Source organism: Thalassospira sp. (genome assembly GCF_030690045.1).
Classification (GTDB): Bacteria; Pseudomonadota; Alphaproteobacteria; order Rhodospirillales; family Thalassospiraceae; genus Thalassospira.
The window spans coordinates 1-54,312 of record NZ_JAUYHK010000013.1 but is presented as its reverse complement, the minus strand read 5'-3'; the positions used below and the strand labels follow the sequence as shown (position 1 = coordinate 54,312).

The following is a 54,312-nucleotide window of genomic DNA, read 5'->3' as shown; positions in this document are numbered from 1 at the left end:
GCCCGCAGCTGGCGCGGTCCGGAGCCTTACAAAGGCAAGGGTGTCCGTTACGAAGGCGAATATATCGTGCGCAAAGAAGGCAAGAAGAAGTAAGGACTGGCACGATGAAAAACGTGAGAAGTCTTCTCGAACGCCGCAAACGTCGCGTTCGATTTGCGATCCGCCAGAAAGCGGCCGGTCGCCCGCGCCTCAGCGTGCACCGTTCAAACGCACATATCTACGTGCAGATCATCGACGATGTTGCAGGTACCACCTTGGTATCGGCTTCGTCGGCGGAGAATGGTGGCAAGGGCAGCAATGCTGAAGCCGCTGCGCGCGTGGGTAAGGCTATTGCAGAACGTGCAGTTGCCGCTGGACTTAAAACGGTTGTTTTTGACCGTGGCGGGTATCTGTTCCATGGCCGGGTGAAAGCTCTGGCCGATGCCGCCCGTGAGGGCGGTCTGGACTTCTAAGGGGCAAGACCATGGCACGTAATCAGACTCAACAGCAGCAGCAGGCGCCGAAAAGCCGCGAAGAGACCGAATTTGTCGACAAGCTGGTTGGTATCAACCGCGTCGCAAAAGTGGTCAAAGGCGGTCGTCGCTTTGCTTTCTCCGCAATGGTTGTTGTCGGTGACCAGCGCGGTCGCGTCGGCTACGGCACGGGCAAGGCCCGTGAAGTTCCCGAAGCGATCCGCAAGGCCACCGAAGCAGCCAAGCGCAACATGATCCGCGTCCCGCTGCGCGAAGGCCGTACCCTGCATCATGACATCAATGGTCATTTTGGTGCAGGTCGCGTTCTTCTTCGCTCGGCTCCGGCCGGTACCGGCATCATCGCCGGCGGTGCAATGCGTGCGGTTTTTGAAACCATGGGTGTACAGGACGTTGTCGCGAAATGTACCGGTTCCAACAACCCGCACAACGTCATTCGCGCCACCCTTGACGCACTGGTAAATGGCGCTTCGCCGCGCCAGATTGCCGCAAAGCGCGGTCTCAAGGTTGGCGAGATTGTCGCCCGTCGCGATAGCGGTTCGTCGGCAGCAGCAGCTGCCGCAGCCGCCGTTCTTGAAAAGGAGTAACCCGATGGCTGCCAAGAAAAAAGCTGCGACCATTCGTGTTACCCAGACCGGTTCTCCGATCGGGCGTCCGGACGACCAGCGTGCTACGCTGGTCGGTCTTGGCCTCAACAAGATGCACCGGACTCGTGAGCTGGAAGATACTCCGGCTGTTCGCGGTATGATCTCCAAGGTTAATCACCTCGTCCGTGTGGACGAGGCTTGATTGATCCAGATCGAAAAGGTGTTGATTGATGAAACTCAACGAACTCGCCGATAATCCGGGTGCCCGCAAGGCGCGTACCCGGGTTGGTCGCGGTATCGGCTCGGGCAAGGGCAAAACTTCTGGCGCAGGTCAGAAGGGTCAGAAATCCCGTTCCGGCGTAGCCATTTATGGCTTTGAAGGCGGGCAGATGCCCATCTATCGCCGTTTGCCGAAACGCGGCTTTACGAATATCTTCAAAAAGCAGTATGGCGTTGTCAACCTTGCAACCCTTCAGACCGCCGTTGATAACGGTGTTCTGGAAGAAGGTGCAAATGTTACCGTCGCCATTCTGGCCGAAAAAGGCCTGGCCCGTCCGCAGAAAGACGGCCTCCGCCTGCTTGGCAAAGGCGAACTCAAGGCAAAACTGAACATCGAGATTACCGGTGCTTCCAAGGCGGCAATTGCCGCTGTCGAGAAGGCTGGTGGATCGGTCAAGGTTCTGGTTCCGGCAGCCGCCGAAGCCGAAACCGCAGAATAAGCCTTTGTAACGTCATGAGGGTCCGGCTCCATCAAAAGTGGGTCCGGACCCTCCAAGTTTTAGCGTATTGGAGTTGAGTGCATGGCATCGGCCGCCGAGCAACTTGCCGCGAACATGAACTGGTCGTCTTTTTCCAAGGCAACCGAGCTTAAAAAGCGTATCTGGTTCACGTTAGGCGCGCTTATTGTGTACCGTCTTGGCACCTATATTCCGGTTCCCGGTGTGGACCCGGCCATTCTTGCGGATATTTTCCAGCAGAATGCGGATGGTGTTCTGGGCATGTTCGATATGTTTGCCGGTGGTGCGTTGGGTCGTATGACCATCTTCGCACTCAATATCATGCCGTATATTTCGGCCTCGATTATCATTCAGCTGATGACGACCGTCTCGCCGACGCTTGAACAGATGAAAAAAGAGGGCGAGCAGGGCCGCAAAAAGATCAACCAGTATACCCGTTACCTGACCGTGATTATCGCGACGATTCAGGCATGGGGCATTGCGGTCGGTCTGGAAAGCATGTCCGGGTCGGCTGGTGCTGCTGTTCATGATCCGGGAATGTTTTTCCGCTTTACCGCGGTTGTGACGCTGGTTGGCGGTACGATGTTCCTGATGTGGCTGGGCGAACAGATTACCCAGCGCGGCATCGGCAATGGTATTTCACTGATCATTTTCGCCGGGATTGTGGCCGAATTGCCTTCTGCAATGGTCGGGACCCTGGAACTTAGCCGCACCGGTGCGATTTCCGCCCTGATTATCGTTGCCATTCTGGTGATGGTGGTTGCGGTTATTGCCTTTATCGTCTTTGTCGAACGCGCCCAGCGCCGGGTACTGATCCAGTATCCGAAACGACAGGTCGGCATGAAGGTGATGGAAGGGCAAAGCTCGCATCTTCCGCTCAAGATCAATACTGCCGGTGTGATTCCGCCGATTTTCGCCAGCTCTCTTTTGCTGATGCCGTTGTCGGTCGCGCAGTTTACCGCCGGTGGGGCCGGTGGCCCGGAATGGCTCAGCACGGTTACGGCCTTGCTGGGACGGGGGCAGCCGCTTTATATCGCGCTTTATATCGGCCTGATCGTGTTTTTCGCCTTTTTCTATACGGCGGTTGTTTTCAACCCCGATGATACGGCGGACAATCTGAAAAAGCATGGCGGATTTATTCCGGGGATTCGTCCGGGTAAAAATACGGCGGCGCATCTGGACCATATCCTGACCCGTCTGACCGTCATTGGCGCGGCCTATCTTGCCTTTGTTTGTATTCTTCCTGAAATTTTGATTTCGGAATGGTCTGTGCCGTTCTACTTTGGTGGGACTAGCTTGCTGATCGTTGTCACTGTAACCATGGACACCGTCGCACAGATCCAGTCACATATGCTGGCGCACCAGTATGAAGGCCTGATCAAGAAGTCAAAACTGCGCGGGCGCAACCGGTAACAGCCGGATCGACCCGTGACTTTCAGGGGAAGACAATGAATATTATCCTTCTTGGCCCGCCCGGTGCCGGTAAAGGCACCCAGGCAAAGCGTCTTGAAACAGAACGCGGGATGATTCAGCTTTCGACGGGGGACATGCTGCGTGCAGCGGTTGCCGCCGGAACTGCGCTGGGTCAGAAGGCAAAGTCGATCATGGAAGCCGGGCAGCTTGTGCCCGACGATTTGATGATCGGCCTGATATCCGAAAGACTGGACCAGGATGACACCAAAAACGGTTTCATTCTGGATGGTTTTCCCCGCACGACAGCCCAGGCAGAAGCCTTGGATGTCATGCTGGAAAAAAAGGGCCTCAAGCTCGATTATGTTTTGCAGCTGGTGGTAGATGATGCGGCCCTGACCGGGCGCATTGTTGGCCGTTATACCTGTGCCAAATGCGGCAAGGGCTATCATGATGAATTTGAAAAGCCCGCAATCGACGGTGTGTGCGACGCATGTGGCAGCACCGAATTCAAACGTCGTGCGGATGACAATGCCGAAACGGTAATGTCGCGACTGGAAGCCTATCACGGGCAAACAGCACCGATTATTCCCTACTATAAACAGGCAGGGAAGCTGAAAACAGTTGACGGCATGGCCGAAATCGACGAAGTTACGCGCGAGATCAAAGCCATCCTGGGGTAAATTCCCGGGAGGGATTGTTATTATTTGGCGGGTTGGCTGATGTCAACCCGCTTTTGCAACGCCCTCCCTACCGGATATGCCGCTGGATTTGTTAACAGATAAGAGGAGTCTACATAGTGGCTCGTATTGCTGGCGTAAATATCCCGACCGCGAAGCGCGTCGTGATTGCGCTTACCTATATTACCGGTATCGGCCCGGCCAAAGCCAAAGAAATCTGCCAGAAAGTTGGTATCGAAGCACAGACCCGCGTTCATCAGCTCAATGATGATCAGGTGCTTAAAGTCCGTGAAGTTATCGATGCCGATTACGTTGTCGAAGGCGACCTTCGCCGCGAAATCGCGATGAACATCAAACGTTTGATGGATCTCGGTTGCTATCGCGGTCTGCGTCATCGCCGCGGTCTTCCGGTTCATGGTCAGCGTACGCATACCAATGCGCGTACCCGTAAGGGCCCGGCCAAGCCGATCGCCGGCAAGAAGAAGTAAGGTAGGCAACGACAATGGCAAAAGCTCCTCAGGCGACTCGTGTCCGCCGCCGCGAACGTAAAAACATTACGAACGGCATTGCGCACGTAAATGCGACCTTTAACAACACCATGATCACCATCTCTGACGTGCAGGGAAATACCATTTCCTGGTCGTCTGCCGGTGGCATGGGTTTCAAGGGTTCGCGTAAATCGACTCCGTATGCAGCGCAGATGGCCGCAGAAGATGCTGGCAAGAAAGCTGCTGAACACGGCATGAAAACCCTTGAAGTCGAGGTCAAAGGCCCCGGCTCAGGGCGTGAATCCGCACTGCGCGCGTTGCAGGCTGTTGGTTTCACCATTACGTCGATCAAAGACGTAACGCCGATTCCGCACAATGGTTGCCGTCCGCGCAAGCGTCGTCGCGTCTAATCGCGCCGATCTGCGGACGACCGCGCGTTTTGGCCCGGGAAACCGGGCCTGTTCGCGTTTCTCGCGGGGGCTTCGTGCCCCCCTTATCTAGGCTCCAGTTGCGAAGGTGGGTCTCGTGATTCAGAAGAACTGGCAGGAACTGATTAAGCCGACCAAGCTTGATGTTACCTCGGGTACTGACGCCAGCCGCGTCGGTACAATCGTGGCTGAACCGCTGGAGCGCGGTTTTGGTCAGACTTTGGGTAACGCGCTGCGTCGTATTCTGCTGTCGTCGCTTCAGGGTGCTGCGGTGACTGCTATCCAGATCGAAGGCGTTTTACACGAATTTTCGTCGGTCCCGGGTGTGCGTGAAGATGTCACCGACATCATCCTGAATATCAAGACGATGGGCGTGCGCATGCATGCCGAAGGTCCGAAGAAAATGGTTCTCAAGGCGACCGGCCCGGGTGCCGTGACCGCCGGACAGATTCAAACCAGCGCCGATATTGAAATTCTCAATCCGGGTCTGGTGTTGTGCCATCTTGATGATGGGGCATCGCTGACGATCGAATTTACCGTTGAAATCGGTAAGGGTTATGTTGCCGCCAATACCAGCCGTTCGGCAGATTCGCCGATTGGTCTGATTCCGGTCGATGCGATTTTCAGCCCGATCCGTAAAGTGGCCTACAAGGTGGAAAACACCCGTGTGGGTCAGGATACCGACTTTGACAAATTGTCGCTGACGGTTGAAACCAACGGTTCGGTCACGCCGGAAGATGCGGTTGCACTTGCCGCCCGTATCTTGCAGGACCAGTTGTCGCTGTTCGTCAACTTCGAAGAACCCGATGCGGTTGTCGAAGAAAAGAAAGAAGACGAACTGCCGTTCAATAAAAACCTGTTGCGCAAGGTTGACGAACTGGAACTTTCGGTCCGTTCGGCAAATTGCCTCAAGAACGACAACATCATCTATATCGGCGATCTGGTTCAGAAAACCGAAGCCGAAATGCTGCGTACGCCGAATTTCGGTCGTAAGTCGCTGAACGAAATCAAAGACGTTCTCGCCCAGATGGGCCTCCATCTCGGGATGGAAGTCGGCGGCTGGCCGCCCGAGAATATCGAAGATCTGGCCCGCAAGTTTGAAGACCCGTTTTAAGTAACGGGCCTTCGGCCTTGTTGGCCGCATAACCGGAACGCATTATGTGTTCCAAATGACTGGGCAGGTTGCCCGCACCGTCCGTGCATGACCCGTTTGGGGTGGCGTGGCGGTTTTACAATCGGTTTCGTGCGCGAAGCCAAGGCATAAGGAGAGTTCAAATGCGTCACGGTATGCAAGGCCGTAAACTCAATCGTACTGCGTCTCACCGCAAGGCGATGTTCTCGAACATGGCAGCTTCGTTGCTGACCCATGAGCAGATCAAGACCACTCTTCCGAAGGCCAAGGATCTTCGCCCGTATGTCGAAAAACTGATTACGCTGGGCAAGCGGGGCGACCTGCATGCACGCCGTCAGGCACTTTCGACCCTGCGTGACGAGAAAGTCGTTGCCAAACTGTTCGGTGAAATCGCCGAACGTTACAAGGATCGTTCGGGTGGTTACACCCGCGTTCTGAAGGCTGGCTTCCGTTACGGGGATGCGGCTCCGGTTGCTGTGATCGAACTGGTCGAACGCAATCCGGAAGCCAAAGGCGCAGAAGATCGCGCCCGCCTCGAAGCAGAGGGTGAAGGCGACGAGCAGTCGGCTGAATAAGTCGGCCCTGCTTTGGCCTTGAAGATACAGACGGGCGGTGCGCAGGCATCGCCCGTTTTGTTTTACGCAGGCGTTTTGGGGACAGGCGGTTGCGCCCGAACAAAATTCAATCTACATGGGACCGGCATATCCCGCCCCTGATTTAACCCGCAGTGAGAGATTCCGCCGTGACGTCAAAGATTGCAGCGAAGTTTGTTCTGGCCGTCGTGATGGGCCTTGGTTTTGTGGCGGGGGTCCCCGCAACATCAATGGCCCAGGCCACAATTGATCGCCATCTTCCGGGGTCGGAAGCGGAAATAAAGCTGTCTTTTGCGCCGCTGGTCAAACAAACAGCGCCTGCTGTGGTCAATATCTATACCAAAAAGGTGGTGACATCGCGCCCGGCCAATCCGTTCATGAATGACCCGTTTTTTCGGGAATTTTTTGGCGAACGGTTTGGCGGCGCATTGGGGGCGCCCCGGCAACGGGTAGAGCGGTCATTGGGGTCTGGGGTGATCGTCTCGCGTGAAGGTACGGTGATTACCAATCATCATGTGGTGGACGGGGCCAGTGAAATTCGCGTTGTCCTGCATGACCGCCGCGAATATGACGCCGAACTGGTGGGATCGGATGAAGGCACGGACCTTGCCGTCTTGCGCCTGCGCGATGTCGATGGATTGTTACCGGCGATTACCCTTGGCGATTCTGATGCGGTCGAGGTCGGCGATCTGGTTCTGGCGATTGGCAACCCGTTCGGGGTAGGGCAAACCGTGACCAGCGGCATTGTATCGGCCCTGTCACGCGCCGGAGTCACCGGGCAGGATTTTCAGTCTTTCATCCAGACCGATGCGGCGATCAATCCGGGGAATTCCGGCGGGGCGCTGGTGGATATGGATGGCAATCTGATTGGTGTCAATTCGGCGATTTTCACCCGTGGCGGCGGGTCGAACGGCATTGGTTTTGCCGTGCCGGTCAATATGGTCAAGGTGGTGATGCGCGGCCTGATTTCCGGGGATTTGCGCCGCCCGTGGTTTGGGGCCGCCGGGCAACCGGTGACGGCCGATCTGGCGCGGTCGCTGGAACTGGAACGTCCCGGTGGGGTTCTGGTCAATGCCATCCGCCCGGCCAGCCCGGCGGAGCGGGGCGGATTGCGCCCCGGTGATGTGGTGGCGGCGATTAATGGCCTGCGCGTTGATGACCCGGATGCCTTGCGGTTCCGCATCGCCACCCTGGAATTGCCCGGTACGGCAAATCTGACCGTGATCCGGCAGGGGCGGCAGATTGATCTTGCCATGCCGCTTGAAATCGCGCCGGATGTCCCGGCCCGCGATCAGTCCGAAATCACCGGACGCAATCCGTTTTCAGGGGCGATTGTCGCCAATGTCAATCCGGCACTGGCCGACGAGATCGGCATAGATATGATGAGTTCCGGCGTCATTGTGATGTCGGTCGGCAGTGAATCTCTGGCACGACGCGCCCGCCTGCAAAAGGGCGATTTCGTCGTCGAGGTCAATGGGGTGGCGATTGATTCGGTTGCCCGCCTGAAAGACGTGGTTGCCTCGGGCGAGGCCGCAGGTCGGTGGGCGATTGCGGTGAAACGCAATGGCCAGATCCTGACGGCGCAGTTTACCCTTTAACGGATGGGCGGACAAACCACAGGGTCAATCCCGCCAAGCCACCCAAAAGGATGGTCAGCCACAGGGCCTGTGTGCCCGTCGCGTCAATCAGCATGCCAAACAGGAACGGTGCGGCCGCCTGGGCAAAGCGCGACGGGGCAACCAGAAAACCCTGCCGTGCGCCATAGCCGTTGGGGCCGAAAACGGCAAGGGGCAAGGTCCCCTTGGCGATGGTCAGAATGCCGTTGCCCGTGCCATGCAGGCCGGTGAAAATCATGCCTGCCGGGCCACCAAGGACCATCAGAAGAGCCGCCCCGACCGGATGCATCAGGGTGGCCAGCCGGGCCGAGATCATCGGGTGCCAGTGCCGCAACAGACCAAATTCCAGCACCCGCCCGGCCACCTGTGCCGGGCCGACCAGCGATGCCGCCAGAATGGCACTGCTGGCATCCATGCCCGATATTTGCAACAGGCGCGGCAAATGGGCGGCCATGGCGGTTGCCGTGAACCAGCTTGCGGCAAAAACAAAGGCCAGCAAGATCATTGGCAGGCTGACATAATCCCGCCGCGAAAGGCGGGCCGGGGGTGTGGCTGTTTCCACGCGGGCCGGATCGGAAAGCATATTGCCCGCCGGGATCAATAACCGGTTTAACGGCAATCCCAGTACAATGTGCGTGCCTGCCCAAAAGAAACAGACAATCCGCCAGCCATATTCCGCCTCGATCCCCGCCGATATCGGCCAGCAAATCGTGCTGGCAAATCCGGCGATCAGGGTAATGCCGGTAATCGGACCACGGGCAGTGCTGCCAAACAACCCGACCAGTGTGGCAAAGGCCGATTCATAAAGCCCCATCGACATGCCGATGCCAATTACCAGCCAGGCAAGGCACATCACGGCCATGCTGTCCGACAGGCCCAGAATGCCAAGACCGGCGGCAAAAACCAGACTGGAGGAGCTTAAGATATTCCGCCCGCCAAACCGGTCAATCCGCGCCCCAAAGAGGGGCCCGAGAAAGGCCGAAATCAGCAGGGCCAGCGAAAAGGCCCCAAATGCCCAGCTTGTCGGAACGCCGATATCGCGGGCCATTGGTTCGGCCAGAATGGCAGGCAGATAAAACGTGGTGCCAAAGGCCAGCGTTTGCGCCGTACCCAGTGCCACGATAATTCTGGTGCGGTGTGACTTTTGCATGTTCTGGCAACCGGAAAATATCGGGAATAGGGCACAGCATTGTTCTTAGCGCCCCTGCAACCGGCAGGCAAGCCATCCATGATGTTTGCCCCTGTAACCCGGTGAAACACCGTGATAGGTTCCGACAGGCTGGCGGATAGAAGATCGAGGCAATGAATGGTATCGCTGTTTGAAAATCAGGTGTCACGGCCACTGGCCGACCGGCTGCGCCCGGCCAAACTGACCGAAGTGGTCGGGCAGGGGCATCTGTTTGGCGAGGATGGCCCGATCACGCGCATGATGACAACCGGGCGGGTGCCGTCGGTGGTGTTGTGGGGGCCGCCCGGTTGTGGCAAAACCACGCTGGCGCGTCTGATGGCCGATATTGCCGATATGGCGTTTGAACCGTTATCGGCGATTTTTTCCGGGGTGGCGGATTTGCGCAAGGTGTTTGACCGTGCCAAGGGCCGCCGTGCCACCGGGGCGGCAACCCTGTTATTCATTGATGAAATTCATCGTTTCAACAAGGCGCAACAGGACAGTTTCCTGCCGCATGTCGAAGACGGCACCATAACCCTGATCGGGGCGACCACCGAAAATCCGTCGTTTGAACTCAATGCCGCCTTGCTGTCGCGCTGTCAGGTGTTGGTGCTGAAACGGCTGGATGATGGGGCGCTGGAAGAATTGCTGGTGCGGGCCGAACAGGAAATGGGATTTGAATTGCCCGTGACGGCCGAGGCGCGCCTGACCTTACGTGCGATGGCCGATGGCGACGGGCGGTATTTGTTGAACCTTGCCGAAGAATTGTTTGCCCTGCCGCCCGGTGATGACGGGCCGCTGGGCGTAGCCGGATTGTCGCGGGTCGTGCAAAAACGCATGCCGATCTATGACAAGGGGGATGACAGCCATTACAACCTGATCAGTGCATTGCATAAATCGGTGCGAGGTTCGGACCCGGATGCCGCCCTGTACTGGTTTAACCGCATGCTGGCAGGGGGCGAGGATCCGAAATTTGTTGCCAGACGGTTATTACGGATGGCGGTCGAGGATATCGGCCTTGCCGATCCGCAGGCCCAGCAGATTTGCATCGGGGCGTGGGAAGCTTATGAACGTCTGGGCAGCCCCGAAGGCGAACTGGCACTGGCGCAGGCGGTGATTTATCTGGCGCTGGCCCCGAAATCCAATGCGGGTTATACCGCCTATAAACGGGCATTGCAGGTGGCGCGTGATACCGGGTCGCTGACCCCACCCGCCCATATTCTCAATGCGCCGACAAAATTGATGAAAGATATCGGTTACGGGCAGGGATATGCCTATGACCATGATGAAAAAGACGGTTTTTCCGGGCAGAATTATTTCCCCGACGGCATGCGCCGCCAACAATTCTATCAGCCGGTCGAACGCGGCTTTGAACGCGATTTGCAAAAACGTGTTGCCTATTTTGATCGACTGCGCCGCGAACGGCACAAAAACAGCGATAAAAATTAGGCATTATTCAGAAACAATTTGGTGAAAACAGACAGGATAATCATTTTTCGAGAAACGGTTAAGCTGGTCTCCAACATTCAAATCTTTTATTTGTGGAGACTCTCATGGCTGTTGTTTTGCGGATTGATACCTCGGTGAATGGCGACAATTCCAAGTCGCTGCAACTGAGTTCCAAACTGGTTGATCGTATTGTCGCCGCCGATCCGGCAACCGATGTGGTTGTGCGCAATGTCAATGATCACAGCATTCCTGCCCTGAATGGCGAAATCGTCGGCGCGTATTTCACCCCGGCGGAAAACCGTTCCGAAGATCAGAAAAAGATCATTGCGGCGTCCGACATGCTGGTCGCTGAACTGTTCGCCGCCGATACTTTGGTAATTGGCGTGCCGATGTATAATTTCAGCATCCCGTCGCGCCTTAAGGTCTGGGTCGATCTGGTGGCGCGTGCCGGTGTGACTTTCCAATATACCGAAAATGGCCCGAAAGGCCTGATTGAAGGCAAGAAAGCCTATCTGGTGGTTTCGACCGGCGGTGTGCCGGTCAACAGCCCGGCCGATTTCGCCACCCCCTATATGAAACAGTTTCTGGCGTTTCTGGGCATTACCGATGTGACCGTGATTGATGCTTCGGGCTTTGCCGTTGATGCCGATGCGGCGATGACCAAGGCGGTGAATGCCATCGAAACGGTTGCGCTGCCCAACGCAGCCTGATTTTCAGTTTCGATAATCCAACGGCCCCAACGTTGTGATGACAGGAAAGACCGGTATCTGTTTGGATATCGGTCTTTTATTTTTGGTGATACTCTTGATGTCGGGGACAAACTCTTAACCGGAGTTTAGCATCTGCTGCGTTACTGCTGGCGCATCAGGATGGGGAGTATCAGGTGAAGCGGACGTTGATTGTTGTCTTCTGGTTGTTATGTGTTGCCGGTCTGACCTTTGCTGTCGTCCGGTTCAGCGGGTTGCTTGAAACCATGTTTACGTCGGGCGAACCCGATGCCGTGGTGTTTTCGGCCGATATGCAACTGCCCGATGATCCGACCTTTTTTCTGGTTTGTGCCGGGGATTTGTGTCCGCCAGATGCGGACCGCCAGATGACCAGCCCGGTTTTCAACATTGCCGCCACCCAGTTATTGTCGCGGGTCGAAGAAGTCGCGCTGAACAGCAAGGCAGTGATTGTTGAACGCAATCCCCGCACACTGGAAATGCGTCTTCTGATCCGGACCCCCGTTATGCGGTTTCCGGACTGGATTGATATCCGCATTGTGCCGCTGGATGAGGATCACAGCCAGATATTGGCCTTTAGCCGGTCGGTTTATGGCAGTGGTGATTTCGGGGCGAATGAAAAACGCCTGAAAAAATGGCTGACGGCGCTGCGTGATATTGTGGGCGAAGGCCGGAACACGACGGGATGAAGGCGGCACAGCCATGCGCTTTTCCTGCGTGACATTTAACCCCTGAACGAATAGGTTCCGCGCCATGCAGTTTTCACCGGTTTTGTTTGCATGTATCGGCCTTGGTGGCGCATTGGGGGCGATGGCCCGTTATGGGGTCACGTCCTTTATGGGGGTGACATTTGGCACCGGCTTTCCGTGGGGAACCTTGACGGTGAATATCGCCGGGTCGTTCCTGATCGGGTTGCTGATTGAAATCGGGGCGTTGAAATGGTCGTTTGGCCCGGAAATGCGGGCTTTTATGATTACCGGGTTTCTGGGGGCCTTTACGACATTTTCGACATTCTCGCTTGATTTTGCGACCCTGTATGATCGTGGCAATCTTGCCTTGGCGGCGATTTACGTGGCGGTGTCGGTCGGGCTGGGCATTATCGGTTTTTTTGGTGCCATGATTTTGGCACGCGGAGTATTTCAATGAGTGGCGTTACCCTGCGCAAGGTCGCATCCGACGAAGCCGAAATGCGGCTGGATCGCTGGTTCAAACGCAATTGCCCGGATTTCACCTTTGGGCAGGTTCAGAAACTGTTGCGTGGCGGGCAAATCCGCGTCGATGGCAAACGTGCCAAGGCCGGGCAGCGTCTGGAAGCCGGGCAGGAAGTGCGCGTGCCGCCGGTGCCTGTGATGTCGGGCGGCGGGTTTGGCCCGTGGCATGATGATGACGGCGAGGGACATACCCCGTATAAATCCGCGCCATCGCGGGTTGAAATCCGCCCCGAAGATGTGCAGGCATTGAAGGATTCGGTGATTTTTGTCGATGAATATGTGCTGGCGATCAACAAGCCGTCCGGCATGGCGGTGCAGGGCGGCACAAATACATCGCGTCATATTGACGGCATGCTGGATTCCCTGAAATTCGACAGCAAGGAACGCCCGAAACTGGTGCATCGCCTTGACAAGGATACCAGCGGTGTTTTGTTGCTGGCACGGACCGCCTCGGCGGCGCATGCCCTGACCAAGGCGTTCAAGGATAAGACCACGCGCAAACTGTATTGGGCGATTGTGGTCAATGCCCCGGACGAACGCGAAGGCATGATTGACGCCCCATTGGGCAAACAGGAAGGCAAGGGCGGCGAAAAAGTCGTCATTGATCCCAAAAACGGCAAACCGGCCCAGACGGTGTATCGCCAACTGGCACGATCCGGCCGCAAGGCGGCGTGGCTGGCCCTGTCGCCGCTGACCGGGCGCACCCATCAGTTGCGTGTGCATTGCATGGAAATCGGCTGTCCGATTTTGGGCGATGGCAAATATGGCGGGGCCAATGCGTTTCGCGATGGCCTGTCCAACCAGATGCATCTGCATGCCCGCGCCATCGATTTCCCGCATCCCGTCACCGGGCAGCGCGTGATCATTGATGCGCCGCTGCCCGACCATTTCCGCGCCAGTATCAAAACCCTGAATTTTGATCCGGAAACCGCAACCAAATTCCTGACACCGGAAATCCATCGCGACAAAAACGCGACCCGGTACAGTTAGTACCGGGCCAAAAGAAAAAGATGTGACGATGCGAAAGAATGTCGTCACATTGCAGCGCGGCCTGCGTCATGTTGGGCGACAAATTTGTCATGGACGCTTTGCAGATGTCGGGCATGGGTTGCATTTCCTGCCCGTTCACAGATATGGACCTGTTTTTGGATCATGGTGGCGATCTGGCGGCAACCGCCCTTGCTGTGAACAAGGCATTCGCCTTCTTCCAGCGCACTGATCAGGGGAATATGTTCATATTCGGCGATGGCGCAAATCTCGTCTTCGCTCAGGTCGCTAAAATCGATGCAGTCTTTCAGGGTTAACATGGACGACCCTCCCTTTATCGGGGGTTGAATATGTAGCATACGCCCTGTTTTTCATCCTTCAAAGTTACATAAATTCAACTGCGGGTTTCGAGGCTTGCCGGGGGTTTTAGAACGGTTTGCAATGGTGTGCCGCAGGACTCGATCTTTGGCGCGGGATCGGTTAGACAACATCATGGATTGTGATTTCCCATCAGGATGACCCGATGACAACGGATGCGCTGCGGCTTGTGGTTTTTGATTGTGACGGGACGCTGGTTGACAGCCAGCACGCCATTACCCATTGCATGGATCATGCCTTTGCCGCGCATGGGCTGGCGACGCCCGGCCTTGATCATACCCGAACCATCATCGGGTTAAGCCTGCCCGAAGCGATTGCGACACTGGCCCTTCATGTCGGCCATAACGTGGTTCTGGAAGATCACAGGATCGAGGCGATCACCAACAGTTACAAATCGGCGTTTTTTGAATTGCGCCAGACCCCGGATTTTCACGAACCGCTTTATCCCGGCGTGGTCGATGTGATGGACCATCTGGACCGGCGCGGTTGGCTGGCAGGGGTAGCGACGGGCAAGGCGCGGCGCGGGCTGGACGCCGTTCTGGCGCGCAACAATCTTGAAAAACGCTTTGTCACCCTGCAAACCTGCGACAATCATCCGTCCAAGCCCCATCCGTCGATGCTGGATGCGGCGATGATGGAAACCGGGGTTGATGCCCGTTTTGGCGCGATGGTGGGCGATACCAGTTTTGACATGGCAATGGGCCGGGCCGCCGGGATGCTGTCCATCGGGGTCAGTTGGGGCTATCACGATGTTGAAACCCTGACCGCGGCAGGGGCGCATGCGGTGATTGATCATTTTGACCAGTTGCCCGCGATGCTGGATGAATTATGGGACGAAAACCGATATGTCGCCTGAAAATATACCACCGGCCCCGGATCGCGGCATGGCCATGCTGGACCCGGTAACTGTTGAAATCACCGCCCCGGTTGATCCTGACCGGGCCTTTGCGCTTTTTTCCGGGGATTTTGGCAAATGGTGGCCGATTGCCAGCCATTCCTTGTCCAAGGAAAAATGCACCGGCCTTGAAATGCGCCCGGGGCTGGGCGGCAAGATTATTGAAACCGCACAGGGGATTGCCCCGGTGATCTGGGGCGAGATTGAAATCTGGCTGCCGGGGGAACAATTATCCTTTACCTGGCATCCGGGGTGGGATGCGGGCGATTATACCCGCATCAGCGTCACCTTTGACCAGAACCGGTTCGGGCATTGCGAAATCCGGCTGGTGCATTGGGAATGGGAAAATCTGGGGGAAATCGCAACCCCGATCCGGGACAGCTATGTCACCGGCTGGCCCTATGTTTTCGGGCAATGTTTCGCCAATTATTTGCGCAAACCGGCCTGACTGTTTACAGCAGGTTTCGTTCCATCAATTCACGGCGCAGGGTGACCGGGTCGCGGAACCAGTGGGTCTGAAATCCCATTTCGCGGGCCTGCTGGATATTGTTCATATTGTCATCGATAAACAGCGTTTCCGAAGGTGTCAGGCCAAAACGGCGTGCCGTCAGGTCGAAAATCTGTGGGTCGGGTTTGGCCATTTTTTCCTGACCCGATACCAGAATATTTTCAAACAATTCCAGAAACGCGAATTTTTCCAGCGCATATTTCCATGTTTCATGGGACCAGTTGGTCAGGGCGAATAGCCGAACATCATCCTTGCGTTTGATTTCCTCAAGCAGGCGCACCGTGCCGTCAATTGACCCGGCCAGCATTTCCGGCCAGCGATCCACCCATGCGGCAATCTGATCGTGATAGTCGGGGAAACGTCTTTGGCGTTCGGGAATGCTGGTGGCAAATTCCAGCGATGCCGAATCATGCAGGACATTCCAGTGCGGATGGCAGACTTCGGTCAGGAAATATTCCATATCCTTGCTGTCATCGAAAATCTTGCGATACAGGTAACGCGGGTCCCAATCGACCAGAACCCCGCCCAGATCAAACAAAACCGTTTCGACTTCGCGCATGATATCCCCGCTTGTGATGTGTGATGCCTGTTTACGCAATTCCCCTTGCGCCCGGCAAGTCCTGTTTTGTCGGAAGGGACGATGGTTTTTGATCTGCAAAGGATTTTGGCGCGTATCAAAATCATTAAAACAATGGTCTTAACAGGACTGTGACTTGCCAACGGACTTTCTTTGACGGACTGTTTTGCAATCATAAAATGAACAGGAGGCAATAATGTGCAAGCTTGATGGATGTGGGTCTTATGATCATATGGGGCCACCGCCCAAGGCAACCGATGAGGAACGGCGATTGTTTCTGAAAGGTCTGGCGGTTTTGCCGCTGGCAGTGGTGCTGGCCGATCCGATTTTGGCCCATGCTGCTGGATCGACCCTGAAAAAAGTCACGATCACCGGCCCGACCGGGGTGACGATGAATGCCGAAGTCGCCCTGCCTGCGGTGACCCCGGCCCCGACGGTGATCCTGATCCATGAGTGGTGGGGATTGAATGACCAGATCCGCGCCGCCGCCGCCGAATATGCCAATCAGGGCTATGTCGCCCTTGCGGTTGATCTGTATGGCGGGGCGGCGGCCACCACCCCGGATCAGGCGATGGCGATGATGAAGGCGGTTGACCCGGTGGTCGCCACCGAAAAGCTGAAAGAATCCGTAGCATTTCTGCGCGGGCATGAGGCGTCGAACGGCAAGGTTGGTGTGGTCGGCTGGTGCTTTGGCGGTGGATGGTCGCTTAATACCGCCCTTGCCACCGATGTTGATGCAGCGGTGATTTATTATGGCAATGTCACCAAAACCCCGGAACAGGTCGCCAGCCTGAACGCGCCGATTTTGGGGCATTTTGGCACCCTTGATAAATCGATCAATCGCGCAATGGTTGACGGGTTTGAGGAAGCGCTGAAAGAAGCCGGGAAAACCGATTACGAATTTCACTGGTACGAGGCGGATCACGCTTTTGCCAATCCGACCGGGGGGCGTTATGACGCCGAAGATGCGATGCTGTCCTGGGACCGCACCAAGGCGTTTTTTGATACGCATCTGTCCTGATTGGACGGGCCGCAGAGATGACAAAGGCCGGGGCGTTCAAACCCCGGCCTTTTTTTATGATCTTGCAGAATGATCAGTTTGTCGGATTGGCGCGGTTGGCCCATTTGGTGCTGCGCCGTTCGATGATGTTGAAAATTTCATACATCGCAATCCCCATGGCGGCAATTACCAGCAAACCGGCAAAAACCAGCGGCATGTTGAACCGCGACGAGGCCGACAACATCAAATAGCCAACTCCCAGATTGGAGGCCACGGTTTCCGAAATCACCGACCCGACAAAGGCCAGCGTGATCGAAACCTTGAGCGATGCAAAGAAATAGGGCAGGGCACGCGGAAAGCCGACCTTGACCAGAATATCGCGGCGCGTTGCCCCCAATGACCGCAACACATCGCGCAATTCCGGTTCCAGCGTTGCCAGCCCGGTGGCGACATTGACCACAATCGGGAAAAACGAGATCAGAAAGGCGGTGATAATCGCCGGTGTGGTGCCAATGCCAAACCACATGACCAGTACCGGTACCAGGGCGACCTTGGGCACGGAATTAAACCCGACCAGCAACGGATTGGCGGCGGTATAGATCGGCTTGCTGGACCCGACCAGTGCCCCCAGAACCACCCCGAACACCACGGCAATCGCAAATCCGGCCAGCGTGGTATAAAGCGTATGGACCGCATGCATCCAGATCGCGGCCTTGAATTGCCATCCCATGATGATGCTGGCCGAGGGGGTCGGCAATACATATTCGGGAATGGCAAACAGCCGCACCACCAGTTCCCAGAAGGCGAACAGCGCGATGGTGCTGATCCACGGCATGGCTTTTGAAAAGTCTTTTTTCTTTTGCATCATTTTCCCTGCCCCTTCGTTCAGGCGGCCCGCACGTCACGGATGTGACTGCGTAATTCGTGAACCAGATCAATAAAGGGCGGGGTAAAGGTGGTTTCCTGATCGCGCGGACGCGCCAGCGTATTTTCCCGCGCCACCAGAATGCGACCGGGCCGTTTCGACATCACATAAATGGTATCAGCCAGATAGGCTGCCTCGCGCAGATCATGGGTGACAAGGATCACGGTAAAGGGTTTGCGCATCCACAGCGCCTGAAGAATGTCCCACAATTCCTCGCGGGTGAAGGCATCAAGGGCGCCAAACGGTTCATCAAGCATCAGCAAATCCGGTTCATGGATCAGCGCCCGGCACAGGGATGCGCGTTGTTGCATGCCGCCCGACAATTCCCACGGATATTTGTCTTCGCATCCTTCCAGCCCGACAGTCGCCAGCAATTGCCGGGCACGGTCGATATATTCGGCCTTGTTCTTGCGCAACAGATTGCGGTGCGGCTTGACGATTTCCAGCGGCAGCAAAACATTTTCCAGCGTGGTGCGCCACGGCAGCAATGTCGGGTTCTGAAAGGCCATGCCGACAATTTTAAGCGGCCCGGCGACTTCTTTGTTATCGACAATCACCGTGCCGTCGCTGGGCGGCATCAGGCCCGACACCAGTTTCAGCAAGGATGATTTACCGCACCCCGAGGGGCCGACCACGGCAATGAATTCGCCCTTGGCGATTTTCATATTGGTGGTGTCCATCGCAAGATCGGCATCGTCGCCATAGCGCAATGTGACATTGCTGAGTTCGACAAAACTTTTCGACATGTCGGATTTTCCCGCCTTTCCCCGTGTTTTCGTCTTTTCGGCAGCACTGCATGACAAGGGTTCGGACCTGATAATCACAGGCCCGAACCCGGTGTTATGATGCGTCGTATTGCGTTATTTCAGTTTGCGGTCTTCGGCACCGGGCAGATAGATGTCGGTGAAAATATCGCCAACGGTTGGCGGATTGGCAATGCCAAATGCCAGCGATACCTGTTCGATGGCCTTGGCCATACGGTCGGTTTTGATCGGGCCCATGCCATTTTCCAGAACATCGGGGGTCAGGATATTATCCGTGATCACCATGTTGAGGCGTTCGAGTTCAATCGCCGGATCAATCAGCGGGTCGGCTTCCTGCAAGGCGACAATGGCGGCCTGCGGATCGGCAACGGTATCACGCCATCCCTTGACCACGGCACGCAGAAACCCGCGCAGGGCTTCGGGGTTGTTTTCCATCATGGCGGGCGAGGCGATCAGGCCGTTGCCATAAAAATCCATGCCGTAATCGGCATATTTCAGGGCGGTCAGGTCTTCAAGGCCAACGCCCTGTGCCTTTAAATTCAGCACCGAGGTGAAATAATGCCCGGCAATCGCATCAACATCGCCGCGCAGCAGCATCGGTTCGCGCAGAGGCGGGTCCATGCTTTCCCACGTTACATCATCGAGTTTCAGGCCGGTTGCCTGGGCAAAGGCCGGAAACAGTTTGCGCGAGGCATCAAACACCGGCGCGCCCAGTTTCTTGCCAATCAGGTCTTCGGGTTTGGTGATGCCGCTGGATTTCAGGACAAACAGCGAAAAGGGCGGGCGGTCATAAATCATGAACATCGCCTTCATGGCGAGGTCCGGATTGGCGGCGTTGAATTCAATCGTCGAATTGATGTCTGCCATGCCGATATCGTAGGCACCGCTGGCAACACGGGTGATCGCACCAACCGAACCGTTGCCCGAATCAATCGTGACATCCAGTCCTTCGGCCTCGAAATAACCGTTCTTTTTCGCCAGCATGAATGCCGCGGCCGGGCCTTCAAATTTCCAGTCGAGGGTGAATTTAATGGCGGTTTGCGCCCATGCCGATTGCGCGCCCAACGCAATCGCAACCCCAAAAGTTGCCGATAGCAACTTTGCTCCCAGTTTCGCCATCTGTCGAAGTCTCCTGTTAACGGCCGCATCTGCGGCGACCAGATTGTTCATTAGAACCCATAAATACACAGCAAAGACCGTGCCATCTTATATCAGACCGGGCCAGAAGGCCAAAATCCGCAGGTTATGCCTGAAACTGTACGGATGTTTATTATTTGGTCAATGGGGGAAAGTGATCAAAAATTATACATGAAAAATTGATAATCGTCGGGATTGCTGCTTTTGGGATCAAAATGCTTGCGCAATTGTCCGGATTTCGGCATATCGCCTGAATGCAAACCCAGAATTTGAAACGTTTCTATCAAAAAGCCGAGGCCGTGCGCGATGATCTTGCGCCGGGCTGGCGCATTCATTTGGATGGCCGGGCGGTCAAATCGCCGGGGCGGGCGGATTTTGTCCTGACATCAGAGGCACTGGCCCGCGCAATTGCCGCCGAATGGGACGGGCAGGGCGATCATATCGTGCCATCCAGCATGCCAATGATGCAGCTTGCCGCCACGGTGATTGACCGGGTGGTGCCGAACCGCATGGCGGTGATTGGTGATTTGACCGGCTATGGCCGCAGCGATCTTTTATGTTATCGCGCCGATTTTCCCGAGGAACTTGTCACGCGGCAGGCCAAGGCATGGCAGCCCTTGCTGGATTGGGCGGCACGGGAACTGGATGTTGCATTAAAGGTGACGCAGGGTGTTATGCCGGTGGCACAGGATGATGCCGCCCTTTTGCATCTGCAAGATGCGATTGAAAGCCTTGATGATAACGAACTGACGGCGCTGCATACTGTTACCACCATATCGGGGTCGGTGATTATCGGTCTGGCGATGTTGCGCGGGTTTATTACCCCCGCCGAGGTGTTTGACATCGCCCAGATTGATGACAGCTATTCCATGGAACGTTGGGGCGAGGATGCCGAGGCGATGGAACGTCGCCAGCGCCAGAAAGCCGAGTTTCTGGCCGCAGGGCGGTTTCTGGAATTGTTGCGCGGCTAGACTTTAGTCCAGCGTGGCGTGGTATTTTGATCCGACGTTAGGGAATTCAGGGATTTTCCGGTGTCTGGTATTTCGGAAGCACCACAAAAATAATTGGCATTCCAGTACCGAATAATGCTATTTGATCTTCTCGCAAAAACGTCCCATCCTGTTTGGGCGACGTTCGGCGGCTATAAAAGGATCAGGCAGCATGCAGGAAATCATCGCCAAACTTGAAACAATGCGCGCCAGTGCCGCCATGGGCGGCGGGCAGAAACGCATTGATAACCAGCACGCCAAGGGCAAGCTGACGGCGCGTGAACGGCTGGATGTTTTGCTGGATCCCGGTTCCTTTGAAGAATGGGACATGTTTGTCGAACATGATTGCGTTGATTTCGGCATGCAGGATAACCGCATTTCCGGCGATGGTGTGGTTACCGGGCACGGCACGATCAATGGCCGTCTGGTGTTTGTGTTTTCCCAGGATTTCACCGTGTTTGGCGGCGCGCTTTCGGGCGCACATGCCCGCAAGATTTGCAAGATCATGGATCAGGCGATGAAGGTCGGCGCACCGGTGATCGGGATCAATGATTCCGGCGGGGCGCGTATTCAGGAAGGGGTCGAAAGCCTTGCCGGATATGCCGATGTGTTTCAGCGCAATGTCGAGGCATCGGGCGTTATTCCGCAGATTTCGCTGATTATGGGGCCATGCGCAGGCGGGGCGGTCTATAGCCCGGCGATGACCGACTTTATTTTTATGGTCAAGGACAGTTCATACATGTTCGTGACCGGCCCGGATGTGGTCAAAACCGTGACCCATGAAGAAGTCACCCATGAACAGCTGGGCGGTGCGATCACGCATAGCACTGTATCGGGGGTGGCCGATCTGGCCTTTGAAAACGACATTGATCTTTTGTTGCAGACCCGGCGCTTTATCGATTTCCTGCCGCTGTCAAACCGCGAAAAACCACCGGCACGGGATTGCGAAGACCCGGTAACGCGCGATGATTTTTCGCTTGATACGCTGGTGCCCGAAAATCCCAACATGCCCTATGACATGAAAGAACTGATTCACAAGGTGGTGGATGAGGGCGATTTTTATGAAATCCAGCCCGAATATGCCAAAAACATCATCATCGGCATGGCGCGGATCGATGGCCGCACGGTCGGCATTGTTGCCAATCAGCCGATGGTTCTGGCCGGGTGCCTTGATATCGCCAGTTCCAAAAAGGCCGCCCGGTTTGTGCGGTTTTGCGATGCCTATGATATTCCGATTGTCACCTTTGTCGATGTGCCGGGTTTCATGCCCGGCACGGCACAGGAACTGGGCGGGATCATCAAACATGGCGCGAAATTGCTGTATGCCTATGCCGAGGCGACGGTGCCCAAAGTGACTGTGATTACCCGCAAGGCATATGGCGGGGCCTATGACGTGATGGCGTCCAAACATTTGCGTGGTGATGTCAATTATGCCTGGCCGACCGCCGAAATCGCGGTGATGGGGCCCAAGGGGGCGGTGGAAATCATTTTCCGCGCCGATATGAACGACCCGGCCAAGATCGAGGCCCGCACCGAAGAATACCGCCAGAAATTTGCCAATCCGTTTGTGGCGGGCCGCAAGGGCTTTATCGATGATGTCATCATGCCGCACGGCACGCGCCGCCGGGTGGGCAAAGCATTGGCGATGTTACGTACCAAAGACATTAAAAATCCGGCCAGAAAACACGGCAACATTCCGCTTTAAGGCATTGGGGAGACACCGAAGATGTTCCAGAAAATCCTGATTGCCAATCGTGGCGAAATTGCCTGCCGTGTGATCAGATCGGCCCGCAAGATGGGCATTAAAACCGTCGCGGTTTATTCCGATGCTGATAAAAACGCCCTGCATGTGCAAATGGCCGATGAGGCCGTACGCATTGGCCCGGCACCGTCCAACCAGTCTTATCTTCTGATTGACCGGGTGATTGAGGCCTGCAAACAGACCGGGGCCGAGGCCGTGCATCCGGGATATGGTTTTTTGTCGGAAAACCAGGCTTTTGCCAAAGCACTTGAGGCCGAAAACATCGCCTTTATCGGGCCGCCGGTTGGTGCGATTGCCGCGATGGGCGATAAAATCACATCCAAGAAAATTGCGGCCGAGGCCGGTGTTTCGACCGTGCCGGGTTTTATGGGAATCATCAAGGATACCGATGAGGCCGTTAAAATCGCGCGCGATATCGGTTATCCGGTGATGATCAAGGCATCGGCAGGCGGTGGCGGCAAGGGCATGCGGGTGGCATGGAACGATGAGGAATGCCGCGAAGGCTTTACCCGTTCGACATCCGAGGCGGCATCGAGTTTTGGCGATGATCGGGTTTTCATTGAAAAATTCATTGAACAGCCGCGCCATATTGAAATTCAGGTTCTGGGCGACAAACATGGCAATGTGATTTATCTGGGCGAACGGGAATGTTCGATCCAGCGCCGCCATCAAAAAGTGATTGAAGAAGCCCCGTCGCCCTTTATCGACCCGGAAACCCGCAAGGCGATGGGCGAACAGGCCGTCGCCCTGTCGCGGGCGGTGGATTATTGTTCGGCGGGTACGGTGGAATTCATCGTCGATCGCAACAAGAATTTCTATTTTCTGGAAATGAATACCCGGCTTCAGGTCGAACATCCGGTGACCGAACTGGTGACCGGGCAGGATCTGGTGGAATGGATGATCCGCATTGCGGACGGCGAACATCTGACGCTGGCGCAGGAGGATGTCAAACTGACCGGCTGGGCGATGGAAAGCCGCATTTATGCCGAAGACCCGTTTCGCGAGTTTTTGCCATCTACCGGCCGTCTGGTGCGCTATCAACCGCCTGCCGACAGCGACATTGTGCGGGTTGATACCGGCGTGTTTGAAGGCGGCGAAATTTCGATGTTTTACGACCCGATGGTCGCCAAGCTGGTGACCTATGGCGAGACGCGCGACGCGGCGATTGATTATATGCGCACCGCCCTTGATGCCTATTATATCCGGGGGATTTCGCACAATATTCCGTTTCTTGCCGCCGTGATGGCCAACAAGCGGTTTCAGGAAGGGCGGCTTTCGACCAATTTCATCGCCGAAGAATATGCCAATGGCTTTTCGACTGATGATTTGCCCGCCGATGACCCGCATTTGCTGGTTGCGGTGGCGGCCTATATTCATCAACGCACCGCCGAACGCGATGCGGACATCACCGGCCAGGTCAATGATCATGGCATCGAGGTGCCCGAAAGCTGGGTCGCGGTATCGGGTGATCTGCATGTGCCGTTTGATATCGAATTTGACGGCGAGGAATGCGAGTATATTGTCGCCATTGAGGATGAAAGTTTTGGCGTTTCGTCGGACTGGAACATTGGCGACCCGTTGTTTGTCGGTGATATCAACGGTGAAAGTGTCTGTGTGCAGATTGACCGCGAGGGCATTGGCTATCGCCTGTCGGCCAACGGGGTTCAGCGCAGTTTCAAGATTTTGCGCCCCCGTGTGGCGGAACTGCAAAAACTGATGCCGGTCAAGGCCGCGCCCGATATGTCGAACTTCCTGCTGTCACCGATGCCGGGTCTTTTGGTCAAGGTTTCGGTGGCCGAAGGCCAAACCGTTCAGCCCGGCGAGGAGCTTTGCATCCTTGAAGCCATGAAAATGGAAAATGTGCTGAAGGCCGAAAGCAAGGGTGTTGTGAAGAAAATCCATGCCGAGCAGGGCAGTAACCTGTCGGTTGATGCGATTATTATCGAGTTTGAAAAAGAAGACGCCTGATTGCCGGACAGACCGGGTAACAAAGCCGCCGGTGAGGAGACTCACCGGCGGCTTTGTTGTTTCATCATGCGGTTCTGATTGTTCAGAACGCGCTGACGGTCGGGCGGATGATGACTTCGTTGACATCGACTGATGCCGGTTGGTCGATGTCATACAGAACGCCACGCGCAATTGCATCGGGGGGCAGGGAGATTTCGCGGAAGGATTTAAGCGCCCTCTGGGCCCCCACGGATCGGTAAAGCCGGATTTGTGCGCGGTCGCGACGATTTCTGTCGCATGAAGGGAATGGGGTGGCTGGCAATCCGATATACAAAAATCGGACTGAAATTCTTTCAATATCATCCCCTTGTTCAAAGTTATTATTGAGATGTTCTAATTAAAAAAAATCCCAAATTGATATGGGTCAACAACGTCATATACATATGTATGGTTTACTGCCCTAAGGTATAGTCAAGGGTTGCATCGCTTCCTGCCATTAGGGGTCTGAAATGTCGTCATTTTCTTTGTCATCTATACGTTCGATTCAGTTGAAAATCGCACTGGTTTCTGGCGCCTGTCTGGTGACAACCATTGCGGTGCTGGTGCTGTACAATCTGATATCCACCCGATTCACCAACGATTATTTCACGACCGAGGTTATGGAAATCGTTGGTGAACAGACCAAGGAAAGTTTGCTGAACCGCGCCACAGGGGAGGCTTTGAGAATCAGGGCCGAACTGGAAGTCGGTCTTGATGCTGCGCGGACTATGGCACACACTTTTTCAGTGTTGGCCGAGAATGACACAACCGGAACGCCGATAGAGGAACGCCGTAGTCAGTTGAATGCTGTTCTGCATAGTGTTTTGGAACAAAACCCGGCGTTTAACGGCACATATTCCGCATGGGAACCCGATGCGCTGGACGGAAACGATACAGCGTTTAAGGGAAAGAAGGATGTGGGAGCGGATATGACAGGCCGCTTCCTGCCTTATTGGACGCGCGGGGCGGATGGCACAATCGCGATTCAGCCGCTTGTCGAATATGACAGCAGCGATAAACACCCCAACGGACTGATTAAGGGCGATTGGTATATAAGCCCGTCGCGCACCGGAAAGGAAAACATTCTGGGTCCGTTGCCCTATATCGTTCAGGGTAAGGCGGTGTTCCTGGCAACGATGTCGGTTCCTGTTACGATAGATGGCAAATTTGTCGGGGTTGCCGGTGCCGATTACAACCTGGACTTTGTCCAGAAGCTGGCGGAGAGAGTTGATACATCGTTGTTTGATGGCCAGGGAAATGTTGCCATTCTGGGGAATGACGGGCTGATTGTTGCCAACAGTGCAAGCCCGGATTCTATTGGAAAGGCGACGTCGGCTGTTGATCCGGACTGGCGCGAGGGATTTGATGCTGTGCAGAACGGGCAGGGTGTTGTCCGCGATGATCCGGCATCGCCCAATATTGATGTCTTTGCGCCGGTACGACTGGGACAATCAGATAGAACGTGGGCCGTTTTAATTTCAGTGCCGCGTGCCGTTGTCAGTGCAACGGTCAATGAGCTGGCTGCTTCGATGCAAGTGCGCACGACCAGCAGCACCATCTGGTCAATTGGTGTTGGGCTGCTGATTGCACTTGTTGCCATTGCCCTGATCGTCTTGGCCGCACGCGGGATTGCAAGGCCGATCCGGACGTGCGCCGATTTTGCAAACGGAATTGCGCGGAACGACCTTGAACAGACTTTGAGTGTCGAGCAGGCTGACGAAGTCGGTGTGCTGGCTGAAGCCTTGCGCAAAATGCTTCAAGATCTCAAACAGAATATCGCACAACGCGCAGAAGATCAGGCCAAGGCAGAAAAAGAGCGGCGCCAAGCCTTGCATGAAATGGCGGATCGGTTTGAGTCTTCTGTCGGCGGGCTGGTGTCGGGTGTGACGACAGCGGCAACGGAACTGCAATCCACCGCGAAATCGATGTCATCGACGGCTGATGAAACCAGCGAACAATCGGCCGTCGTGGCCGCAGCCTCCGAGCAGACATCCAAGAATGTTCAGACGGTTGCTGCCGCAACGGAGGAATTGTCTGCTTCTATTCAGGAAATTGGCTCTCAGGTTGAAGAATCAAACAGGGTTATTTCGTCTGCCGTACAGCAGGCGAACGATACCAACGCAAAAGTGCGTGGTTTGAGCGATGCGGCGCAAAAAATTGGTGAAGTTGTCTTGCTGATCAATGATATCGCCGGCAAAACAAACTTGCTTGCGCTGAACGCGACGATTGAGGCTGCCCGCGCCGGAGAAGCAGGCAAGGGATTTGCCGTGGTGGCTTCGGAGGTGAAAACGCTGGCAACACAAACGGCAAAGGCCACCGAGGAAATTGCCATTCAGGTGCGTTCTATTCAGGGGGCGACAAGCAGTTCGGTTGATGCGATCCAGCAGATTACGGAGACAATCAGCCGCGTCAACGAAATTTCAACGACCATTGCCTCGGCAATTCAGGAACAGTCTGCCGCGACGCATGAAATTTCCCGAAATGTTGCGCAGGCAGCGCAAGGGACGACAGAAGTATCGTCGAATATTGACGGTGTGACCGGTGCCGCCCGCGAAACAGGTGCTGCCGCGGGTGAGGTTCTCAATGCCGCGGGAGAATTGGAGAAAAACGGTATTCTGCTGCGTAGTCAGGTCGATGAATTTCTGGAGACGGTACGAAGATAGATTTGATCATGTGTAACAAAGCCGCCGATGAGAAACCTCACCGGCGGCTTTTCTATTTCATCATGCGATGATGATCTATCAAAATGCGCTGGCGGTCGGGCGGATGATGACTTCGTTGACATCGACCGATGCCGGTTGGTCGATGGCATACAGAACGCCGCGGGCAATTGCATCGGGGGTCAGGGAGATTTCGCGGAAGGATTTAAGCGCCCCCTGGGCTGCCGGATCGGTAATGTCGTGGCCCAGTTCGGTTTCAACCACACCGGGCGAGATGACAGTCACGCGGATATGGGTGGATTCCTGGCGCAATCCTTCGGAAATTGCCCAGACGGCATATTTGGTGGCGCAATAAACCGCCCCGGTCGGCATCACCACATGCGCCCCGATCGAGGCGGTATTGATGATGTGCCCGCTGCCTTGTTCTTCCATCAGGGGCAGGACGGCGGCAATGCCGTTCAACACACCGCGAATATTGACATCAATCATATTGTCCCATTCGCGGGTTTTAAGCGCATTCATTGGCGAAAGCGGCATCACCCCGGCATTGTTGAACAACACATCAACCCGGCCATGCAGCTTTTGGGCGAAGTAAACAAATGCCTCCACATTGTCGGCATTGGTGACATCAACCGCCCGATAATCGACCTGACCGCCGTCTTTGCGAATGTCGGCGGCAATTTGTTCCAGCCGGTCGGTCCGCCGTGCGCCCATGACGACTTTGGCGCCATTGGCAGCCAAAAGGCGGGCGGTGGCTTCGCCAATGCCGCTGCTGGCCCCGGTGATCAGGATAACCTTGTTTGCAATATTCGACATGATCGTCTCCGCTTTGTTGAACGGGAAAGGATGCTTCCCGCTGTGAACTGCGCGGATAGTGCGGGACAGGGCGATTTTGTTGAATACACAGAGCACCGGGAAAATTGCACGATCCTCCACAGTGCGACGTTTTAATAATGTTTGGGTCTTTATGTGACGTCGCCCGCATCTTAAATATACAAGACAGAGCCTTTACCGTGCCGGGGTGCTGCCTTATGGTCGGCGGCCCGGCAAAATGGCAAACAGGCCGATACAAGAAACGAGACGAGAGTGCGGATGTTCAAACTGATTGCTTTTGATGGCGACGATACCCTGTGGCATAACGAGCCGCTGTTTCGTGAGGCGCATATCCGGCTTCGCGAAATGTTGGGCCATTATGTTGCCCCTGAAAAGGTTGACGAACGCCTGTATCAGGCGGAACTGGCGAATTTGTCGATTTACGGTTATGGCGTGACCGGTTTTGCCCTGTCGATGATTGAAACCGCCATTGAATTGTCGGAACAGAAAATCACCGCCAAAGACATTCACGAACTGGCCGAACTGGGCAAGCAGATGTTGCGTGCCCCGACCCGCCTGATTGACGGTGCCGCCGAGGTGGTCAGACAGTTTGCCGCCGATCCGGACCGCAAGGTGGTGCTGATCACCAAGGGCGATCTGATTGCCCAGCAACTTAAAATCGACAGGTCCGGCCTTGAAAGCCAGTTTGACGGGATCGAGATCGTTTCGGAAAAGGATTGCCTGACCTATCGCAATATTTTTGGCCGCTATGGCGTTCAGGCCAATGAATGCGTGATGATCGGCAATTCGATGAAATCCGATATCCTGCCGGTGCTTGACTGCGGGGGCGGGGCGATCCACATCCCTTATGAAATCACCTGGATTCATGAAATGGTCGATCAGATTGAAATCGACAATGATCTGTTTTGCGAGGCACCGGGCATTGCCGATGTGCCGCGGCTGATCGCCGATCTGGAACGCAGTGTCGCCACAGGAAAACTTGAACATGTCTGATTGTGCAGGATCGAATATTCCGGCGATTGACGCCATTGCTGCCCCCAAAGGGCTGGACGCGCAAACCCGCACCGAACTGGAAGCCGCCGCCTTTCGCGGGCTGGTGGCGCATTTGCAAAACCGGACCGATGTGCAAAATATTGATTTGATGAATCTGGCCGGGTTTTGCCGCAATTGTCTGGCGAAATGGTATCTGGCGGCCGCCCGGCAACACGGGGTCGATCTGGATTATGACGGTGCGCGCGAAGTGGTTTATGGCATGACCTATGACGACTGGAAAGACCGCCATCAACGTGATGCCAGTGATGAGCAGAAACGGATTTATGCCGAAACCACCCACCTGCACGCCGTCATCCCCGGTGCGAAATAGGCAGGAGGTTCTGGTGCCGGGTCCGGAAACCGCCACAGACAAGGGCAGAATCGCCGTTCATGTCCGCATCGAAGGCAAGGTGCAGGGCGTGTGGTTTCGGGCCTGGACGGTGGAACAGGCGCAAAAACACGGCCTGGGCGGCTGGGTGCGCAACCGGTCGGATGGTTCGGTCGAGGCGGTGTTTTGCGGGCCGGTGGATTGTGTGCAATCCATGATCACGGCCTGTCACGACGGGCCGCCATTGGCAAAGGTTTTGCGCGTGCATCAGGAATCGACGGCAGACGACGGAGCCTTTGCCGGGTTTGAAAAACGCCCGACGGTGTGATGAGGGGCAAGCAGCACCTCTGTTCCGCAAGGAAAGAACATTCCAAAATTTGGAACATTGCAAGTGTCTATGGATTGCGGATGATTTTGCCGGGATTCATGCGGTTTTCCGGGTCAATCGCAGCCTTGATCGCATGCAGCAATTTCAGTTTCGCCGGATCGGCATAATGGGCCAGTTCATCGACCTTTAGCAGTCCAATGCCGTGTTCGGCGCTGATCGATCCGCCCAGATCGACAACGATGTCGTGAATGGCGCGGTTGAGATCATCCCATCGGGCCAGAAAATCAGGTTTTGTCATGCCGGGCGGCTGGCTGAAATTGAAATGGATATTGCCATCGCCGACATGGCCAAACGGGCAGGGGCGGATACCGGGGATCAGCATGTGTGCCGCGGCAATACCGCGTTCGATCAGGGCGGGGATGGCGGAAACCGGCACCGATACATCATGTTTGATGCTGCCGCCTTCCAGTGTCTGGGCCACGGGAATGCCTTCGCGGATCGCCCATAAATGCGCCCGTTGTGTTTCGGATTGAGCAAGGACGGCATCCTGAACCGTGCCGTCTGTCATGGCATCATTCAACAGGGTTTCAAGCAGGGCTGTGAGGTCATCCACCGGGCGGGAGGATGATAATTCGATCATCACATACCAGTCCGATGTTTGCGCCAGCGGGGCGGTGCAGCCCGGCAGATGCGCGATGCACAGATCATGGGCAAAGCGGCTGATCAGCTCGAACGCGGCAATGGTATCGCCACTGTCGCGCCGGGCGCGGGCCAGAAGATCAAGTGCGGCCTGCGGGTCATTCACCGCGCACCAGGCGGTGGCGATATGACGCGGGCGCGGAAACAGTTTTAATGTCGCCCGCGTGATAATGCCCAGCGTGCCTTCGGCCCCGACAAACAAATGGCGCAGATCATAGCCGGTATTATCCTTGCGCAATTTTGACAGGCCGTTCCAGATTGTGCCATCGGCCAGAACAACCTCCAGCCCCAGTACCAGATCGCGCATGGTGCCATAACGAATGACATTCAATCCGCCGGCATTGGTCGCCAGATTACCGCCAATCTGGCAGGAACCTTGCGCCCCAAGGGCAAGCGGAAACAATAAATCATGGCGGACGGCGGCGTCTTGCAGGTTTTGCAAAAGACATCCGGCCTCGACCGTTGCTGAAAAATCCAGATCATCAATGATGACCGCATTCATCCGCGCCAGATTGATCAGGATGGCGTTTTCACCGGCAACCGCCCCGCCACAGCGCCCGGTATTGCCGCCTTGCGGCACAAGGGCGACACCGGCCTGATGACACAGGGCCGCGCATCGGGCGACTTCATCGGTGCTGGCGGGAAACAGGATGAGGGACGCTGCGCCGCTAAATTTATGGCGGGCCTCGGCATTGTGACGGGCCAGAACATCATCCGCCATGCTCCAGCCCTTGGGGCCAAGCACCTCTTGCAAACGGGCAATCAAATCGGCGGGCAGGGTGGTCATCAAGGGTCCCGTTTATTGGTGTGGACGGTGTTAACTTTCGGCGGTTGCTGATCTTGGGGCGCTGGCGCGTTTCAGGCGGTCATTGATCGCAACGCCAAGGCCTTTATCGGGGATCGGCGCAATGGCGATGGCGGCAAATCGGGTTTGATCAGCCTGATGCAACAGGGCAAACAGATTGGCGGCGGCTTCGCGGTCATCACCGGTTTTGCTGAGCCATAGAACGTCGTCAAAACCCTTGGTGACGCAATCTTGGCCAAAGGCCAGCAGGATTTCATTTTTTTGTGGGGTGGTGGCATTGAGGCGCACCGGCAGACCCGGCGCATAATGGCTGGTCAGCATGCCCGGCGATTTCGGGGCGTCATCATCACTTTGTGCAAGAATGACGTCACACCCCAGAACAGCGGCAATCTGATCGGCGGTAATGCCGCCGGGACGCAGCAAAATCACCCGGTCGGTGGTCAGATCGACCACCGTGCTTTCAAGGCCAACCCCGCACGGCCCGCCATCCAGTATCATGCCAATCGCATCGCCAAGGGATGCCGCGACATGGGCGGCGGTGGTCGGGCTGATCCGGCCGGACCGATTGGCCGAGGGGGCGGCAATGGGCCGGTCGGCGGCACGTAACAAGGCCCGCGCCATATCATGGGCGGGGACGCGGACCGCAATGCTGGGCAGGCCCGCCGTCGTCAGATGCGAAATCGGGCTGTCTGCCCGTTTGGGCAGAACAAGCGTCAGGGCACCGGGCCAAAAAACATTGGCCAGCTTGTCGGCGCGATCATCAAACACCGCATGTCTGGCGGCGGCATCGCGGTCGGGGAAATGGCTGATCAGTGGATTGAAGGACGGGCGTTGCTTGGCGGCAAAAATACCGGCCACGGCATCGTCGCTGGTGGCGTCCGCCCCCAGACCATAAACCGTTTCGGTCGGAAACGCGACCAGTTCACCCGCCCGCAATTTCGCCGCGGCCTGGGCCAGCGCGCCTTCGGAATAGGGACGAATGGTCAGAGCCGGGGACATGAATGCTTCACCACCAGAAAAATCAACATCCTGAAATACCTAGCGATGATGAGGCAGAAAGACAAGCATCAAGCAGGTTGTCGCATGCGCGGCAGCACGATAGACTGCATGCGCGGCAGAAAGAACCGGATGGTTTGTGCGTGGTGCGTGCCAAAGTCTGCTGTCTGTATGTTCGGCCTGCCGGTTAACACCCACGTCAGGCCCCCGAACGGTGCGATGCGCCGCAAGGAGGGCAGTGATGATTTCGACACCAATCCCCAAACCAGCCTTGTCGCCCACATCGCGCAAGCAGATTATTGTTGCGCTGGTTCTGGTCAATCTGGCGTCCTTTGTTGCGCAGATTGTGCAGATTGGCGTGATGGATGCGCTGATCCCGCTGGCGATGACCGATATCGGCCTGTCGGAAAGGGCCGGGGGGTTGATGCTGGCGCTGTACTGGCTGGCGGTGTTGCTGGGCGGGTTTGCCGCCCCGTCCCTGATCCGGCGGTTTCATCCCTTTTGGTTGTTATTGATCAGCGGGCTGACATCCTGTGCGCTGTTGATCGGGCTGGCATTCGGGGCCGGGGGAATGGTGACGGCCGTTCTGGCGCTTTTGGGCGGGTTTGGACTGATCTTGCGCTGGGCCGTTTGTGACGGGCTGATTGTGCAACTGGCCCCGAAAAGCGGGGTCGGGCTGGCGGTTGGTATTCATGAAACCCTGATGGGGTTGGGCATTGCGTTGGGTCCGGTGATGGTGTCGTGGCTGGGCGATGATGCCGTTGCTATGGCGGGGTTTGCGGTTGTGTCGGCTTTGGTGCCGATGCTGTGTGCGTTGCTTTTTCCGCGTTTGCAGATGGCGGTGCGCGAGGGTGACATCGCGGCGGGGTTGTCGCGTTTCTGGCAGGGATGGCATCGTGCCCGGCAACGCTGGCGCGGCAATGCCGATCTGGTGGTCATCGCCTTTGTCGCCGGGTTTCTGGAAATCTGTTTTCTGGCATTGTTGCCGTTGTTGGCGCAGCGCGATCTGGGGCTGGCCGATGCCGGATTGTGGCTGGCAGCGGTGTTTGCACTGGGCGGGACCTTGTGCCAGCCGGTTCTGGGCCATGTGTCGGACCGGTTTGGCGGGCGCGGGTTGGTGGTGATGTGTCTGGGGGTGATTCTGTTGTGTGCGGTGCCGGTCGGGTTGGCGGGGTATGGCGGGATTGCCACCGGGGTGCAATTCATGATCGGGGCGGCGGTGGCCGGGCTGTATACGGCGGCGGTGTTGTTGGCCGCGGCCCGACGGCAACCGGGGGCCGCGGGCTTTGACCCCGCCCTTTTGGTGGTGGTGGCGCAATCCTATACGCTGGGCGCAATCATCGGGCCGATGGCAGGCACGGCCTTGCTGGCAATCGCCGGAAATGCGGTCTTGCCGGTTTTGGCACTTGTGCTGGGTGGCGGGGCGGTTGTGATGCTGAAATATTTGAAAATGCGGGCTTGAATACCGCCCCAACAGCGTGAGCCGCCATACAAAATGGCGGCTCTTTTTTTACGCTCTAGTCCGGTATCGCCCCGCGGCGGTGATACCGGGCCGCGTCACCGTTTTCCGGTGGCTATGTACGTCACCTACACTCTGTGTGGCGATGAAATGACCCTATGCTGAAATCCCGTGAAAGTCAATATTTCTGCGGATTTTTTGCCGGAAATCAGGGGTAGGAAACCCGATGCCGCAATGCAGGGCGGACAAGCAACTGACGGGATTGTTTAATCCGGGCCGGGCATTGCGGGCGCGAAAAATCAACCCTGATGGCGCACCGGCACCGAGGGGCTGCGGGCGATGAAAAACGGGTTGCCGAATCCGGTCTTGCCATAGATGAAAGGCGTGCCATCGAGATTTTCGACAATGCCGCCTGCGGCGGCCAGAACGGCATGACCGGCCCCGATATCCCATTCCATCGTCGGGCCAAGGCGCGGATACAAATCCGCCACCCCTTCGGCAACCAGACACAGTTTCAACGAACTGCCCGCCGGGCGGATTTCACGGACCGGAAGATCGCCCAGAAATGCGTTAAGGGCATCGGCATCACCGTGCGAGCGCGACCCGACCACAACAATCCCGTCGTCGGGCATTTTGCGCACAGTGATGGGGCGGGTTGTCGGGGCAGGATCGCCTTCGATCAGTTTGGCGCCGTCCGGCCCGCCATAATACAATTTGCCCAGAACCGGCGCATAAACCACGCCCAGAACCGGCACGCCCCGCGCAATCAGGGCGATATTGACGGTAAATTCGCCATTGCGGCGGATGAATTCCTTGGTCCCGTCGAGCGGGTCCACCAGCCAGTAAAAATCGGTGTCGCCATTAACATCGGGAATGTTTCCGGCACTGACACTTTCCTCCGACACGATTTTAACATCGGGGGTCAGTCCGCGCAGACCGGGCAGGATGATCGCCTCGGCCGCATCATCGGCGGCGGTGACCGGGGATGCATCATTTTTGGCGCGCACGTCAAAATCGGTTTGGTAAATGTCCATGATCGCCGCCCCGGCCTTGCGGGCAATTTCAATCAGGCCGTTTTCAAGGGCTTTGGCATCGGCGGGCAGGGCGGTTGTCATGGCATTCTCGCTTGTTGCGGAAATTGCAGGTGGGTATGACCTATGAGATTTTGCCGGTTTCGTCCAGACCGAATGGCGGCGTCAACGCCATATCTTGCCATTGGGAAATAGATCGGTGCTGTTGATGCCGCGTGTGACAAATCGCTGAATGCGCAGGGTATCGGACCCGTAATCCACCGGCAATCCCGCCTTGCGTTTCAGCTGTGCCAGAAAATCGGCAGGATTGGGTAATTGTTCCCAGACTTGCGGCAGGAACAGGCCGCGCCGCGATCCTTCGGTCAGGATCAGACCGTCTTCAAACGGTGTCATGCGGGTGATCAGATCGGCCTGATTGTCAAAGGGAAAATCGGCGGCAGGGGACAGGACCGACACCGATATGTCAAGGCAGACATCCAGTTCATCGGCGGCAATAGCCGGAAAGCGCGGATCGTGAAACGCCGCCTTGAAGGCATTCAGACAGATATCTTCGGCCAAGGGGCGATGGGCGGCAAGCGACCCGATACAGCCGCGCAAATCACCTGATTTTTTCAGGGTGACGAAACTGGCCCCGTCTTTTTGCAAGGCTTCGGGCAGGGTGGCAAGATCGGGCTTGAAGGCGTGTCCGTGTGTCAGGCCATGCCGGATCGAGCTGCAGGCCAGTGTGAGGATTTCCGCACCATGCCGGTGCAAAATATCTTCGGTGCGGGTGATAAAATCATCCTCGTAAAACGCCCATGCGCCATAGCCCACCACGCGGGATGTATCCCCGGATGCGTTGCCGGAATTTCCCATCGACAGGGTTGTAACCGTCATGGCGCGTTTGCGGGCCGACAGCAACAATCCGGCGATGGGTAGGGCACCGCAGGCATCATCGGGGCCAAGATTTTTGGTATCAAATGCCATGATCAGATCGCGGGTGCGGGCATCCTTGTGCCGTGCCGTGGCATCATCGTAAAAATGCGACAAATCCGATGAAATGACGATCAGGGTTTCCGACCCGCCCCACAGTTTTTCGATCAGATCAAAAACATGGCGGGGCGCGCAACGGCTGACCAGGACGGGCACAATTTTAACATCGCCCAACAGGCGCTGGATAAACGGCAATTCAATTTCCAGCCCGTGTTCATCCCTATGCGCAGCATCGAGTATTTGCACTGATGGCAGGGTCAGGGCGGTTTGAATGGCATCCATATCCACCGCAAGCGGGCCGAGCGGGGTGGCAAAGGTATCGGCGGTGGCGACGGCCATCCCCTGAAACGCCATGCGATGCGCCGGGCCGATAATCACGATGCGTTTTACCCGATCGCACAACCCGGCCACGGTGGCAAAGCCATCGGCGGCGATGGCACCGGAAAACATCAACCCGGCATGGGGAACGATGATGGCCTTGGGCGGGGAATCTTTGCCGGGTGGTGATGGTGCCACGCGGGCCTGTGCCAGCAATCCGTTAATCTGACGGGCCAGTTCATCCGCATCGGCGGGATAGAATGTTCCGGCAATGGCGGGCGGGCGGGTGATCATTATGGCGGTTCCGGTGGCGGTTGCTTTGCAAATCATAACGCGTGGGTGTAGATTTTAAAACAGGCTGCTGCAAATAGGATTGCGCCATGTTTCCCGCCTTGCGCCAGACTGTTCCCGGTCGTTACTGGCATGTTTTGGATGATGGCCGGATTCAATGCGATGTTTGTCCTCGGTTTTGCAAATTGCAGGACGGGCAGCGGGGCCTGTGCTTTGTCCGGGCGCGGGAGGGGGATCAGATTGTTCTGACCACCTGGGGCCGGTCATCGGGGTTTTGCATTGATCCGGTGGAGAAAAAACCGCTCAATCATTTTCTGCCGGGTACCCCGGTTTTATCCTTTGGCACGGCGGGGTGCAATCTGACCTGCAAGTTTTGCCAGAATTACGAGATTTCCAAGGCGCGGGAAATGGATTTGCTGGGCAGCCTTGCCACCCCCGATATGATTGCGCAAACCGCGTTGGCACATGGATGCCGTGCTGTGGCCTTTACCTATAACGATCCGGTGATTTTTCTGGAATATGCGGTGGATGTGGCGAAGGCCTGTCATAAGGTGGGGCTTCGGACCATTGCGGTGACGGCGGGTTATATCGGGGCAGAGGCCCGTGTGGAATTTTTCCGCCATATGGATGCGGCGAATGTGGACCTTAAGGGGTTTAGCGATGAATTTTACCGTAAATTATGTTCGGCCCGCCTTGCAGAAATTCTTGATACCATCCTGTATCTGAAACAGGAAACCGGGGTGTGGTTCGAACTGACCAATCTGGTGATTCCCGGTGAAAATGACAGCGACCTGGAATTTGACGAGATGACGCAATGGATCATGCGCCATCTGGGCCCCGATGTGCCGATGCATTTCACCGCCTTTCATCCCGACTGGAAAATGATGGATCATCCGCGCACGCCGGTGCAAACCCTGATCCGGGCGCGCGATATCGCGATGCGCAACGGGTTGCGGTATGTCTATGTCGGCAATGTGCATGACAAGGCGCATGCCAGTACATGGTGTCATGGTTGCGGGCAGATCCTGATCGGGCGCGACTGGTATGAATTGTCGGACTGGAACCTGGATGCGCAGGGTCATTGCACCCGGTGCGGCACCCCTTGCGCGGGAGTGTTTGCCGCGCAGCCCGGCACATGGGGATCACGGCGTCAACCGGTGCGCCTTATTGCGGCCCCGGCATGAAATTTGGCTGTCTTGCTGGCGCAAGTCCGGATAGGATCGTGCATAAGTAGAGGCGCCAGGATACAGGCAAGGCTGGAACCGCAATATCATGATCATCCGTCAGGCGTTACCGGGCGATGTCGATGCGATTTTCGACATTCGCCTGTCGGTGCGCGAAAATTATCTGTCGCCTGCTGAATTGACGGCGCGTGGCATCACCAAACAGGCTTTTCCCGGCTGGCTGGCCGAAGGCAAGGGCATCTGGGTGGCGGAAATCGATCAGGTGGTGGCAGGTTTCGCCATTGCCTGGCCCAAAGAGGCCACGATCTGGGCGTTATTCGTCGATCCGCGTTTTGAAGGGCGCGGGGTCGGGGCGGCCTTGTTGACGGTGGCGGAAACATGGTTGTTTGATCAGGGATGTGCGGATATTTCCCTGACCACCGATGCCAATCCGCGCATTCGCGCCCACGGATTTTACCAGCATATGGGCTGGCACCACACGGGGGATGCGGATAAGGGCAAGACCGAATATATCAAATCCGATCCTGCCGGTTTTTCATTCTGATTTCTTATTCCGGTCCGGTTTACCGGACCGGAATGCCGCGTGATTTTTGCCGGGCCGGACCCCACAGCACCGGGGCATAGCCGATCAGAAAGGCGATCCAGCCACCAATCCACAAAAGCGTGGCCGCCGCCAGAATCACCATATAATAATCGGTGCTGATCCCGACCAGCAGGCGCAGCACCGTGCCGATCCAGATCGCGCCAAACGCAATCAGCAAAGCCGGGCTGGCGCGCAAATCGCGCCCGGTATGACCAAGGGCTGCCCGCCCGCCAATCGCCAGAATCATGCAGGCCATCGCCCCGCCGGTCAGGCCATGCAGCGCATCGCGTGCCGCCATCACATCAGGAGCCAGCATGGCAATGCCCAGCACGATCAAACCGACCGGCACCCACAGATAAGCCAGATGCAAAATCGCCACCAGCGGATCGCGCCAGGTGTAAATCCCGCGCCATCGCGCCATGCGGATCACATGCAAAACCCCCGCCAGCAGCAAGGCAATTCCGGCAATCTGGCGGGTGGGATCAAACAGGTTGAGGGCAATCGCAATTGTCAGGACGGCAAGGCAGACGCCATCGAATTTGTTGAACATCACCGGCATCGGCAGATGCATCATCCCGTCGCGCTGCATCCAGTTGCGGGTAAAGGCCGGGATGATCCGCCCGCCAATCAAACCGATCAGCAGCACAATGACAAGAATGGCGGTTTGGTAAATCACCATCGGGTCCAGCGTGATTGCGCCAAGGGTGCTGACGATAAAAAGCCCGTCCATCAGGGTGATCAGGCCAATAAGGCCCAGAATAACCAGATTGCGATGATTGCGCCCCTGTATCAGTTCCCGCCCGGCAATCGCCATCAGGGTGATGAAATAGCCAAGTCCCCCGATCAGAATAAGGACAAGCGGCAGGTGGTCGGCGAAACCCGCAGCAAGGCGGGCAATCAGCCATGTTGCGGTCAGAACCATCAAAAGCCGCCCCGCAATCGGCGGGCGGCCTGTCCAGTTGGCAATCGCGGTCAATAAAAACCCGCCAATCGCCGCCCCGCCAAACCCGAAAATCATTTCATGACCATGCCACCATGCGCCACTGCCCATTGTCGGTGTTGGCAGGCCATGCGCCATTCCGGCCACCCACCACACAACGCCGACAATCGCAAGAATCCCCGCCAGCAAAAACAGCGGGCGAAAGGCCCCGCTCCAGAAGGGATGTGGCGGGCGGGCGGGTTCGGTTATCAAAATCGGCGAAGCTTTGGCATTCATGACGGGCACCGTAAAAACAGATTGGAATGGTTCACAATAGCGCCTTTGCGATGGAGCGGATTGATTTTGGACAATTTGCGGGTAGTTGGTTTGATTGTATATACAATTGACATATACTTATGTCGGGGATAATCTGTGAGCAGGACAAACAGCAAGCAAGGAGGACCTCATGACCCAAGCGTCGGTTTTTCTGAATAACAAGACCCAGGCGATCCGTTTGCCCAAGGATGTGGCATTGCCTGACGGGGTGAAAACTGTCGAAGTGATTGCGTTGGGTGATGCCCGCCTGATCACGCCAGCGGATCGGCTGTGGGACAGTTTTTTTGACGGTCCGGCAGTGTCGGATGATTTCATGGAGACGTACTCGCAGCCCGGGATGCAGGTGCGGGAGTCCTTTTAGTGCTGCGCTTTATGCTTGATACCAATATCTGTATTTATGTGATCAAAAACCGGCCCGAAGTGGTTCGTGAACGGTTTAACCGCCATAGTGGAACTTTGTGCATTTCATCGGTTACGCTAGCGGAACTGCACTATGGCGTGATGAAATCGGCAAGGCCGGAGCACAATTTACAGATTGTTGAAAGTTTTGCCGCACGGCTGAGTGTTCTGGATTTTGATCCGGTTGCCGCAGGGCATTATGGGGATATCCGGGTTGACCTTGAGCGTCGGGGCACCGTGATAGGCCCTTATGACATGATGATTGCCGGTCATGCCCGCAGTCGGGGCCTGACCCTTGTGACCAACAACCTTAAAGAGTTTGAGAGGGTCAAGGGGCTTTTGACGGATAACTGGATTTGAAACGTTCACCACCTTTTTGAGCAATAAGCCTTTTCTTCGCCATTGAACGCGCTAGATTAGGGGCAGCATTTTTGTGCGCGGGCCTGATGCCGTGCGATCCGAACCATAACAGGAGCCCTTTTGACCATGAAGATCTCGTTTTCCGATCTCGCCATTCCGGCCACCGGCGCGGTTGTTGTCTTTGCCACCGAGGGCGGTGATCTGATGCCCAGTGCCGTGGCGCTGGACGAAGCCACCGGCGGGGCGGTTGCCCGCGCCATCAAGGCATCGACCTTCAAGGGCAAGGCGGGGCAAAGCCTGGAAATCCTATCGCCCGCCAATGTTGAATTGTCGCGCATCATTTTGTGCGGGATTGGCAAGGAAGCCGAGTTTGACGTGATCGCCGCCCAGAAACTGGGCGGGAATGTCGCCGTGCGCTCCCTTGCTACCGGCGAAAAGGACGTGACTGTTCTGTTTGATATGGATGATCTGGCCTGTGATTTCGCGACGGGTGCCACCTTGCGCGATTATCGTTTTGATAAATACCGTACAACGGAAACCAAGGACGACAAACCGTCGCTGAAATCATTGGCAATCGCCACCCGGCAGCACAAGGACGCCAAAAAGCAGTTTGAAACCGCCAAAAAAGTCATTGATGGTGTGTTTTTTACCCGTGATCTGGTGTCGGAACCGGCCAATATCCTTTATCCCGAAAGTTTTGTGAAAGAAGTTTCCGCCCTTGAAAAACTGGGTGTCGAAATTGAAGTCCTAGATGAAAAGGATATGAAAAAACTGGGCATGGGGGCGCTTTTGGGCGTTGCCATGGGATCGGCGCGCAAACCCTATATGGTTGTCATGCGCTGGAACGGTGGCAAGAAGAAAGATGCGCCGGTGGCCTTTGTCGGCAAGGGCGTGACCTTTGATACCGGCGGCATTTCCATCAAACCGGCCGCTGGCATGGAAGACATGAAATGGGATATGGGCGGGGCCGGTGTGGTATCGGGCCTGATGAAGGCATTGGCCGGGCGCAAGGCCAATTGCAATGTGGTTGGCGTCATCGGCCTTGTTGAAAACATGCCGTCTTCCACCGCACAACGTCCGGGCGATGTGGTGACATCGATGTCGGGCCAGACGATTGAAGTGATCAATACCGATGCCGAAGGCCGTCTGGTTTTGTGCGATGCCCTGACCTATGTTCAGGAAACCTATGATCCGCGCCTGATTGTCGATCTGGCGACCCTGACCGGGGCAATCATTATTGCGCTGGGCCATGAAAATGCCGGGCTGTTTTCCAATAATGACGAACTGGCAACGCAAATCACCACGGCCGGGTTGTCGGTGAATGAAACCGTGTGGCGCCTGCCGTTGGGCAAGGCCTATGACGATCAGATCAAATCCGATATTGCCGATATGAAAAATGTTGGCGGGCGTCCGGCGGGTTCGATCACGGCGGCACAGTTCCTCAAACGCTTTATCACCAAGGATCGTCCGTGGGCGCATCTTGATATTGCCGCCATGGCATGGTCGGCAAAGGATAGCGAGGTAACGCCAAAGGGCGGCACCGGTTACGGCGTGCGGTTGCTGGACCGTTTTGTTGCCGATAATTACGAAATCTGATCATAATGGCATCGGGGCAGGGCAAGGGTGCCTTGCCCCGGTTGTTCTGATTGCCTTGGGATATTATGACACTGCGATGACCGATATCTGGTTTTATCATCTGACCGGCCTGCCGCTGGAACGTGCGCTTCCGGCCCTGCTGTCCAAAACGCTGGAGCGGGAAAAGCGTGCGGTGGTGATGGCCGGATCGCCCGAACGGATCGAGGCGCTCAATACCCTGCTATGGACCTATGATTCCGCAAGCTGGTTACCACATGGCAGCAAGGAAGATGGCGATGCCGAAATGCAGCCGGTGTGGCTGACAGCGGAGGATGAAAACCCCAATGGCGCGCAGTTTCTGTTCCTGACCGACCGCGCCATCAGCGAGAAGATTGCCGATTATGAACGGGTGATCATGCTGTTTGACGACCGTGATCACGATGCCGTTTCTGATGCCCGTACCCGTTGGAAAGACTGGAGAGAGGCGGGCCACAAACTGTCTTACTGGCAGCAAACCCCGCAAGGGGCGTGGGAGAAGAAGGCGGAGAGTTGATCTTTTTTACGGCGCTGGCGGTGTGCTGCCACTACTGCCACCACCACTGTCTTTCAGATCCTCAAATAAAATCCCGACAAGGGCGAGGGTGACGTCATTCTCGCTGAGCTTTCCCGCCGCCATTTCATTAAGGGCGGGGAAACTGTCTGCGGACAGGGCAAACAGTTTTGACTGAATGTCCGATGCCCGCAGCGGCCAGTCCGGATCAATCTGTGCCAGCGCCAGCAACATGGCGCGGGCCATTTGGGCGGGGTTGCCGCCTTTGATTGCATCCTGAACCTGCGGAATTTGTTTGGCTTCGGAGACAGCAACATCAAGGGTGGCCAGCAAATCGGCCAGTGCTTTTGCCTGAGTTTGAATATCCGTAACCGGATAGTTCTGCTCAATCTCGCGCAAGGGTGCGACGGCGGCTGATGTGCCATAGGATGACAGATAATCAATCATGCCGCCGATCATCCAGCTTTCCTGCTTTTTCCATGATCCGGCCTTGAGGTCGTCGATCATCGGGGCGGCAATGGTGCCGCCATATTGGCGGAAAATCTGGTTGACGGCCATCGGGCTGGGGCAGCCGGTGACGCGGGTGGCTGCCTGCGTTGCAAGGGCTGCGATATCTTTCAGGGCCTGTTGATAGTCGCTTTGTGCGCTCATCGGGAGCCTCCCATGTCATGTGCGGTGAAATCAGGCATCAACAGCCGTCCACCAGTTGGCATAGCGTATATTGCCAAATGCGGTTGCGCCATCATAGGGCGTGCGGATTTCATTGGTGCCGCAATGAATTTCACCAAGCGCAACGTGATAATCATCCCAGTCATCAATGAAATCGCAGACCGGACCATGATGAATGGCGGCGATTTTCTGGAACAGGTCGCGTTCAAACAGATCATAGCCGTGATGGACAGCATCGGTATTGTCTTCAATCCACGGGCCAAACGGTTTGGGGATCATCAGGCGTTCATTGCCGACAAACATGTTCGGCATGTCGCCGGTTAATGCCCCGCATTGGAAACCGCCCCGTTTGCCGGGAAAGACGTTGAAGCCGTTGTCAAACCCGGCACCTGCGTCGATTTTACTGGCGAAAAGGGCATTTCCGACAAGGTTTCTACCGGGAATGAAAATTACCGGGGCTTTGATGATGTCCGTGTCAAGCAGATCAAAGGCATTTTTCAGGATGTTGACATTGCGGGTAATGACGGCTTCCACCCCGTTGATGTTCCAGTCGCGTAACTGTTGATAGGTGTAGGGGCCGCCTGTTCTTGGATTGTCGAGCGGTGCCTGGCCATTACCCAGAAAATCATTGAGGGTTGCGCCAACATCGGTGGCGTCGATCTGGAGGCTTGCATAATCAAAACTGTTGGTGACAACGTTCCATTCCGTCCGGTTCAAAATCCTTGCGGCACCATGCGCCCCCTGATTGGCGGTCATGATCTGATAGGCCTCGGCAGGGCTGGCGACCACCAGTTTCCATTTTTTGTAGGGGTCGGCAGGATTGAGATCGGGGATGAAAGTCATCATTTCATCAACATGTCCGACTTCCAGCCAGTCAGTATCGAGGATGATGGGGCGTTGCATCACCTGACTCGCCAGAAAATTTCGCGTGCTTTGGTCTACGCGGTGGTAAAAATTATGACCGTAATAAACCCGGCCCAGCGGGTAATTTCGGGCCACTGCCGCCAGTGCCGGGGTCTTGACAGGCGGGGTCAATGATATATTCCCGCCGGAATTGGCGGATGTAACGTCATCGGCACTGCCTGCTGCGGGGTATGTGATGCCATTTCCAGCACTGTGCAGGGTTTCAAAAACCCAGTTTTGCAAAGGTCTCCAGCGATGGGTTTTGACGAAGACATTTTTGGTTTGTATGCCGCCACCATTACCCGGCCATGAACTGTAACCCGACACGATGGTATCGCGCATCCAGCGATCGTCTCCAGGAACTACTGTTCCGTCATTTGCCCATGCATTGTTATGGAGATAGCGAATATTGACGCGGTTGGCGGTTGCCGGATTACCTGTTGTTATATTGATTCCGGGATTGCTGGCTGCAGCCGAGACGCCCAGTGCATTCCGAAAATTCAAATTTCCGGCAGTTTGCGCAACGAACAGGTCACTGCTTTCTTGCAAATGATGATTGCCGACCCAGCGTGCCGCAACGATGCGATCACTATACCAGTAAGTACGGGTTGCCGGGCCGGTGATTTCCGGCTGGATCACGTCAAGTTCGATGCGGGCATCACCGTTGGCAAAGCCATTTCCGGCAAATCTTACGGCTTCGATGGCAAACAGTTTGGATGCGCCAACGGTTCCAGTTGTAACCGCCGCACTATCGGTGGTTTCCGGGCCGATGATTTCCGCACTGTTGTTTAAAACGCCATCAAGGATGCGGATATGTTGTCTGGCGGGATTGTCGCCAACCGTCCTGAAAACCTGAAGCTGCAAATCCCATCCGGCAGGAACGGCGGGTGCCGCGGCATTGGGGCCCAGTGCATTGCGGCGGATTTCAAGGCGGGCGGTGCCGCTGACAAGATCGTTATTGCCATTGACGCGCTGATCCTGATTGTCGGCATAACCGACGGCAGTATTGTTGCCGTCGCGATTGCAATTGACCGGGATAATGGCACCAACCCCGGCCACGCCATAGGTGATGGCGGCGGGGGTAACCTGATTAAGCGCCCCGGCATCATCAAGATTGCCATCGCGGTTGCGGTCCGTGTGCAGGGTGTACCAGATCACGTCCAGATCCTGGGCGTTGGTGGCATCGGCGTTGATATTGATGGCAGCCTGATCAATCGGCACAAATCCGGCCCCTGTGACCTTTAAATCCCAATTACCGTTGGCGACCGGAAAAATATGGGTTCGGGTCAGATTGCCGGGGCCAAAAATCAGTGTGGTTTCCTGGGGGGCGACGCCATTCGTCAAAACAACGCGCACCTGATTGAACGGGTAATTCCCGGCGGGGGCGGTCAGGGTGACGGTGTAATCGGGCATGAATGTCTCCGCTGCGGATCAGGTCTGAGGGGCGGTTTCGGTCATAAGGGCATCCCATGTCTGGCGGGCGGTGGCGGCATTGCGCAGGATCGCCAGCCGGTCATCGATGCTACCTGCTGCTGTGTTGCCCAGAATGTCGCTGGCCCATTTAAAGGCCGGGTTGCTGCCAAAAACATCGGGGCCGCACATGAAACGGACGGTGGCATAATTGATCACCGCATCGCCGGTTTTTGCCCCCAATGTGATGGCGTCCTTGCCGGCCTGTGTCGCCAGTGCGGCCAGTTGATCCTCGTCATATCGGGCGACATCGGCCGGAATTGTGGTGCGTAAATAACCGGGCAGGCCGGGAATGACGCTTTGGGGTGTTGGCGGGGGCGGCACAGGGATCGGGTCCGGTTTCTGGTCCGGCTTGGGAACTGGATCCGGTTTCGGGGCCGATATTGGCAAATTTCCGACCTGCGCCGCCTCGGCTTGCAGGGCGGTTTGCGCCTCGCTGGCGAAACGTTTTTCGGCTTCCAGCCGGGCGCTGGCGGCGGCGTCAAATTTTTGTTTGCTCATGATGCTGAGCGATTTCAGCCGTTCGGCATCCTGTGCGGCAAAGGCGGTCAGCAATCCGGTGGTTTGCCCGGCGGCACTGGTCAGGCGGCCGGACAGGGTGGGGGCGGTGGCGCAATATCCGGCGGCAAGGGCGGCATCGCCTTCGGCGGCGACATTTTCAAGACTGCTGATGGTCTGGTTCAGGGTTGCCAACTGGCTGCTGGTCCGGATGGCTATGCTATTGCCGGTGATGGTGACGTCTGTGGGAAACTGGCCCAATGTTCGTGCCAGATCGCTGATCCTGTCCGCCGTGCCCATAAAATATCCTGTCGGTTGACTGACTGTCTGCGAACAAGACGGTGGCGGGGTGCAAATGTGACGATGGTGTTTAACTAAAAATATGTGTGATTGATTCCTGTATCATGCAAGCCATGCGTAAATTGCATGGGATTTTGGGTTGTCAGTTGGAAAAGGACCTGCTTATATCTGTCAGACCAAACGCGCCGATTTGCTCCTCAGCTTGCGGGCGCGCAATAAATACGGCTAAAGCGAGTGGGCGTGCCTTCTTTCTGCACAACCGTCTCGGAATTGCCGTGACGGTTTTTTTATGTTCGGAAGGAGGGGGCGATGATCCGGCTCTCGGAGATCCACAAAACCTATCCCGCCCGTCGGGGCAGCCCGGCGCATGTAGCGCTGCGCGGCATCAATCTGGACGTGGCCGCCGGGGAAATTGTCGGTGTTATCGGCCGTTCGGGGGCGGGTAAATCCACCCTGATCCGCTGCATCAATTTGCTGGAAGTGCCGACATCGGGGGCGGTGATCGTCAATGGTGTCGATGTAACGGCTTTGTCCAAACGCGATTTGCCGCTGTTTCGCCGCCAGTTGGGTATGGTGTTTCAGCATTTCAATCTGCTGTCGTCGCGCACGGTTTATGACAATATCGCCCTGCCGCTTGAACTGGCCGGGGCCAGCAAGGCCGACATTGCCGCCGCCGTTGATCCGTTATTGCCGCTGGTCGGGCTGGAAGACAAACGCGACCGCTATCCTGCCGAATTGTCGGGCGGGCAGAAACAGCGGGTCGGCATTGCGCGCGCACTGTCAAGCAACCCGAAGGTTGTGCTGTGCGACGAAGTGACATCGGCACTTGACCCCGAAACCACCCGGCAAATCCTGTCGCTGTTGCGTGATATCAACAAACGCCTTGGCCTGACCATGGTGGTGATTACCCACGAAATGGCGGTGGTCAAACAATTATGCGACCGGGTGGCGGTGATGGATGGCGGTCAGATTGTCGAAGAAGGCAGTGTTGACGCGATTTTCAGCGATCCGAAACACGCCACCACGCAATCCTTGCTGGCCGATGAATTTCTTGATTTCCGGCCCGCCCATCCCGTGTCAAATCCGGTTGAGGGAGCCTGAGCCATGTTTGCAACCCTTGCGCCGATCCTGTTTCAGGCCACCCTTGAAACCCTTTATATGGTTGCCGCTGCCCTTGTGATCGGCACGTCATTTGGCCTGCCGCTGGGCGTTTTTCTGGCGACGTCGGGACGCGGTGAATTGTTTGAATCGCTGATTTTTCAAAAAACCATCGGCCCGATTGTCAATGCCACCCGGTCTGTTCCCTTTATCATTCTGGCGGTGGCGATCATTCCCTTTACCCGGATGGTGGTGGGAACATCGATCGGCACGTCGGCGGCGATTGTGCCTTTGACTGTGGCCGCCATTCCGTTCATTGCCCGCATTATCGAAGGGGCGGTGCGCGAGGTGGATGGCGGGCTGGTCGAGGCCGCCCAGGCGATGGGGGCGCGTCCGATGCAGGTGGTGACCAAGGTTCTGCTACCCGAAGCCCTGCCGGGCATCATTCATGGCCTGACCCTGACCGCCGTTACCCTGATCGGTTATTCGGCGATGGTCGGCGCGGTGGGGGCCGGTGGTCTGGGCGATCTGGGCATTCGTTATGGTTATCAGCGGTTCCGCCCCGATGTGATGGGAGCGGTGGTGATTACCCTGATTGTGCTGGTGCAGATGGTGCAGACATCGGGCGATCTTTTGGCCCGCAAGGCCGACAAACGCAATATTTGACGATTTCACATTCCCGCAAAACCCCAAAGCAAAGGAGCTTTATCATGCGGTTTCTGTTTAAACTGACGGCGGCTGCCGTTCTGACCGCGGCCCTGACCGGTCAGGCGCTGGCGAACGAAAAAATCAAGATCGGCGTGACCCCGGGCGCCCATGAAGAAGTGATGGAAGAAGTCGTCAAGGTTGCCGCGACCAAGGGCCTTGATATCGAAATCATCAGCTTTTCGGATTATGTCATTCCCAATCAGGCGCTGGATGATGGCGACCTTCAGGCCAACAGTTTTCAGCACAAGCCCTATCTGGACAACCAGATCCGGGATCGCGGTTATGACCTTGCGATTGTGGGTTATAACATCCTCACCCCGATGGGCATTTATTCCGACAAGATCAAAAGTCTGGATGAACTAACCGACGGGGCGCAGATCGGCATTCCGAATGATCCGACCAATGGTGGTCGGGCGTTGCTGGTATTGCAGACGCAGGGCCTGATCAAGGTTGACCCGGAAGTCGGTCTTGTCGTCAGCCCGCTTGATATCATTGAAAACCCGAAAAATATCAAATTCGTCGAACTGGATGCGGCACAGCTTCCGCGTTCGCTTGCAGATCTGGATGCATCGGCGATCAATACCAATTATGCGCTGGAAGCCGGTCTGAACCCGATCAAGGATTCGATTGTGATCGAAGGCAATGACAGCCCCTATGCCAATGTCATCGTCACCCGCACCCAGGACAAGGATGCGCCGTGGGTCAAGACGCTGGTGGAATCCTATCACGATGACGCAATCCGCGATTTCATCGAAACCAAATATGAAGGTTCGGTCCTGCCGGTCTTTAAAATTACGGAATAACCCGGTCGATTGTTAAATAAAAACGCCCGCGTGCCAAAGGCTGCGCGGGCGTTTTTCGTTTCCGGGCAAGGTTAGTGGCAGCAGGCCTTGAGCGGCATGTCGGGTTCATACTGATCATGCAGTTTGACCCAATTCATGACGCCATCCTCGTTACGGCCCAGCGGGGTCATATCCAGAAAGGCATGGGCACCAATCAGGCTATCACCGGCGCGGGCATAGCTGGAATAGGTGTGGAAAATCTCGCCGGTGTCGGCATCGCGGATGAAAACGCTTTCGCCGTGCAAATCTTCCATTTTGCCGGTATAGGGCGCGTAATTGTAAACGGCCTTGCCTGCCATGATGTCTTCGGGGCGGAAAGAGGCATGGAAGTCATAGTTGAAATCGCTTCCGGCGGAAGATACCCACGGAAAATCCCAGCCCATCCGTTTTTTGAAAGGCAGAAATTCTGCCAGTGGCGCACGCGATACCGCCACCAGCGTCACATCATGATGTTGCAGGTGCAAATTCGCGCCGTCAAAATGGTCGGCCAGAAAGGAACAGCCCACACAACCTTCTTTCCAGTCCGGGCCGAACATAAAGTGATAGACGATCAACTGGCTGCGACCGTCAAACAGATCGGCCAGCGTTTTTTTGCCGTCGGGTGTGTCAAAGACATAGTCCTTGTCGATTTTGACCCAGGGCAGGCTGCGGCGTTCCTCGCACAGTCGGTCATGGGCGCGCACATGCTCCTTTTCCCGGATCAGATGTGCTTTGCGGGCTTCCAGCCATTCTTCGCGGGAAACGATGTCAGGGCGTTGCATCAGGCGTCTCCTTGTTTCGGGTTGGTTAATCCACACGGCCCGGGGCGCATACCGCCCCGATGGCCGTTTCAGGCGCAGGCACGTCATCGGTGGTTTGGGTATCATCGGTGCGGCGGAAATGGTGCAAAGTGACAATGGCGGCGATGGCCGCCACCAGCATCAAAATCGCGCAAAGTGCCGCCACAACCTGCATGCCATCGGTAAAGGCCAGACGGGCAAGATCCAGCAGATCATCCCCCAGCGGTGCGGGCAATTGTGCCGATGCGGCGGCGGCCCCGCCCAGGGTGCTGCGGATGGTTTCGGCCAGATCGGCGGGGATATGTGCCGGGACGCTATCCATCATGGCGGTACGATAAAGTGCGGTGCCAATACTGCCCAGAATGGCAATACCCAATGCACCGCCCAGCTCGGCACTGGTTTCCGACAGGGCGGCAGCCGAACCGGCACGGGCAGGCGGGGCGGCTGTTACCACCATATCGGTGCACAACATGGCGACCGGACTGATACCCAGTGAAAACAGGGTTGCACCGACAATCAGGGTGATCAGCGAAATCGACCCGCCCGGCACGGCCAGAAGGGCAAAACCGACAAAGGCAATCATTGATGCCCCGGCAATGACAAAGGCCGGGCGGATGCGGGCGACCAGTGCGGGGGCGCTGAGCGATCCGACAATACCCGAAACCGTGGCGGGCAACATCCAGACGCCTGCCATGATCGGAGTCAGTCCGCTGACCAGTTGCAAATGCTGGGCCATGAACAGGAAAAATGCCATGCCGGTAAAAATCGCCAATGTCTGGACGATGATCGGCACGGAAATGGCGCGATTGGCAAACAGCGATAAATCCAGCAACGGATCGGCCAGTTTGCGTTGCCGTTTCAAAAACACAACAGCCCCCAGAACGCCGAGCACAATGGAGGCCAGCGCGGTGCCGCCAAATCCATAGGCCGCCGTGATCTTGACGCCATAAATGATCGCCAGTATCGAGGCCAGCGACAAGGCAGCACTGAACAGGTCCAGCCGTCCGGGATTGTCATCGCGATGTTCGGGCAACAGGAACGGTCCGGCCAGCAACAACAGTACCATCACCGGCACATTGATCAGGAATACAGCGCCCCACCAGAAATAATTCAACACCACCCCGCCCAAAAGCGGCCCGGCAGCGGTGCCGACCATAAAGGTCGTCATCCATGCGGCAATGGCAAAGGTGCGTTCGTTTTCATCGTGAAACATGCTGCGGATCAATGACAGGGTAGAAGGCATGAGGGTCGCCCCGGCAATGCCAAGGGCAGCACGCGCCACAATCAGCATTTCCGCCGTCGGGGCAAAGGCGGCAAGGGTGGAGGCAATGCCAAAGGCCGCCGCACCGGTCATCAGCAGTTTGCGCCGCCCGATGCGGTCGCCCAGCGTGCCCATGGTGATCAGGCACCCGGCAATCAGAAATCCGTAAATATCGACAATCCACAGCAACTGGTCGCTGGTCGGATTCAGGGCGGCGGTCAGATGCGGCACGGCCAGATGCAGGACCGTCATGTCCATGGCGATCAGAAGGCACGGCAGGGCCAGAACCAGCAGGCCGATCCATTCGCGTCTGGTGGCTTTGCCGTGTTCGGCGGGATGGGGTGTTTGGTTTGTGGGGCTCATATCCTGGGTTTCCGTCTTTTTTTGAGAATAATTATCCGTTCTGAAGCCTTAACCAAGGTTCAGGTCAATACCAAAAGGCAGTCTGGTGGCGGTGGTGTCCGGCTATGCCGGGTCGGTGTCCTCGCAACAGGTTTCGAGTTTATCCAGTGCGCTGCTCCAACCATCGCGATGGCTGTCACAGGCCTTCTGATCAAAGAATTGTTCGTGATACAGGGTTAAAACCGTCACGCGCCCTTCTTCCTCGCTTTGCAGGGTGATGGTGACATGCGATTGCCGTTCGGGCATCGTCCGCCACATCCAGCTGAATGACAGTTTTTCATTTGGCACCACATCGTCATAGGTGCCGCTGACATCATGGATTTCGCCCTCCGGCCCCGGCTCCTTGAACACAATCCGGAACTGCCCGCCAATACAGGGATCGGCATTGGCGCTGATCGCTTCGCAATCGCCCGGCCCCCACCATTTCAGGAGTTTTGCCGGGTCGGTCCAGGCTGCATAGACCTTTGCGACCGGGGCCTTGATCCGGCGGCGCAGCATCAGGCTTGGTTTCTCGAACATCAATCCTCCTTTGGCGTTTCGTCTTCCAGCAGGGCGGCAAGGCGATCAAGGCTGTGGGTCCAGAAGCGTTCATATCGGGCAAGCCAGGACATCGCATGCTCCATCGGTTCGGCGTTCAGGCGGACATGTACTGTGCGCCCGCTTTTTTCGCGTGTGACCAGACCGGCAGCAGACAAAACATCCAGATGCTTCATCACCGCAGGCAATGACACCGGAAAAGGCTGTGCCAGTTCGCTGACCGACAGCGTGTCTTGCTGTTCCAGCCGGGCCAGCAGGGCCCGGCGGGTCGGGTCCGCAAGGGCTGCAAAAATGTGGTTCAGATCGTCGTTTTGATACTTAAACATATGGTTAAGTATCATGGGGATTGTGATGGTGTCAATCAAAGAGTGACATGCCTTGCCATGCGGTAATGACGGCAACCCCGACAAACAGGAAACCGGCGGCTTTGCCGATCAGAATGGTGGCACCTGGTCTGCCGGTCAGAAAATTTTTGCCAGACCCGGCGGCAAGGGCCAGCCCGCCGTAAATCACCAGTTGGGTTGCGGCAGTCAGGATTCCCATGATCAGGGCCTGCGCCCATAACGGCCCGTAGTGCGGGCGGATGAATTGCGGATAAACCGCAAAAATAAACAGATAGGCCTTGGGATTAAGCATGCAGGTGACGGCACCCTGCCGAAAGGCCACCCAAAGCGACGCCGCGCGTGCCGACCCGATATGATCGACTGTGATTGCACTTTTGATCAGGGTGATGCCGATCCAGACCATATAGGTCGCCCCGGCAAACAGCATGACATTCAAAAGCCACGGTGCAATGGCCAGCAAAACCCCGATCCCGACAGCGCCCAGCAGCGTATGATACACCCCGCCCAGCATGATCCCTGCGGTGGCCGACAAACCGGCTCGCCTGCCATTGGTCAGGGAATTGGCAATGACAAAAAACATGTCCATGCCCGGCACAATGATGATGCCCGACAACAACAGGAAAAACAGCCAAAGGTTTTCGGCATATGTCATGGGGGTGCTCTGCATGTGCGACGCCGCACCGGTTGTACGGTGATGCAAACTAGCAGGTCGCTCCTGACAGGCTCATGTCAGGATGCTGTCAGTGATAATTGGTTTGCGGTTCGATCATGTCGGGGCTGAAAGGGCCGCCGTTGCCGTTGATCACCATGCCGCGCGGCACGGATATCTGGCGGGCGGTGCCAAATCCTTTTAAAACCGCACCGCGCCCGGCAACATCGGCATCGCGCCATGATCCGCCTGCGGCCAGTGTTATGGCGACGGCCTGAATCGGCCCCAGAACCTGACTGCCATCGCCCAGTGTGCTGTCGCCCAGAATGACGGCAGCGCGCATCAGGCGGGTATGGTTGCCGATATTGATGTGTTGGCCTGCGGTGGCCCGGATGGTGACGCCGCCCTCGCCAAACTGATTCCCATCGCCAATGGTGATGGTGCCACCGTCGGTCGCGGCAAGGAGCGTGCCGGGATAAAACACATTATCGCGCCCGATCTGCACATGGTCGGAAATCAGGATCGAAAACGGATCGGGAATGGCGTTATCGGCCCCAAACCGGGCCAGCATATCGGCGATTGTCAGAAAACCCTGTGCAGTGCGGGCGCGGTCGATATGGGGCAACATGGCAAGGAGATCGGAACGGCTCATATCATGCCCATCCCCTATCACGCCGCAACCGGATGGGCGCGGTCGATCCGTTCACGGCGTTCGGGGGTGTTGAGGGCTTCCCATAGATCGTTGCGGGTTTGCAGACTGATCCAGAATGCTGCACTGTTGCCAAAGACGCGGGCGAGAATAAGTGCTGTATCGGCGGTGATGCGACGGCGATTGTTGCACAATTCATTGGCATGTTTGCGCGGGACACCCATCGCATCGGCCAGCGCCGTTTGCGTGATATTCATTGGTTCCATGAATTCCGTCACCAGCATTTCGCCGATACTGACGGGTTTGCGTTCTGTCATGATCATGGCAGGCCTCAGCGGTAAGCGTGGTTATCCAGATATATATCGGTTGCTTCGTTGTTTTTATCATCCCAGCGAAAAATCAATCGCCACTGACGGTTAATGCGGATGGAATGATACCCGGCAAGTCGGCCTTTCAGGGCTTCAAAGTGATTGCTGGGTGGAATGCGTAAATCCCTGTCACAGGTCGCGTCGTCAACCATTTGTAATTTGCGAAATAAACGGTCTGCGATATCGGCAGGAATTTTTCGGTCGGTTATGTTGCGGACAAAAAAAGTTTCCAGCCATTTGTCCCGAAACATGCCGATCATGCATTATCTCCTGCCGTAGCCCACTGTGCCACTCAACGGTACATTTGCGCAACAAGAAACAAGAGTAAATTCCGCCTGATACCGCTATGCTACCATTGCCTCATATTCTTCCTGCCTGGCCATCCAGTCGGCCTCGATTTTTGTCAGGTCGGATTTAAGCTGCCCCAGTTCCTTTTGCATGTCGGCCAGAAGGCGGGCGTTTTTGTCGTCGTAAATATCCGGGTCGCCCAGATGTGCCTCGATCTGCATTTTGCGGGTCGAGAGTTTTTCCATCTGTTTTTCAAGTTGTTCCACTGCCCGGCGCAGCGGGGCAG

General features: G+C 56.4%; 60 protein-coding genes and 2 pseudogenes (1 of these 62 only partly in view). 37 read left to right on the top strand and 25 right to left on the bottom strand.

The features are described 5' to 3' along the window. The 12 genes from rplF to Q8O73_RS10340 form a co-directional block, all read left to right on the top strand. Positions 1-93 carry the 3' end of a 50S ribosomal protein L6 gene (gene rplF, locus Q8O73_RS10395; protein WP_305558090.1) on the top strand. It extends 441 nt beyond the left edge of the window, so only the last 93 of its 534 coding nucleotides appear in the window; its start codon lies off the left edge, out of view; its stop codon occupies positions 91-93. Positions 94-104: 11 nt separating this feature from the next. Next, the gene (gene rplR, locus Q8O73_RS10390; RefSeq protein WP_305558089.1) at positions 105-452 is read left to right on the top strand and encodes a 50S ribosomal protein L18; all 348 of its coding nucleotides are present in this window, start codon (positions 105-107) and stop codon (positions 450-452) included. Between the two features lie 11 nt (positions 453-463). Continuing rightward, positions 464-1,057, top strand: coding sequence for a 30S ribosomal protein S5 (gene rpsE, locus Q8O73_RS10385; protein ID WP_305558088.1), 594 nt, complete (start codon positions 464-466; stop codon positions 1,055-1,057). Between the two features lie 4 nt (positions 1,058-1,061). Further along, positions 1,062-1,259, top strand: a complete 198-nt coding sequence (rpmD, locus tag Q8O73_RS10380; protein ID WP_305558087.1) for a 50S ribosomal protein L30 — start codon at positions 1,062-1,064, stop codon at positions 1,257-1,259. A gap of 28 nt (positions 1,260-1,287) precedes the next feature. Further along, on the top strand, positions 1,288-1,776 hold the full coding sequence (gene rplO / locus Q8O73_RS10375; RefSeq protein ID WP_305558086.1) for a 50S ribosomal protein L15: 489 nt from the start codon (positions 1,288-1,290) through the stop codon (positions 1,774-1,776). 81 nt (positions 1,777-1,857) lie between these two features. Continuing rightward, positions 1,858-3,207, top strand: a complete 1,350-nt coding sequence (gene secY, locus Q8O73_RS10370) for a preprotein translocase subunit SecY (protein ID WP_305558085.1) — start codon at positions 1,858-1,860, stop codon at positions 3,205-3,207. Between the two features lie 35 nt (positions 3,208-3,242). Then, positions 3,243-3,887 (top strand): adenylate kinase, encoded by a 645-nt coding sequence (locus tag Q8O73_RS10365; protein ID WP_305558084.1) that lies wholly within the window; start codon positions 3,243-3,245, stop codon positions 3,885-3,887. Between the two features lie 116 nt (positions 3,888-4,003). Beyond that, positions 4,004-4,372, top strand: a complete 369-nt coding sequence (rpsM, locus tag Q8O73_RS10360) for a 30S ribosomal protein S13 (RefSeq protein WP_305558083.1) — start codon at positions 4,004-4,006, stop codon at positions 4,370-4,372. A 14-nt stretch (positions 4,373-4,386) separates the two neighbouring features. Then, a complete protein-coding gene (gene rpsK / locus Q8O73_RS10355; protein ID WP_305558082.1) occupies positions 4,387-4,782 on the top strand; it encodes a 30S ribosomal protein S11 in 396 nt (131 codons plus the stop codon). Positions 4,783-4,897: 115 nt separating this feature from the next. Further along, a complete protein-coding gene (locus Q8O73_RS10350; RefSeq protein WP_305558081.1) occupies positions 4,898-5,914 on the top strand; it encodes a DNA-directed RNA polymerase subunit alpha in 1,017 nt (338 codons plus the stop codon). A gap of 161 nt (positions 5,915-6,075) precedes the next feature. Then, the gene (rplQ, locus tag Q8O73_RS10345; RefSeq protein WP_305558080.1) at positions 6,076-6,507 is read left to right on the top strand and encodes a 50S ribosomal protein L17; all 432 of its coding nucleotides are present in this window, start codon (positions 6,076-6,078) and stop codon (positions 6,505-6,507) included. Positions 6,508-6,674: 167 nt separating this feature from the next. Beyond that, positions 6,675-8,123 carry a Do family serine endopeptidase gene (locus Q8O73_RS10340; RefSeq protein ID WP_305558079.1) on the top strand — a complete coding sequence of 483 codons (1,449 nt, stop codon included), beginning with the start codon at positions 6,675-6,677 and terminating at the stop codon, positions 8,121-8,123. Here Q8O73_RS10340 and Q8O73_RS10335 read toward each other — a convergent pair. Continuing rightward, positions 8,113-9,291 carry an MFS transporter gene (locus tag Q8O73_RS10335; protein WP_305558078.1) on the bottom strand — a complete coding sequence of 393 codons (1,179 nt, stop codon included), beginning with the start codon at positions 9,289-9,291 and terminating at the stop codon, positions 8,113-8,115. The genes Q8O73_RS10340 and Q8O73_RS10335 overlap by 11 nt on opposite strands. Before the next feature lie 156 nt (positions 9,292-9,447). Here Q8O73_RS10335 and Q8O73_RS10330 point away from each other — a divergent pair, with 156 nt between their 5' ends. From Q8O73_RS10330 to Q8O73_RS10310, 5 genes are all read left to right on the top strand, one after another. After that, complete coding sequence (locus Q8O73_RS10330) at positions 9,448-10,758, top strand: replication-associated recombination protein A (RefSeq protein ID WP_305558077.1); 1,311 nt, start codon at positions 9,448-9,450, stop codon at positions 10,756-10,758. Positions 10,759-10,862: 104 nt separating this feature from the next. Beyond that, entirely contained in the window at positions 10,863-11,468 is a 606-nt protein-coding gene (locus Q8O73_RS10325) for an FMN-dependent NADH-azoreductase (protein WP_305558076.1), read from the top strand. A gap of 173 nt (positions 11,469-11,641) precedes the next feature. Beyond that, positions 11,642-12,172 carry a DUF1499 domain-containing protein gene (locus tag Q8O73_RS10320; protein WP_305558075.1) on the top strand — a complete coding sequence of 177 codons (531 nt, stop codon included), beginning with the start codon at positions 11,642-11,644 and terminating at the stop codon, positions 12,170-12,172. A gap of 64 nt (positions 12,173-12,236) precedes the next feature. Then, positions 12,237-12,629 (top strand): fluoride efflux transporter CrcB, encoded by a 393-nt coding sequence (crcB, locus tag Q8O73_RS10315; RefSeq protein WP_305558074.1) that lies wholly within the window; start codon positions 12,237-12,239, stop codon positions 12,627-12,629. After that, positions 12,626-13,684 (top strand): RluA family pseudouridine synthase, encoded by a 1,059-nt coding sequence (locus Q8O73_RS10310; RefSeq protein ID WP_305558073.1) that lies wholly within the window; start codon positions 12,626-12,628, stop codon positions 13,682-13,684. The genes crcB and Q8O73_RS10310 overlap by 4 nt, the downstream gene beginning before the upstream one ends. Before the next feature lie 44 nt (positions 13,685-13,728). Here Q8O73_RS10310 and Q8O73_RS10305 read toward each other — a convergent pair whose 3' ends face one another. Beyond that, positions 13,729-14,001, bottom strand: coding sequence for a hypothetical protein (locus tag Q8O73_RS10305; protein WP_305558072.1), 273 nt, complete (start codon positions 13,999-14,001; stop codon positions 13,729-13,731). Between the two features lie 203 nt (positions 14,002-14,204). Between Q8O73_RS10305 and Q8O73_RS10300 the strand changes: the two genes are divergently transcribed. Continuing rightward, positions 14,205-14,915 (top strand): HAD-IA family hydrolase, encoded by a 711-nt coding sequence (locus Q8O73_RS10300; RefSeq protein ID WP_305558071.1) that lies wholly within the window; start codon positions 14,205-14,207, stop codon positions 14,913-14,915. After that, on the top strand, positions 14,905-15,402 hold the full coding sequence (locus tag Q8O73_RS10295) for an SRPBCC domain-containing protein (RefSeq protein ID WP_305558070.1): 498 nt from the start codon (positions 14,905-14,907) through the stop codon (positions 15,400-15,402). Before Q8O73_RS10300 ends, Q8O73_RS10295 begins: the two co-directional genes overlap by 11 nt. A 4-nt stretch (positions 15,403-15,406) precedes the next feature. Here the strand turns inward: Q8O73_RS10295 and Q8O73_RS10290 are convergent, their stop codons facing one another. After that, a complete protein-coding gene (locus Q8O73_RS10290; protein ID WP_305558069.1) occupies positions 15,407-16,021 on the bottom strand; it encodes an HAD family phosphatase in 615 nt (204 codons plus the stop codon). Positions 16,022-16,235: 214 nt separating this feature from the next. Here Q8O73_RS10290 and Q8O73_RS10285 point away from each other — a divergent pair, with 214 nt between their 5' ends. Next, on the top strand, positions 16,236-17,060 hold the full coding sequence (locus Q8O73_RS10285) for a dienelactone hydrolase family protein (RefSeq protein WP_305558068.1): 825 nt from the start codon (positions 16,236-16,238) through the stop codon (positions 17,058-17,060). A gap of 73 nt (positions 17,061-17,133) precedes the next feature. Here Q8O73_RS10285 and Q8O73_RS10280 read toward each other — a convergent pair whose 3' ends face one another. From Q8O73_RS10280 to Q8O73_RS10270, 3 genes are all read right to left on the bottom strand, one after another. After that, positions 17,134-17,904 carry an ABC transporter permease gene (locus Q8O73_RS10280; protein ID WP_305558105.1) on the bottom strand — a complete coding sequence of 257 codons (771 nt, stop codon included), beginning with the start codon at positions 17,902-17,904 and terminating at the stop codon, positions 17,134-17,136. Positions 17,905-17,924: 20 nt separating this feature from the next. Then, the gene (locus Q8O73_RS10275) at positions 17,925-18,710 is read right to left on the bottom strand and encodes an ABC transporter ATP-binding protein (RefSeq protein WP_305558067.1); all 786 of its coding nucleotides are present in this window, start codon (positions 18,708-18,710) and stop codon (positions 17,925-17,927) included. Positions 18,711-18,824: 114 nt separating this feature from the next. Next, positions 18,825-19,847 carry an ABC transporter substrate-binding protein gene (locus tag Q8O73_RS10270; RefSeq protein WP_305558066.1) on the bottom strand — a complete coding sequence of 341 codons (1,023 nt, stop codon included), beginning with the start codon at positions 19,845-19,847 and terminating at the stop codon, positions 18,825-18,827. Between the two features lie 272 nt (positions 19,848-20,119). Here Q8O73_RS10270 and Q8O73_RS10265 point away from each other — a divergent pair, with 272 nt between their 5' ends. From Q8O73_RS10265 to accC, 3 genes are all read left to right on the top strand, one after another. Further along, the gene (locus Q8O73_RS10265; RefSeq protein ID WP_305558065.1) at positions 20,120-20,836 is read left to right on the top strand and encodes an ATP12 family chaperone protein; all 717 of its coding nucleotides are present in this window, start codon (positions 20,120-20,122) and stop codon (positions 20,834-20,836) included. A 190-nt stretch (positions 20,837-21,026) separates the two neighbouring features. Beyond that, entirely contained in the window at positions 21,027-22,559 is a 1,533-nt protein-coding gene (locus tag Q8O73_RS10260) for an acyl-CoA carboxylase subunit beta (RefSeq protein ID WP_305558064.1), read from the top strand. A 21-nt stretch (positions 22,560-22,580) separates the two neighbouring features. Further along, positions 22,581-24,584: an acetyl-CoA carboxylase biotin carboxylase subunit gene (gene accC / locus Q8O73_RS10255; RefSeq protein WP_305558063.1), complete on the top strand. Its 2,004-nt coding sequence runs from the start codon at positions 22,581-22,583 to the stop codon at positions 24,582-24,584. Between the two features lie 82 nt (positions 24,585-24,666). On the opposite strand, the gene Q8O73_RS10250 is transcribed toward accC, so the two are convergent. Further along, entirely contained in the window at positions 24,667-24,813 is a 147-nt protein-coding gene (locus Q8O73_RS10250) for a hypothetical protein (RefSeq protein ID WP_305558062.1), read from the bottom strand. A 259-nt stretch (positions 24,814-25,072) separates the two neighbouring features. Between Q8O73_RS10250 and Q8O73_RS10245 the strand changes: the two genes are divergently transcribed. Then, positions 25,073-27,265, top strand: a complete 2,193-nt coding sequence (locus tag Q8O73_RS10245) for a methyl-accepting chemotaxis protein (protein ID WP_305558061.1) — start codon at positions 25,073-25,075, stop codon at positions 27,263-27,265. A 78-nt stretch (positions 27,266-27,343) separates the two neighbouring features. Here the strand turns inward: Q8O73_RS10245 and Q8O73_RS10240 are convergent, their stop codons facing one another. Further along, positions 27,344-28,078: an SDR family oxidoreductase gene (locus Q8O73_RS10240; protein ID WP_305558060.1), complete on the bottom strand. Its 735-nt coding sequence runs from the start codon at positions 28,076-28,078 to the stop codon at positions 27,344-27,346. A gap of 276 nt (positions 28,079-28,354) precedes the next feature. On the opposite strand from Q8O73_RS10240, the gene Q8O73_RS10235 reads away from it, so the two are divergent. From Q8O73_RS10235 to Q8O73_RS10225, 3 genes are read left to right on the top strand one after another with little or no spacing between them, the layout of a single operon-like run. Beyond that, positions 28,355-29,089 carry an HAD family hydrolase gene (locus Q8O73_RS10235; protein WP_305558059.1) on the top strand — a complete coding sequence of 245 codons (735 nt, stop codon included), beginning with the start codon at positions 28,355-28,357 and terminating at the stop codon, positions 29,087-29,089. Next, positions 29,082-29,459 carry a DUF1244 domain-containing protein gene (locus Q8O73_RS10230; protein WP_305558058.1) on the top strand — a complete coding sequence of 126 codons (378 nt, stop codon included), beginning with the start codon at positions 29,082-29,084 and terminating at the stop codon, positions 29,457-29,459. The genes Q8O73_RS10235 and Q8O73_RS10230 overlap by 8 nt, the downstream gene beginning before the upstream one ends. 13 nt (positions 29,460-29,472) lie before the next feature. Next, positions 29,473-29,784 (top strand): acylphosphatase, encoded by a 312-nt coding sequence (locus Q8O73_RS10225; RefSeq protein ID WP_371135072.1) that lies wholly within the window; start codon positions 29,473-29,475, stop codon positions 29,782-29,784. Positions 29,785-29,851: 67 nt separating this feature from the next. On the opposite strand, the gene Q8O73_RS10220 is transcribed toward Q8O73_RS10225, so the two are convergent. Next, the gene (locus Q8O73_RS10220) at positions 29,852-31,270 is read right to left on the bottom strand and encodes an FAD-binding oxidoreductase (protein ID WP_305558057.1); all 1,419 of its coding nucleotides are present in this window, start codon (positions 31,268-31,270) and stop codon (positions 29,852-29,854) included. Positions 31,271-31,300: 30 nt separating this feature from the next. Beyond that, on the bottom strand, positions 31,301-32,287 hold the full coding sequence (locus tag Q8O73_RS10215; protein WP_305558056.1) for an L-threonylcarbamoyladenylate synthase: 987 nt from the start codon (positions 32,285-32,287) through the stop codon (positions 31,301-31,303). A gap of 238 nt (positions 32,288-32,525) precedes the next feature. On the opposite strand from Q8O73_RS10215, the gene Q8O73_RS10210 reads away from it, so the two are divergent. Next, positions 32,526-33,746, top strand: a complete 1,221-nt coding sequence (locus Q8O73_RS10210; protein WP_305558055.1) for an MFS transporter — start codon at positions 32,526-32,528, stop codon at positions 33,744-33,746. A 296-nt stretch (positions 33,747-34,042) separates the two neighbouring features. On the opposite strand, the gene cysQ is transcribed toward Q8O73_RS10210, so the two are convergent. Both cysQ and amrB read right to left on the bottom strand, forming a co-directional pair. Then, entirely contained in the window at positions 34,043-34,858 is an 816-nt protein-coding gene (gene cysQ, locus Q8O73_RS10205; RefSeq protein WP_305558054.1) for a 3'(2'),5'-bisphosphate nucleotidase CysQ, read from the bottom strand. An 81-nt stretch (positions 34,859-34,939) separates the two neighbouring features. After that, on the bottom strand, positions 34,940-36,358 hold the full coding sequence (amrB, locus tag Q8O73_RS10200; RefSeq protein WP_305558053.1) for an AmmeMemoRadiSam system protein B: 1,419 nt from the start codon (positions 36,356-36,358) through the stop codon (positions 34,940-34,942). Between the two features lie 86 nt (positions 36,359-36,444). Here amrB and amrS point away from each other — a divergent pair, with 86 nt between their 5' ends. After that, the gene (gene amrS, locus Q8O73_RS10195) at positions 36,445-37,539 is read left to right on the top strand and encodes an AmmeMemoRadiSam system radical SAM enzyme (protein WP_305558052.1); all 1,095 of its coding nucleotides are present in this window, start codon (positions 36,445-36,447) and stop codon (positions 37,537-37,539) included. 88 nt (positions 37,540-37,627) lie between these two features. Next, on the top strand, positions 37,628-38,083 hold the full coding sequence (locus tag Q8O73_RS10190) for a GNAT family N-acetyltransferase (protein ID WP_305558051.1): 456 nt from the start codon (positions 37,628-37,630) through the stop codon (positions 38,081-38,083). Positions 38,084-38,102: 19 nt separating this feature from the next. On the opposite strand, the gene Q8O73_RS10185 is transcribed toward Q8O73_RS10190, so the two are convergent. Then, positions 38,103-39,338, bottom strand: coding sequence for an NnrS family protein (locus Q8O73_RS10185; RefSeq protein ID WP_305558050.1), 1,236 nt, complete (start codon positions 39,336-39,338; stop codon positions 38,103-38,105). A 169-nt stretch (positions 39,339-39,507) separates the two neighbouring features. Between Q8O73_RS10185 and vapB the strand changes: the two genes are divergently transcribed. From vapB to Q8O73_RS10165, 4 genes are all read left to right on the top strand, one after another. Beyond that, positions 39,508-39,738 carry a type II toxin-antitoxin system VapB family antitoxin gene (gene vapB, locus Q8O73_RS10180; protein WP_305558049.1) on the top strand — a complete coding sequence of 77 codons (231 nt, stop codon included), beginning with the start codon at positions 39,508-39,510 and terminating at the stop codon, positions 39,736-39,738. Continuing rightward, on the top strand, positions 39,738-40,136 hold the full coding sequence (vapC, locus tag Q8O73_RS10175) for a tRNA(fMet)-specific endonuclease VapC (RefSeq protein ID WP_305558048.1): 399 nt from the start codon (positions 39,738-39,740) through the stop codon (positions 40,134-40,136). The genes vapB and vapC overlap by 1 nt, the downstream gene beginning before the upstream one ends. 126 nt (positions 40,137-40,262) lie before the next feature. Then, a complete protein-coding gene (locus Q8O73_RS10170; RefSeq protein WP_305558047.1) occupies positions 40,263-41,732 on the top strand; it encodes a leucyl aminopeptidase in 1,470 nt (489 codons plus the stop codon). 76 nt (positions 41,733-41,808) lie between these two features. Beyond that, the gene (locus Q8O73_RS10165; protein WP_305558046.1) at positions 41,809-42,264 is read left to right on the top strand and encodes a DNA polymerase III subunit chi; all 456 of its coding nucleotides are present in this window, start codon (positions 41,809-41,811) and stop codon (positions 42,262-42,264) included. Positions 42,265-42,270: 6 nt separating this feature from the next. Here the strand turns inward: Q8O73_RS10165 and Q8O73_RS10160 are convergent, their stop codons facing one another. The 3 genes from Q8O73_RS10160 to Q8O73_RS10150 are packed head-to-tail and all read right to left on the bottom strand — an operon-like array spanning position 42,271 to position 46,101. Beyond that, on the bottom strand, positions 42,271-42,912 hold the full coding sequence (locus Q8O73_RS10160; RefSeq protein ID WP_305558045.1) for a hypothetical protein: 642 nt from the start codon (positions 42,910-42,912) through the stop codon (positions 42,271-42,273). A 30-nt stretch (positions 42,913-42,942) separates the two neighbouring features. Then, positions 42,943-45,246 carry a protein-arginine deiminase family protein gene (locus Q8O73_RS10155; RefSeq protein WP_305558044.1) on the bottom strand — a complete coding sequence of 768 codons (2,304 nt, stop codon included), beginning with the start codon at positions 45,244-45,246 and terminating at the stop codon, positions 42,943-42,945. A gap of 18 nt (positions 45,247-45,264) precedes the next feature. Continuing rightward, positions 45,265-46,101, bottom strand: coding sequence for a hypothetical protein (locus Q8O73_RS10150; RefSeq protein WP_305558043.1), 837 nt, complete (start codon positions 46,099-46,101; stop codon positions 45,265-45,267). 309 nt (positions 46,102-46,410) lie between these two features. Between Q8O73_RS10150 and Q8O73_RS10145 the strand changes: the two are divergent. The 3 genes and pseudogenes from Q8O73_RS10145 to Q8O73_RS10135 form a co-directional block, all read left to right on the top strand. Continuing rightward, positions 46,411-47,139, top strand: a pseudogene (locus tag Q8O73_RS10145) (methionine ABC transporter ATP-binding protein); the annotation flags it as partial. 66 nt (positions 47,140-47,205) lie between these two features. Continuing rightward, positions 47,206-47,865, top strand: coding sequence for a methionine ABC transporter permease (locus Q8O73_RS10140; RefSeq protein WP_305558042.1), 660 nt, complete (start codon positions 47,206-47,208; stop codon positions 47,863-47,865). A 44-nt stretch (positions 47,866-47,909) separates the two neighbouring features. Next, positions 47,910-48,710 carry a MetQ/NlpA family ABC transporter substrate-binding protein gene (locus tag Q8O73_RS10135; RefSeq protein WP_305558041.1) on the top strand — a complete coding sequence of 267 codons (801 nt, stop codon included), beginning with the start codon at positions 47,910-47,912 and terminating at the stop codon, positions 48,708-48,710. A 71-nt stretch (positions 48,711-48,781) separates the two neighbouring features. Here Q8O73_RS10135 and Q8O73_RS10130 read toward each other — a convergent pair whose 3' ends face one another. The 9 genes and pseudogenes from Q8O73_RS10130 to Q8O73_RS10090 form a co-directional block, all read right to left on the bottom strand. Further along, on the bottom strand, positions 48,782-49,510 hold the full coding sequence (locus tag Q8O73_RS10130) for a thioredoxin family protein (RefSeq protein ID WP_305558040.1): 729 nt from the start codon (positions 49,508-49,510) through the stop codon (positions 48,782-48,784). Positions 49,511-49,535: 25 nt separating this feature from the next. Continuing rightward, positions 49,536-51,152, bottom strand: coding sequence for an MFS transporter (locus Q8O73_RS10125; protein ID WP_305558039.1), 1,617 nt, complete (start codon positions 51,150-51,152; stop codon positions 49,536-49,538). A gap of 102 nt (positions 51,153-51,254) precedes the next feature. Continuing rightward, positions 51,255-51,710 (bottom strand): SRPBCC domain-containing protein, encoded by a 456-nt coding sequence (locus Q8O73_RS10120; protein ID WP_305558038.1) that lies wholly within the window; start codon positions 51,708-51,710, stop codon positions 51,255-51,257. Next, the gene (locus Q8O73_RS10115; protein WP_305558037.1) at positions 51,710-52,054 is read right to left on the bottom strand and encodes a helix-turn-helix transcriptional regulator; all 345 of its coding nucleotides are present in this window, start codon (positions 52,052-52,054) and stop codon (positions 51,710-51,712) included. Before Q8O73_RS10115 ends, Q8O73_RS10120 begins: the two co-directional genes overlap by 1 nt. A 31-nt stretch (positions 52,055-52,085) precedes the next feature. Next, complete coding sequence (locus tag Q8O73_RS10110; protein WP_305558036.1) at positions 52,086-52,724, bottom strand: LysE family translocator; 639 nt, start codon at positions 52,722-52,724, stop codon at positions 52,086-52,088. A gap of 88 nt (positions 52,725-52,812) precedes the next feature. Then, entirely contained in the window at positions 52,813-53,373 is a 561-nt protein-coding gene (locus tag Q8O73_RS10105; RefSeq protein WP_305558035.1) for a hypothetical protein, read from the bottom strand. A gap of 17 nt (positions 53,374-53,390) precedes the next feature. Then, entirely contained in the window at positions 53,391-53,693 is a 303-nt protein-coding gene (locus tag Q8O73_RS10100) for a HigA family addiction module antitoxin (protein WP_305558034.1), read from the bottom strand. Between the two features lie 8 nt (positions 53,694-53,701). After that, the gene (locus Q8O73_RS10095) at positions 53,702-53,998 is read right to left on the bottom strand and encodes a type II toxin-antitoxin system RelE/ParE family toxin (protein WP_305558033.1); all 297 of its coding nucleotides are present in this window, start codon (positions 53,996-53,998) and stop codon (positions 53,702-53,704) included. 84 nt (positions 53,999-54,082) lie between these two features. Beyond that, positions 54,083-54,312: pseudogene (locus Q8O73_RS10090) on the bottom strand (ABC transporter ATP-binding protein); the annotation flags it as partial.

Bases quoted from the DNA above. Each gene is read 5' to 3' on its own strand.
- rplR (WP_305558089.1), top strand. From the start codon at position 105: ATGAAAAACGTGAGAAGTCTTCTCGAACGCCGCAAACGTCGCGTTCGA.
- rpsE (WP_305558088.1), top strand. From the start codon at position 464: ATGGCACGTAATCAGACTCAACAGCAGCAGCAGGCGCCGAAAAGCCGC.
- rpmD (WP_305558087.1), top strand. From the start codon at position 1,062: ATGGCTGCCAAGAAAAAAGCTGCGACCATTCGTGTTACCCAGACCGGT.
- rplO (WP_305558086.1), top strand. From the start codon at position 1,288: ATGAAACTCAACGAACTCGCCGATAATCCGGGTGCCCGCAAGGCGCGT.
- secY (WP_305558085.1), top strand. From the start codon at position 1,858: ATGGCATCGGCCGCCGAGCAACTTGCCGCGAACATGAACTGGTCGTCT.
- Q8O73_RS10365 (WP_305558084.1), top strand. From the start codon at position 3,243: ATGAATATTATCCTTCTTGGCCCGCCCGGTGCCGGTAAAGGCACCCAG.
- rpsK (WP_305558082.1), top strand. From the start codon at position 4,387: ATGGCAAAAGCTCCTCAGGCGACTCGTGTCCGCCGCCGCGAACGTAAA.
- rplQ (WP_305558080.1), top strand. From the start codon at position 6,076: ATGCGTCACGGTATGCAAGGCCGTAAACTCAATCGTACTGCGTCTCAC.
- Q8O73_RS10335 (WP_305558078.1), bottom strand. From the start codon at position 9,291: ATGCAAAAGTCACACCGCACCAGAATTATCGTGGCACTGGGTACGGCG.
- Q8O73_RS10330 (WP_305558077.1), top strand. From the start codon at position 9,448: ATGGTATCGCTGTTTGAAAATCAGGTGTCACGGCCACTGGCCGACCGG.
- Q8O73_RS10325 (WP_305558076.1), top strand. From the start codon at position 10,863: ATGGCTGTTGTTTTGCGGATTGATACCTCGGTGAATGGCGACAATTCC.
- crcB (WP_305558074.1), top strand. From the start codon at position 12,237: ATGCAGTTTTCACCGGTTTTGTTTGCATGTATCGGCCTTGGTGGCGCA.
- Q8O73_RS10310 (WP_305558073.1), top strand. From the start codon at position 12,626: ATGAGTGGCGTTACCCTGCGCAAGGTCGCATCCGACGAAGCCGAAATG.
- Q8O73_RS10305 (WP_305558072.1), bottom strand. From the start codon at position 14,001: ATGTTAACCCTGAAAGACTGCATCGATTTTAGCGACCTGAGCGAAGAC.
- Q8O73_RS10300 (WP_305558071.1), top strand. From the start codon at position 14,205: ATGACAACGGATGCGCTGCGGCTTGTGGTTTTTGATTGTGACGGGACG.
- Q8O73_RS10295 (WP_305558070.1), top strand. From the start codon at position 14,905: ATGTCGCCTGAAAATATACCACCGGCCCCGGATCGCGGCATGGCCATG.
- Q8O73_RS10290 (WP_305558069.1), bottom strand. From the start codon at position 16,021: ATGCGCGAAGTCGAAACGGTTTTGTTTGATCTGGGCGGGGTTCTGGTC.
- Q8O73_RS10285 (WP_305558068.1), top strand. From the start codon at position 16,236: ATGTGCAAGCTTGATGGATGTGGGTCTTATGATCATATGGGGCCACCG.
- Q8O73_RS10280 (WP_305558105.1), bottom strand. From the start codon at position 17,904: ATGCAAAAGAAAAAAGACTTTTCAAAAGCCATGCCGTGGATCAGCACC.
- Q8O73_RS10275 (WP_305558067.1), bottom strand. From the start codon at position 18,710: ATGTCGAAAAGTTTTGTCGAACTCAGCAATGTCACATTGCGCTATGGC.
- Q8O73_RS10270 (WP_305558066.1), bottom strand. From the start codon at position 19,847: ATGGCGAAACTGGGAGCAAAGTTGCTATCGGCAACTTTTGGGGTTGCG.
- Q8O73_RS10265 (WP_305558065.1), top strand. From the start codon at position 20,120: ATGCAAACCCAGAATTTGAAACGTTTCTATCAAAAAGCCGAGGCCGTG.
- Q8O73_RS10260 (WP_305558064.1), top strand. From the start codon at position 21,027: ATGCAGGAAATCATCGCCAAACTTGAAACAATGCGCGCCAGTGCCGCC.
- accC (WP_305558063.1), top strand. From the start codon at position 22,581: ATGTTCCAGAAAATCCTGATTGCCAATCGTGGCGAAATTGCCTGCCGT.
- Q8O73_RS10245 (WP_305558061.1), top strand. From the start codon at position 25,073: ATGTCGTCATTTTCTTTGTCATCTATACGTTCGATTCAGTTGAAAATC.
- Q8O73_RS10240 (WP_305558060.1), bottom strand. From the start codon at position 28,078: ATGTCGAATATTGCAAACAAGGTTATCCTGATCACCGGGGCCAGCAGC.
- Q8O73_RS10235 (WP_305558059.1), top strand. From the start codon at position 28,355: ATGTTCAAACTGATTGCTTTTGATGGCGACGATACCCTGTGGCATAAC.
- Q8O73_RS10230 (WP_305558058.1), top strand. From the start codon at position 29,082: ATGTCTGATTGTGCAGGATCGAATATTCCGGCGATTGACGCCATTGCT.
- Q8O73_RS10220 (WP_305558057.1), bottom strand. From the start codon at position 31,270: ATGACCACCCTGCCCGCCGATTTGATTGCCCGTTTGCAAGAGGTGCTT.
- Q8O73_RS10215 (WP_305558056.1), bottom strand. From the start codon at position 32,287: ATGTCCCCGGCTCTGACCATTCGTCCCTATTCCGAAGGCGCGCTGGCC.
- Q8O73_RS10210 (WP_305558055.1), top strand. From the start codon at position 32,526: ATGATTTCGACACCAATCCCCAAACCAGCCTTGTCGCCCACATCGCGC.
- cysQ (WP_305558054.1), bottom strand. From the start codon at position 34,858: ATGACAACCGCCCTGCCCGCCGATGCCAAAGCCCTTGAAAACGGCCTG.
- amrB (WP_305558053.1), bottom strand. From the start codon at position 36,358: ATGATCACCCGCCCGCCCGCCATTGCCGGAACATTCTATCCCGCCGAT.
- amrS (WP_305558052.1), top strand. From the start codon at position 36,445: ATGTTTCCCGCCTTGCGCCAGACTGTTCCCGGTCGTTACTGGCATGTT.
- Q8O73_RS10190 (WP_305558051.1), top strand. From the start codon at position 37,628: ATGATCATCCGTCAGGCGTTACCGGGCGATGTCGATGCGATTTTCGAC.
- Q8O73_RS10185 (WP_305558050.1), bottom strand. From the start codon at position 39,338: ATGAATGCCAAAGCTTCGCCGATTTTGATAACCGAACCCGCCCGCCCG.
- vapB (WP_305558049.1), top strand. From the start codon at position 39,508: ATGACCCAAGCGTCGGTTTTTCTGAATAACAAGACCCAGGCGATCCGT.
- Q8O73_RS10170 (WP_305558047.1), top strand. From the start codon at position 40,263: ATGAAGATCTCGTTTTCCGATCTCGCCATTCCGGCCACCGGCGCGGTT.
- Q8O73_RS10165 (WP_305558046.1), top strand. From the start codon at position 41,809: ATGACCGATATCTGGTTTTATCATCTGACCGGCCTGCCGCTGGAACGT.
- Q8O73_RS10160 (WP_305558045.1), bottom strand. From the start codon at position 42,912: ATGAGCGCACAAAGCGACTATCAACAGGCCCTGAAAGATATCGCAGCC.
- Q8O73_RS10155 (WP_305558044.1), bottom strand. From the start codon at position 45,246: ATGCCCGATTACACCGTCACCCTGACCGCCCCCGCCGGGAATTACCCG.
- Q8O73_RS10150 (WP_305558043.1), bottom strand. From the start codon at position 46,101: ATGGGCACGGCGGACAGGATCAGCGATCTGGCACGAACATTGGGCCAG.
- Q8O73_RS10140 (WP_305558042.1), top strand. From the start codon at position 47,206: ATGTTTGCAACCCTTGCGCCGATCCTGTTTCAGGCCACCCTTGAAACC.
- Q8O73_RS10135 (WP_305558041.1), top strand. From the start codon at position 47,910: ATGCGGTTTCTGTTTAAACTGACGGCGGCTGCCGTTCTGACCGCGGCC.
- Q8O73_RS10130 (WP_305558040.1), bottom strand. From the start codon at position 49,510: ATGCAACGCCCTGACATCGTTTCCCGCGAAGAATGGCTGGAAGCCCGC.
- Q8O73_RS10125 (WP_305558039.1), bottom strand. From the start codon at position 51,152: ATGAGCCCCACAAACCAAACACCCCATCCCGCCGAACACGGCAAAGCC.
- Q8O73_RS10120 (WP_305558038.1), bottom strand. From the start codon at position 51,710: ATGTTCGAGAAACCAAGCCTGATGCTGCGCCGCCGGATCAAGGCCCCG.
- Q8O73_RS10115 (WP_305558037.1), bottom strand. From the start codon at position 52,054: ATGTTTAAGTATCAAAACGACGATCTGAACCACATTTTTGCAGCCCTT.
- Q8O73_RS10110 (WP_305558036.1), bottom strand. From the start codon at position 52,724: ATGACATATGCCGAAAACCTTTGGCTGTTTTTCCTGTTGTTGTCGGGC.
- Q8O73_RS10105 (WP_305558035.1), bottom strand. From the start codon at position 53,373: ATGAGCCGTTCCGATCTCCTTGCCATGTTGCCCCATATCGACCGCGCC.
- Q8O73_RS10100 (WP_305558034.1), bottom strand. From the start codon at position 53,693: ATGATCATGACAGAACGCAAACCCGTCAGTATCGGCGAAATGCTGGTG.
- Q8O73_RS10095 (WP_305558033.1), bottom strand. From the start codon at position 53,998: ATGATCGGCATGTTTCGGGACAAATGGCTGGAAACTTTTTTTGTCCGC.